The organism is Terribacillus saccharophilus, assembly GCF_002272745.1.
Lineage (GTDB): Bacteria > Bacillota > Bacilli > Bacillales > Amphibacillaceae > Terribacillus > Terribacillus saccharophilus_B.
Genome location: NZ_NPBD01000008.1, coordinates 1 through 50,569, shown reverse-complemented (window position 1 = coordinate 50,569; position 50,569 = coordinate 1). Strand labels below are relative to the sequence as shown.

The window sequence follows — 50,569 nt, the reverse complement described above, 5'->3', positions numbered from 1 at the left end:
GGTCTTTTTGATTAGTTATCCATCCTAGCGTAGGTAGAACACGGTGACTCCTCGAAAATACCAAGCCATTTTCTTCGTGCGATGTAAAGCTGTCGAAGTATTCCTTGTCTACGGGAACAGCACGAGCTGAAGACCCCGCAGTGGTGAACTTTCCACGAGGAGGCTGAGGCCGTGCCCGTGGAAAGCGGAGTGTTCTGCCGAAGCGGCGCTCAAGAATAACATTCGGTTTTAAGCAATGGGAATTTAGTTATGTCCCAACCTCTTTATGTTTAAGCTTTTTCAATTACGATAAAGCAAGTACTGTCGGGCAGACCTTCTACTCCTTGTTCATCCATAACTTTTACTTTTGTTGAGAGGAACTCTTCATATCCATCTTGTAAGTAATGTTTACATGCAATTATCCGAGCCTTGTCTCCTAATGCTTCTTCTACGGCCTTTTTATATTCCGATGGAGTAAAGTACCCAAATTGTTCTTGTACTTCATGCGGATAAGCTTCTTCTCCCCATGTGTAGGTATAGAGGAACTCCATAGCATCATTAACCGACAGTTTGATATGTACATCATTTACAACTTCATATGCTATCTCTCTACCCTTAAAATCTTTGACGTATCTTTTAAAGAATTCATATCCTCTTTCATCCTTGAATTCAAGATAACGTATTTCATCTTTCGGCTCTGTCATAATGCCATCCCGAATGATGATTCGGCCACCATCACTTAGTACTTCAAATGAACTTTTTAGCGCTTGAATAATCACTTCATGATTAAACTTTTTCCCTTTGTACGGAATATAGGAAAACATTTCGTGCAGAATGGAGGAAAAGACGATTGTATCGACACTGCCTGGATCATAATACTCTTTCAGTTCCAAGGCATCCGCTTGTTTTACCTGCCAACGTTTATTTTCTCTAGTTTTGCGTCTGTTCAGTTCTTCTATAACATTTGTGGAGACATCGATTCCCACGACCTCTGCTTCTGGGTGATCCTCTGATAAGATATCTAGCATTACTCCACCGCCAGCACCTATATCAAGCATCAATGTACCCTTAGCATAATCAGAAATGATCCTTTTATGGTCTTGGCCATTATTCATATCTGTCAGGTATGTTTGTTCATTTTGCAGCCGATCAAAGGCATCTTTTCGGAATCCGAAGAAATCGTAAAGTAGAATGGTAGCTCGTTCATAATGTGGAGACTTTTCTGCTTCCTGGCAAAACTCAATTAATTTTTCTCCAGCTGCTGAATAACGAAATTGAACACCTACAATTTGACCTAAGAGGTCCATTGGTTCTGTTTGTAACTGAACATGCTCATTCACTGGTTTTTTTCCTTGTAAAAGGTCTTCTAGAGAGAACTCATTCAAGTAAGATTCTATTATCCGTTTCTTATAAAGGTTAATAGATTTTTTACCTCTGTAGTCATAGTAAATATCCTTCATAAAGAACTCAAAGCTCACTTGCTGAATAGAAAGTGGATTTATTTTTTGATATATGAGGATGAATATCTTTAAGAACTCTTCCAGTGTAAATTCTTGTAATGCAGATTCTATATACCACAAATCTGTTTTCTTAAAGAAGCCTTCTATGTATTTGTTTAATTGCTCATTCTTCATGTATTGATCATAGTGTTTATCAAAATTCTCCCCTTTTTCGATTGAGGATTGTCGCAATCTTCTTATCCTCACTTTTAGCGGGAGTTCTTTTACTTGTTCTTTATTCACAAGCGAGGAAATGAAGCGCCCAGTATCGTCTTTCACCTTTTCCCATATGTCGCTCGAGACACCTTGGATAATGCATTGATTTAGTTTATAGAGGATAACTTCTATGTTTACGTCTAAATTGTTGTGTTCTTCAATCCAATGAACCAAGGGCTGTACCTGTTTATAGCGAACCTCCCCTCGTATAAACTGACCAACTAATCCATGAGTTAATATCAGGGTATATATTAGTTCTTCTACCTCCAAATCTCGTTGGGGAAGCGGTATACTCATTTGTTCTGCAGCGTATATTTGGGCGGAGCCGATATTATGTATGTCGAGTTGGAAGCCACTCTCTCTCCAAATCCTTCTATTGTGCTTCATGCCGCCTTTTGCAACTTCTGACCAAACCAGCACCTCTTCAATAATGCTTTTCTCTTTCAATGGCAGATTCATTTCATTCAGAACAAGTAATGTGCGCTCCACATAAGGCAGGATCGGATTTTCTGGCATCCTCTCGAGTGAGTCCACCTGTTCTAGATTGATATGTTGCTCTTTCGTAAGATATAAATACTGCAACCATTTATTATTTCGGAGGACATTTCTGTCTCCTGATTTAGCTTTTTCTATAAGATCTAGTGATTTTATCAAGTGCTTTATCCCCCTTCAATTAATTAATGGAAAAGCTCTAACTAGGTAATACCACACGCCAAGTATAATGGAAACACCATTATGAAACTAAAGGATACAAAGCATAGCAGCCACTTCAAGTATCCGCTCAATTTCTGCTCGTCTCCATACTCTTTCACCACTCCATTTAAAAAGCAGACATCTCTGTCTGCTTTTTTCACTCTATTAAATCAACGCGTCAAATTATCCAAAAACGCGTCTACCCTAGTCAAATCAGTGAGCTGTTTATTACACGACTGACTGTTCTTGCATATATAGTTGCCTCGATTTACATAGGTCTCTTTTCCGCTTCTGACTCGAGCTACAAACAAGCCCACGTCCTCGAAATTATGACACAGTGTACAGAACCCTTGTGTACTGCTTGTATCGAAGACCCCGGAAATCCCTTTAAGCTTGCCCTGATATTCAAAGATCAAGTGCTGCTTATGAGCTCGGCTATCGAACCAGCCGATATACGATAAGGATTGGTAATCTAGAACATTAAGATCCGGCAACTGAAGCTTTTTCGCTTTAGGAAATAGCTTCTCCACTGTTTTCTTTGATACCCGTCTAAATGGGATGACATACTGCTTCAGCTCTGATAGAAATGCTTCAGCTTCTATTTCATCTTCTATTTCGAGCAGACGATTAAGAAGTGTTTCTTGTACCCCATTCATTTCCGGCAGTATCTCTTCTACTTTTGAGAAGGCGTGGAGTTTCACCCCGTCCAGTGTATCTCTATGGTTTACCGACGCATGAGCATTGATAATATGAGACACCTGTCGCGCGATGAAATTATATTGGTCATTCCGAATGAATGCTTGTTCTGTGGTTTTTCTTTTATCCATTTTCTGTTCGCTCCCTTATCTTTTTCACTGCTTAGATAAGTGCAAAGCCAGGACAGAAAAGGATACAATGGCGATTAGTAAACAGACTCCTCACACAAAGTATCGCCTTTCACCATAGGCTTTGCATGAGCTGTTACAAATTCTGACGCATGAGCATTCCTCTCAGTTGCCATCAGGTATCACCTCCACTTCCAGAATATACAAACGTGGGGATTACTGCAACACGAAAAGGCATAAAGAAAACCTATTGCTTAGGTGCGCAATAGATTTCTATCTATTATCTATTTCTCGTGTTCTGCTCAATCGTGCGTAAAAATTAAGTCGAGTAAGCCAAACATACAGAACTCCTTCCTATGGGAATCAAGGTACATGTTAATTTCGACACCTAGATATTCCGCATTACCATGTTTTCAGACCTACCTAGATTAACTTAAGTTTCCACCTTACCTTCTATGATTGGATAAAGCTCATTACATGGTACGGGTCACTACGTATTTTGAAATAGCGTCACTTACTAGTTTAACTTCTCCATATGCGTAACAAGAGACTTTAATTCACCTTGAATTGCAGCCCGTAGTTCAGAAGGTTCGATAGATAGTATAGACTTACCAAAACGTATAATATAGTCGATGATAAATGCTTCTTCGTTTGTATTGTAATAGCCTGATATCGTATAAATATTTCCCGTCTTCGTAAGGCTCATAGAAGGGTAGCTTTCTTTGTCATAAAGATCCTTTCCTCGTTCTGTAACTTCTACAGTGAACATGGTCGCCCCTGGCTGATGATGATACGTCTGCAAAAGTGAAAGTAAATACTGTAATTCCCGCGGCTGTTTCTCCTCTGACTCTCTCATTTGCAGTATTTTATCGCACCTAATAGTCTGGATACGACTTGAGTTCATATTGTAGATTTTTGCGTACCACTGTCCAAATTTCGCTTGCAGCGTAACAAATTGGACTGTCATATTGCGGCTATCTTCTTTCCGATAGGAGATTGTATAAACTTTCTCATCTATAATACCTTTCAAGATTTCCTTAAGATAAGGTGCCTCATTACTATGGCTGGGCGTATCCAGCTTCACCGAATCCTTCATCTTTTTAACTCTATCTTTGATACCGCTTGGTAAAACACTTTGAAAGGTCTCTTCCAAGCTATTTATCTCTTGTTCAAATGGTGTTTCTTTATATCCAGACAATGTCAGCATCGCAAAGTAGATGGCGTACAGCTCATCTGCGGTAAAAGTGATTGGCGAAAGTATGCGATTATCTAAGACAACATACTTTCCGTTTCTGCCATGTTCCGCATAGATCGGCATACCTAGCATTTCAAGTGCCTGTACATCCCTTATGGCCGTGCTTCTGGAAATCCTATACTTTTCGATCAGGTCCTTTAAGTTAAATTGCTTCTTTTCATTTATGTATTGCAGCATATCCTGCAATCTTTCTGATCTGCGCATGATAAAAGCTCCTTAATAGGTGTCATGAATTGATACCTTTTTACTGTAAGCTAAAACTGTTAACAGGAAAAGGAGGTTTTTACATGACATTGGAGATTGCTGTTTTTCTATCCATGAATGGAAAAGCAGGGGAGGCTATTGCATTTTATAAGCAACACTTGCAAGCAGAGGAACTTTTACTTGTGACCTATGCCGACATGATACAGCGTGATCCATCCATGGAGCTTACAGAAGAAAACAAGAATCATATCTCACACTCTGTGCTGCAAATCGGCAACACAAAAGTGATGATTGCGGAAGAAACAATGGAGCCTAACGAAAAATATCAAGCAGGTAACAACTTCTCTCTTTGTATCCAAAGTGCTGATTTAACAGAGATAAACCGTTTCTATCAAAATGTGACGAGCGATACCCGTGTGAAGATCTTTCGGCCGTTATCAGCGAATATGTTCAGTGATGCGTATGCTATTGTGCGAGATCCGTTTGGGGTGGATATCCAGCTGATGTATGATCCACGATTGGGGTAGATATCAGCAGCTCGGTTTCTCCCTCTCTTCCATTTTCAGATAACAAAAAAACCTACCGCTGATAAACGGTAGGTTTCCTATTATTTAAGAAGCAATCGGCTTCTGTGTTCTTGGTGTATGTTTTGGATAGTGATTTCTTAGATATGGCATTACCCAGCGATCCAGTCCATATCGTCCGGCATTAGCTCCTGCAACTAGTAAGAAGACGGTTAGCAAGACCATTTGAGCGTTTGTGCTGACGGTGCCACTGAACAAGAAAGCGAAGTTCATTGTTATTCCCATCAAAGCAGCGAAGTTAGTAAAGACTCCGAGAACAAGTGCGATTCCGACAAGTATCTCTCCCCACATAACTAGGAAGCTGAACAATCCCGCATTTGGCACTGCGACCTGTTCTAAGAAGACAGCCCACCAGCCTTGCACTGCTGGATGATCTCCGCCTGCTTGCGCGACTGCACCTTGCAGGAAGCCACTTGCATCAAAACCACCGCCTGTGAGTTTTCCCAGTCCTCCTGTTAACCAGGTATAGCCAAGATAAATTCTGATAACTGCCCAAAGTCCCGCTGCTGCTTTACTGTTTCGAATCCACTGTATGATCATTTTCTTCTACACTCCATTCATGAAAATAGTTTGTTAAACATTTCACATAATAGATTGAGATGGATTAGCGCTGTTCCTTCTACACTTGTAGTATAAGCGAAAAAAAGATATTGCGCTCACCATTGTGAACGTTTTCACAAATTTGCAATATTCCTTTTACAGTTTTGTGAACAGGGACGAAATGCTGTTTCAAAACGTTCTTTTTTCCGATCCTTCCTGCAACATTTCGCAAAGACATACCTTGACTTGGAGTCGACTCTAAGGTGTAGCTTAAAGAAAGAAACACTAAATCATTACTGAGAGGAGAAATGGAAATGGCAGAAAAACAAACAGCAGGACGGGATTTATTAGGAGAGTTCGCTCCGAAATTCGCAGAACTGAATGATGATGTTCTATTTGGAGAGGTTTGGTCAAGAGAACAGGAATTATCACCGCGCGATCGCAGTTTGATTACCGTTTCTGCCCTGCTTGCGGGTGGAAATATGGAACAGCTTACTTATCATCTCCAGAAGGCAAAAGCAAATGGCTTAACAAAAGAAGAAATCTCTGAAGTTATTACCCACCTTGCCTTTTATGCCGGTTGGCCGAAAGCTTGGTCCGCATTTAATATTGCCAAAAAAATATTTGATGAAGAAACGAAAGAAGGATAAACATAATGACAAAAGAAAACCTAAGCAACAGCACCATCTTCGAATTAGGAAATAAAGTTGAAGTTAACTTCATTGGCGATGCATATTTGAACATGATTTACATGGATGAAAAACCGGTCAATGCACCGATCGGCAATGTCACCTTCGCTCCAGGAGCACGCAATAATTGGCACTCCCACAAAATCGGCCAAGTACTTCTCGTTACAGGCGGCGAGGGCTGGTACCAAGAAGAAGGAAAAGCTGCACAGCTGCTTAAAAAAGGTGATGTCGTAAATATACCTGCAGATGTAAAGCATTGGCATGGTGCGACGAAGGATAGCTGGTTCGTTCACTTAGCTATTTCGCCAGGTCAGACAGAGTGGCTGGAACCTGTTGAAGATGAGTGGTACAGCAAGCTGTAAGTATCACAATCAGCTAGTGAGGAGAATGTGCGATGGCTTATCGTATAGGTGAATTAGCGAAACTGACAGGTATAACGGAGCATACCCTTCGTTTCTATGAAAAAGAAGGACTGCTTGTGCCAGGTAGAACAAACGGTAATATTCGATCCTACTCAGAGGAAGATCGGTTATGGGCAGATTTTATTCTGCATATGAAAGGAACTGGCATGGCATTGCAGGATTTGAAACGATATAAAGAACTCCGAGAATCAGAGGGGTCCAATTATCAGGAGCTTGTTGAAATTCTCATCCAGCACCAACATCATGTCGAAGCAAAGCTTGCCGAGTACCAGCACAATCTGGAGCTTATCAAAAAGAAGATAGAAATGTATCAACAATATAAAGATGGTAACAAAACAAAAGACTTATATAGCACATTCGCTGAAAGAAAAATTACTGAATACGATTGAAAAAGAGAACGAGGCATACACCTCGTTCTCTTTTTAACCTTTATTAACGATACGTATCATGCGTCGGCACAAACAGATCTTCCTCAGCCTGCCGAACCACCGAGAAATGATCAACATTATAGTGACCATGCAGAATCTGATTGTGATGCTGGATGATTTGCTCTGCTGTCAGAACATCAGATCCAGCTGTTGAATGACCATCTGCTACGAGTGTTACATCCATACCTTGCACAGTGGCAGTACGAACTGCCGTGTCGATACAATGCTGGGTTTCGCAGCCCATGATGACAAGATGACCAAATCCCTTTTCTTTCACATACTCCAGTAATCCTGTTCCGTAGAAAGCATTGGTTGCCTGCTTGTTAAAGACAGGCGCTTCCTCTGGCACTTGGATGCCCGTATGAATCTGGAATCCTTCACCCTTCCCTTCCGCGACATCTGTATCCCGGACGAAAAGAATAGCTGCTTCTGCTGTTTGTGCTTTGGCGATGACCAGATTGATTTGCTCAATCAGTTTTTCTTTTTGATAAACAGGTCTCTCTCCTGCTCCGCCTTCAATCAGTGCTTGCTGTGCATCGATAATCAATAGTGCTTGCTTCAATAAAAGCTCCCCTTTAGCTGATTGCTGTGACACTCCTGCTTTGCGACTTGTATGCTGCATTTGTCTGTTTCATACTGAACCGCCTCCTCTATACTGTTAGTTTCAGTATACTGGAAATTAAGTAGGAATGGGGATTTTTACCACAAACTAAAATTGTAATTCTTTGCTTCGCAAAAGATAAGTCTGGATTAGCTGGTTCGCATCCTCCAAGTCTTTTACTGACACGACTTGTGTCGACTGGTCAAGATGCTCGATCGGGATATTTAGGACGCTCACTGGAATCTTGGTGGATAGTTTTTTATAGCGATGTCGAAATAGAAATTCCAACTGAAATGGAATGTCATGAGCAATGGCCAAATCGACCAGCTGATTTTTCAAAGTCTGATTGATTGGAATTGTTTTGTCTGCCACTTTGATCGCAACTCCGCTTCCTAATTCGATGGCTCCACGGCTTTTGTGGGTAATTTTTTGACGAGGGACGGATCCGATAAAAAAGGCTGCTTCCCCTTCGAGCTGATAGGTAAGTTGCTTTTTGTTATGAAACGGAAAGAAGATGATGGTGATTTCCCCTTGAGCTGTATTCCATTGCTGCAGAAGATTGATTGCAATTGCCGGCGCAACTTTATTATCCAATCCTTTCCCCACGACTCTTCCGCTCACTTCGTCACCAAGATACAGGAAATCATCAAATAACGTCACATGGTTGCCAGGCTCAACACCCATATCGCGCGCATCGCTTTCCGAGTTGGCGCCGATGTCGATCACAGCAGCATGTTGTTCTGCTTCACCCGCCATAATCACACCCTGCACTAATCCATTCTTCGTCTCCACTTGAACAGTCTGCCCCTGTGCATACGTAAGCGAAAAATAATTCGCATCTGCTACAAGCGCGCCTGATTCCGTAATGGATGTCACTATATAAATCTCTTCCTTTACCTCCGCCAGCAGGGTGATTTTCGGCGAATACTTTTCTCCATATTTACGGACAATAAGATTCCCCCGACTGTCAAAGTGCATCTCATCCGCGAACGGTGTAATCTTATCAACGATCTGTGAAACAAACGACTGATTAAACCCTTTGTACTTGGACAGTTCCCGAATCAATTCAAACATGTTGCCTTCCCCTTTCTGTAGGCAGCGGGACAAATACAAAAGCCTCTCGTGCAAGATGCGTCGAGAGGCTTCCTCTATTCATCTTATCTGCCGGCTATGAACCGATGGAATTAGCACAGTATCTGTTGTCAGACCTGCTGCTGAGGTTTCACAGGGCCATATCCCTCCACCTCTCTAGATAAGAAACATATACAGTTTTCAGAAAGTTTACCAGACAACGAGCACATTGTCAATATACCTTATAGGGTTACTCGGGTTACTTGGATTAATTGAGTATCAGCATACAAATGTAAATTGCTTTAGACAACCATTAATATGCACATATAAGAATGACTTAGAACAATCAAAATTAATGAACCCTTTGATTAGTTTTATTGGTATATTTATACATATGCATTGTGGGGAGGGAAATACTTTGAATTTAATACCTGAGAAACATTCTTACGATGACTACTTAATCGAATCAGATGTAATGGACTTCTCACATCCTCTGATCAAGGAGAAGATCAGAGAGCTGATTTCTTTTCAAATGTCCGAAATAGACATAGTCAGAGTGGTATTCAATTATGTCCGTGATAGTATAGCGCACTCATGGGATATTCAAAGCCAGCGGGTGACTTGCAAAGCATCAGAAGTACTTACACACAAAGAAGGTATCTGTTATGCAAAATCTAACTTGCTCGCTGCCATGTTAAGATCAGTAAATATTCCAACTGGATTTTGCTACCAAAGATTGACACTATTTGATACACCTGAAAAAGGACATTGCATTCATGCACTTAATGGAGTTTATATAGAAAGCTTAAATAAGTGGATCCGTTTGGACGCACGCGGAAACAAACCCGGCATACAATCCGAATTTTCTCTGGATGAAGAGCGATTGGCATTCCGAATTAATAAACAATATGGTGAAATAGATTATCCTATTATCTACGCTGCACCTAATGCAAAGACAATCCACACTTTAGAAACAAGCAAAAAAGCTCTGAATATGTATAGAAATCACTTACCTGATTTTTTATGATATTGAAAAGGATCATATATGGAAGGAATGATCATAATGAGTTGGAAAGCCAGACGTGCTATTGCTGTTTTGTTTATTGCTATTCCTCTTTTAATAGCAATTTATCTTTGTTTTAATAGTCATTTATTATTTCAAAATAGCTTTGACATGACCGATGGTGATGTTATAGGCAGGACTCTAATAATCATCTTTACACTTTATCTTTTCACGAAGATAGGCTTCGTTATTTTTAAGAGTACAGAAAATCAGCTTTAATACTAAAAGCTACATACAGCATAACAAAAACCTCGAACAATTAAATTGTTCGAGGTTTTATATATACTACTTATTAATATCACAAGCCGTTTACTAAACAGAATAATTATCAGGCATCCAGCTTGCCCCTACTCCGCCTCGACCAAAATGAATTGCCATGACGGAACTGATTTCATTGCTGATAAATACCTCTACTTTATCCCCGCATGTTTCCATTGCATGCTTCAACTCCTTGGCAAGATCAATGGAGTTCACATGTGTAATACGAACAACTTGTTTTCCTGACTGCTCAACATCGTGTCGTAATCTTTCGAGCATCCATTTCAGCAAACGTTTCTTTGTACGGACTTTACCCATGACTTCTAACTTCGCATTCTCAAAACCGATGATAGGCTTAATATGCAATAGGTTTCCGATTCTTGATGCTGTCTTCGATAAACGACCAGTACGTACTAGTGTAGTCAAATCATTAATCGTAAGGTACAGCTGCCCATGTGTCCTGTAGTATTCAACTGCCTCTAATAATTCATCAAGTGACTTTCCTTGCTCCATGAGCTTACACACTTTAATGACGATATTTTCTACTCCAATAGAAGCTGTATTCGTATCTATGACGGTGATTTTTTCGCTGGCGCCTGCAATAGAATCCCTTGCAATATACGCAGAATTAACGGTACCGCTTACATTTTCTGTACAATGCAGGCTGATAATAGCATCATATTCTGCCAATAATTCTTCATAAAGCGTTACAAAAACCTCTGGCGAAGGCAGGGAAGAAGAATAAGAAGCTCCCTCATCTATAAAACGAAATAACTGATCATTTGTAATCTCTTTCAAATCAATATAGGACTTATCATCTACGACGACATTTAAATGCGCGTAATATATAAAAGGATATCGCTGTAAATCCTCTTCTCTCAAATTTGTAAGACTGTCGGTCACAATTGCTATTTTCATATATTCACCTCTAGTTTAAGTATAACTTGTATTTGAAATAAAGATACAAGAAGATTAGGAAATTAGTAATAAATCAGACAAGAAAATACATACAAATATCACAAATTTCCGTTTACTGCTACTTTGGTTAAATTCGGAAGAAATTTGGTCTGCGAAGTGATTTATTACCATAATAATTAATTATATTCGCCTACCTATAAATTACCCTAAATCCTGAAGTGAATTATCATTAAGATGACAATCAATAAAAAAAGCTGCCGGTCTCCCGGCAGCTTTACTTATTCTGGTGCTGTTTCGTGCGCCGGAGTAGTTAAATCAACTTCCTCCAGTTTGTGCACCTTCGTTTTCTTTTTCACTTTAAAAATGAGCCAGCAAAGCAGGAAGACTGGAATACCGATGTAAGAAGCAACTAAGGTACCCCATTCAATTCCATCTGCTGTGAAAGCTGAGAAGCTCTGACCGACAATAACAATGATACATAGTACAAAGGCAAGTATCGGCGCTACCGGATAGAATTTAGCTGTGTATGGCAAATCCTTGATGTCATTTCCTTGAGCAAGATATGCTTTACGGAACCGATAATGACTGACAGCAATACCAACCCATACGATGAAGCCGGCCATACCTGAAACGTTCAACAGCCAGGTATACACTGCACCATTTCCGAAGAAGGATGTCAGGAAAGCGACACAGCCTACAGCTGCTGTAGCAATCAATGCGTTCACAGGAACACCGTTCTTGTTAAGTTTACCAAGGAAAGCTGGTGCTTTCCCTTCTTTCGCCAAGTTCCAAAGCATCCGTGTGCTGGCATACATACCAGAGTTACCGGCAGATAGGACAGCAGTAAGAATAACTGCGTTCATGACAGATGCAGCAAATGCGATTCCCGCTTTTTCAAACACAAGTGTGAACGGACTTAAACGGACATCGTCACTTGCAAGACTCTCTGTTGTATACGGAATGAGCATCCCGATAATGAAGATCGCTAAAATGTAGAACAGTAGAATACGCCAGAAAACTGAACGAATCGCTTTCGGAATTGATTTTCTAGGATTATCCGCTTCCCCAGCAGCCGCTCCAAGCAATTCTGTCCCCTGGAAAGAGAAGCCGGCAGCCATGAATACACCAAGCAAAGCAAGGAAGCCGCCATTAAATGGCGCGTCTTTTACAGTGAAGTTGGAGAATCCAGGTGAATCACCGCCAAGGATACCGATGATCATCAATACACCGACAATGATGAAAATGATGACAGTAACGACTTTGATCAAAGCGAACCAATATTCCGATTCACCGAACCCTTTAACAGAAATATAATTCAATAAGAACATGATGATAAGACTGATAGCGCTCCAAATCCACGATGGAGTATCCGGGAACCAGAATCCCATAATCAATGTAACGGCAACAAGCTCTGCCGCAATTGTGATGGCCCAATTGAACCAATAATTCCATCCTAGTGCAAACCCAAACGATTCATCGACAAAACGTGATCCATATGTGCTGAAGCTTCCAGATACAGGCATGAATGCTGCCATCTCCGCCAAGCTTGTCATCAGGAAGAATACCATACAGCCAATTAGCGCATATGCAAGCAATGCTCCTCCTGGTCCTGCACTGCTAATGGCTCCTCCGCTGGCCAGGAATAATCCTGTACCAATTGTACCGCCAAGGGAGATCATCCCTAAGTGACGGGCTTTCAGTGCTCTGCGTAAGCCCGGTTGTTTCGTGTCGTTGCTCACTTTCTTTCCCCTCTCTGTTTCTTCGTCCGTTGCGCTATAGATACGAAAAAAGACCATCCCGGATAGTTTGCTCTATCGGAACGGCCTTTACTTATAAACAGCATCATTCTCACAAAGATAGCGCAACACGTCAGCTTTGCGACTGACGTGACAGTCCTGCCCCTATTCGAGTGCAGGCCCAGCAAGAAGAATTGGAGAACCCATCCTGCTTCGGCAGCTGTTCCTTTCCAGTCTGATCAATGATCTCTCCCGATCTCCCAGTCTGTACTCTTAACAGCCGCAACCTCTACCTCATCAAATGATGAGGATTTGTATGCAATTTAAAAAACCTTTTTAACTGTACTACACACATTGACTTATTTCAACAAGAAATTTTTTCTACATAAAGAAACACGCGGCAAGCGCGTGTTCTTGCTTTTATATAAACTGTCTCTTGCTGTTTCTAGCTGACCTGTTATCCCCTGTGTTTCGCAGGGATGGCATAATCCAGCGATCGATGCCGTAGCGGCCCGCATTCGTACCGCCAATGATCAGCACTAAGCCCAAGATGATCAATATCAAATTCTGCTGAACCGCACCGCTTAATAGGAATGAGATATTCATCAATATTCCCATAAATGCTGCAATGCCAGTGAAGGCACCAAGCAGCAGCGCCAATCCGACCAGCGTCTCTCCCCACATGACAAGGAAACTGAAAACCTCTGCATTTGGAAGGACTACTCCTTCTAGGAAACTTCCCCACCAGCTCTGGATGACACCGGCGTCCGCGCGCGCTAACGCACCTTGGACAAATCCGCTTGCATCAAAGCTTCCGCTCATCAGCTTACCTAAGCCGGCTGACAGGAACGTGTACCCAAGATATAATCTGATCACAAGGAAAACGACTGCCGCTCCCTTACTTTGCCGTAAGGTGTTGATCATAATTTTTTCCTCTCCTATCGCTGCCAAAGTTGTAAACCGATGTGGGTCGGCACTTCCACAACTCTAGTATAGAAGGAAAAACAAAAATTGAAATATTTATGCGAAAATCTTAATAGAATAGTAATAATTTTAGAATATTTTAAACAACTCTCCTAGATAGCTACTATATAGTAAGATGCTGGTTTTTCATGATTCTTAGGTAACAGGTGGATAATCCTATCAGATAAATTAGTTTTTCACCATACAGCAAGCCGGTAATAGTAATTCGCCTTCTCTTCTTCTCCTTTTAGTGTGTAATAATCAGCCATACACAAGCTGTAATGATGGACACTGTATCTATCATCAATTGCTTCATAATAGGCAATGCCTTCTGCCCATACCGCTTCAAAATTGTCGCAATCGACGAATTGCTTATGCAGCATGGCGAAAGCCCATTGGTAGTCCATATCTTGCTCTTTCTTACTCCTAGTAAATCCGATCTGGAAGTATTTCATTGCTTCTGAGTGGTGATTGACACGGAAGAGGGATTCTGTCAGATAGTAGAGGCTCTTCAAGTAATGAGAGCAAGGGGTGGCATGTACAGCTTGATCAAAGTAGTCGACAGCTTTTTCAAACTTTTGCTGCACAAAATAGAGCAATCCAAGATTGTGATGGGCCATTGATGCCAGATCAAGAGATGTTTCATCAGTATTATGCTGGCAGTCGAGTGCTTCGTATAAAAGAGACTCAGCTTGTTCGAAGTTCCGTATTTCCAGATGATTTAGTCCGAGCAGCAGCTTGCATTTTGCAAGGTGATAATGCTGTTTGTAAGATGTAGCATAGCGCATTGCTTTATTCGCATTCAGTACTGATAGTACCGGTATACCAGCGCGATAATAAGCATGAGCCAGTTTATAATAAAAATCCGTTTTTTCTTCATCTTCTGATATGTAAAGCTCTGCATGCTCATAATACCTTAATGCTTCATTCCATCTTTTATTTTTAAAATGAACCTGCCCTTTAAAATATTGATAGAAGTATTCATTTTGTTGGGAAAGGAAATGACCGCCCGCTTCGAACTGATCCAATAGATACCCTGCAGTTAGCAATTCCCCCAGCATCACATGGTAGCGAATAGTAAGCAAATCTGCTTTAAGTAACACTTCCTCTATTCCTATGTCTTTCTTCATAGTGTCAATTATATCTGCAAGCATTGCTGCTTCCTCTTGTTTTTCCTGTTTCATCACATCATAGAAGTCTTGCAGCAGCTCACTAAAATCTTTATCTGTGACTGATAAAACCAGGCCCATAGTTACTCCTCCCCCTTTTATGTGATTCTGTTTATTACTATCCTTATATTAGAAATTGCTATTTATTTTACTTCTCTATCAGATATATATTTCCTGCCTATTTCCTAAAAACAAAAAAAGGATTGACGGCAAATTACCGTCAATCCTCCTATTTATTTTGTACCATATTTCTGATCTCTGATAAGTCGACTATTCTCGGCAGCTTCACAAGCTGATTATATGATTGATCTTTTACAAACACTTTTGTTGTAGAATCTTCCAGCAGCGTATTCAATACATGTGGCTTATCATCAAAATAATAATCGAGTTGGAGTTTCTTGATGATGTGTACCTTTTCGTCGTCCTGCATGCCGTAAAAGAATTGTTCTTCTTTAATCGGAAAACCAAGCGCTCGGAGCCATTCTTTTGTCCTTTGTCCATGCTCTTTTGGTCTTGACGTAATATAGTAGATCTCATGCCCTTCTCGATTTAGTTCCTGCAATATCTCGACAGCATCCGGGAACGGTGGACAAGTAGTATAGTAGATTTCTTCCAAAGTAGAGTTCCACATTTCTGATCCTTGTTCATCCGTCAATCCGAATGGTTCATGTATTTCTACACGTTCAAGCTGCTGAAACACATCAAGGGAGATGTTCTGATTTAATTTTTTGTTGTAAATATGGAAGGCATGCTCCCGCAGATTGATGAGTGTATCATCTATATCAAAGCCAAATTTCATTGTTCCATATCCTCTTTTTCGTAGCGCGGATAGCCAATGAATTTGAAGTCTTGTCCGATTTTAATGATGTCTGTATCGGTCAATTCCACCGCATCTGCCATTTTAGCGAAGCCTGTTCCTTCCAGGAAAGTTGGTGCGTCTTTCCCGCCAATCAATTTCGGAGCGAAGTAAAGCACTGCTTTATCAATCAAATAATTCTCTAGGAATGATGCATGGACGCTTCCTCCTCCTTCAATCAATACGGAAGAAATAAGCTGCTCGCCTAATGTCTCGACAACTTCTTTTACATCCACCCGACTAGAAGCGCTTGTCCGGAATATTTTTATCCCTTGAGACAGGAGTGCTTTTTCTTTCTCTTCGTCTGCTTTTTGACTTGTGAAAATCCAAGTGTCAGCCAATTTATCAGTGACGACTTTGCTATCCATCGGTATGCGCAAAGTGGAGTCCAAAATGATTCGAATCGGATTCCGTCCATTTGGTATTCTGGCCGTCAGCTCTGGATCATCTTCAATGACCGTATTCACTCCAACAAGAATTGCCATGTTCTCATTGCGCAGCTGATGGACGTCCTGTCTGGAAGCTTGAGATGTGATCCACTTACTATCAAGCGTATGTGTAGCAATCTTACCGTCCAATGTTGTTCCTGCCTTTAACGTAACAAACGGCTTTTTCTCGACGATGAATTTATTGAATACCTCATTCATCTTGCGGGCTTCTTCTTCCCGGACACCGATAATCACTTCAATACCAGCTTCTTCGAGAATTTTCACTCCGTTTCCGGAAACAACTGGATTCGGATCAAGCGTAGCAATGACTACTTTTTTTAGTCCCGCCTCTTTAATAGCTACCGCACATGGCCCTGTCCGTCCATGATGGGAACAAGGCTCGAGCGTGACATAAATCGTCCCGCCCTTTGCTTTTTCTCCCGCCATCCGGATAGCATGAATCTCGGCATGCGGTTCACCGGCTTTCAGATGGGTACCGACTCCGACAATATGATTGTCATTTAAAATAACGGATCCTACAAGCGGATTCGGATCTGTTTGTCCTTTCATCGCCTTGGCGTTCTGCAACGCCAAATCCATATAAAAAGTGTGATCAGTCATTGCTGCAAATCTCCTCATCGCCAAGGTGGCCGGAGCGGACGATTTTCGTCTTAAGGTAATTCTCGTTGAACTCAGATACATCTCCCCATAATGCTGATCGCCCGGAAAGCTGCATGCCTGCCTGTTCCATTGCTGCCAGTTTACGCGGGTTATTCGTCATCAGCGTAACAGGTTTTGTGCGCAATGCTTTTAGTACTTGGATTGCGTCAGTATAATCACGGGAATCATCCACAAAGCCGAGGCTTTCATTGGCTTCTACTGTGTCATAGCCATTTTCCTGCAGAATGTACGCCATTGCTTTACTGAACAATCCGATTCCGCGCCCTTCATGGTTTGCCAAATAGAACAGTGCCCCAGTACCATGCTCGACAATTCGCTGCATAGACTGCTTCAGCTGGAAGCCGCAATCACAGCGTTTGCTGCCAAAAATATCGCCTGTATGGCAGATGGAATGCATGCGGATCAGCGCATCTTCTTCTTCGGCAAAGTTGCCATAAACCAACACACTGGACTGCTGCATTTCCGCCAGGTTCATGTCAGATAATTTTGCGATGACTTCTTCATAATCTTTGGCCACTTCTTCACAATTCAGCCAGCAATACCATTGGAAGGTAACTGTTTCTCCATAAAGATTAACAGGCAGCTTAATCGGGCCGACAAGATAAATGGCCCCCTCAACTGTCGGAATAAGTTCAATTTTATCTTTTAAGATCGAAATGGCTTTCGATTCTAGTTTCATTTCTGTCATCATCTTTCTCCTTTTTTATCAGTGTACGTTGAATTAACTGGATTTATGTAGGCACCAGTTCGCCATTACATTGTTGTTAATTTCAGGTGCATTATTCTTCTTCCATCATAGTATGACAGAGTAGATCTTAGAAGTAGGCACATCAAGGTTATTTAGTGTCACAAAAGATACTAATGCGATCTTGTGCTAACTATACACTGAATGACGAACAGGGAAAATAAAAAGGCTCCATTCCTAGAGGACGCTGGAACCTTAATCTATTCGGTTAGCGAAGTTACTTTATGAGGCAGAATTTTGCTCAAGTTTTCTAAGGTAAGTTCTACCTGATAACCAATTTTGCCAGCACTGAAAATGATACTCTCAAAGTTTGAAGCAGATTCGTCCACAACAGTCCGGAAAACCTTTTTCATTCCAATTGGTGAACAGCCGCCATGAACATATCCAGTTAGCTGAAGCAATTCCTTCGCTGGCAGCATACGTACCGATTTCTCCCCGATACTTGCAGCTGCCCGCTTTAAGTCCAGCTCCTGTTCGACTGGGATAACAAAAACATAATGCTGATTTGATTTGCTGACCGTAACCAGCGTTTTGAACACCTGAGCTGGATTCTGTCCTAATACCTCGGCTACTTCTGTTCCGCTGATCGCATCTGTATCGGCGTAACTATAGGATTTGTAAGGTACTTTCTTTTGATCCAGCATACGCATGACATTCGTTTTGTAGTCCATAGATTGTTGTATCCTTTCTTCGCAAATAATTAAAACCGTTTTACAACAAATAACCCTGCCGTCATTAGTATAAAGATGGCACCTCCATAGACCGCAATCCAGCCAAGTTCAATTGTTTCGTGTCCTATTCCAACGAGTACAAGCAGCAAAACTCCTGAAAGAAACGATACTAGGAAGAAAGCTGACAGCAAATAATTCTTCAGCATCCGGACTGTCCGTTCATCCATATCAGGCTGCCGGCTTCTACGGTTTGACCAACTAATCAGCATCGGCAATCCAACGCCGCATAACGCTCCGACTAGGATGAATAAGAGTAAGTAATTGCCCGATGGCAGCTGTTCTCCAATAAGCTTTGTTCCGAGCCATATGCCAACAAAACAACAGAATGTAATAAATACATATATCAAAAGTTCATAACGTTTCTTCATCTTTCGCATAAGCTACTCCTCCTCTATATAAAATAGCTGTTCAAACGGAACGTCAAAATACGCAAGCAGCCGAAAAGCCAGTTCTAAACTGGGATTGTATCTTCCTTTTTCGATAGCATTGATTGTTTGTCGTGTGATGCCTAGTTCCTCTGCCATTTTTACTTGTGTTATATGCCGTGCCTGTCGCATTTCCCTTACTTTGTTATTTACTTGCATCCGCATCCTATCCCATCCACGTGTAAAGGTACCTTTACACCAATATATACCAAAAAAGACCAGGTGTAAAGGTCACTTTACACCTGGTCTTTCATGCTAGCTAAAAATCTTTTTACTTCTTGTAGACTTTTCAATGTGATAATTTGCTTGTCCATCGATAGATTTGCAAGCTTTTGCTGCATCTGGGGACGTTTCTTGCTTGGGAAGTCCCAAATCCACTTGAGGAACTGCAAATCGATTTTCTCCTTACAGCCGGACTGCATATCAGGGCGGGATCGATTATGGTACATCAGGCGCCTTTTCAAGACCCGGTAAAGACAAAGTGTCCGGGGCATATCCAGGAAAATGATTGTATCGGCTGCTTCCAGCCGAATGTCTAATGTACTTTGGTAGTTGCCATCGATAATCCATCGGTCCCGGTTTACTAATTGTGACTGAATCTGCTTTTGTTCTTCCCGCGGTGTCAGTATCCAATTCGGTTTCCATAGGATAGCGTCCAAATGCCACACTTCTATATCCAGGATCTTGCCCATATCCATAGCCAAAGTGGACTTGCCAGAACCACCGGAACCAATCAATGCAATTCTGTTCATCGTATGCATATTGGTCACACTCCTGCCAATTCCTGCTCGAGCTCCGCTTCTGAAATAACACGAATTCCAGCTCGTCTGAACATAGCTGTCGTGACACCTGCACCTGCCTGCTTTTGATCTTGGAAGGTACCATCATAAATCACAGAGCTGCCGCAAGATGGGCTGTTTTCCTTTAATACAACTAAATCCACATCCTGCTCCTTGGCAATAGCTAAGGCGTGTGCTGCACCTTCTATGTACATGCTGGTAACATCTGTTCCTGAATACTCAATGACTTTTGCTTTACCATCTAAAACGTCATACCCAGTTCCCCCGACAATTTCTGCTGGTTCCCTTGGGGTTACGAATCCGCCAAGTAATTCTGGACACACACTGAGCGCTTTTTTCTCAGCAATTAGCTGTTCCACAATTGTATCGGCGGCTGACGTTCCATTGTAACGGACAGGTTTTCCCGCTAAACAGGCACTTACCATGATCATTCATATTCCCCCTTATGCTTCAGGTTCAGGATAATACATCAGTAAGAAAAAGCTCGCGGTACCGGCTGCTTTATTTTCATAGCTGTGCATTGTATTGCCTGAAAACTGCAGTGCATCTCCAGTTTTCAACTGATGCTCTTCCCCATCCAGCGAGACTGTGAGAGCCCCTTCCCTTACAAGAAGATATTCCTCTCCAAGATGCGTTTTGGCTCCATGTACACATCCCGGCTCCAATTCCACTGTGTAAATCTCGAATTTCCTGTCAGGCTGAAATTTAAAATAAGGAAATACTCGATAGCCTCCTTCTTCATCTTCCACTGCGGAGATGTCCTCTTTATTTATCTTAATAAAGGAGACCTTGTCTTCTTTCATGAAATACGAAAACGAAACCTGCAATCCATTGGCTATTTTCCACAACGTGGATACAGTCGGATTGGATTTCCCTTTTTCGATTTGTGCCAGCATCGCTTTGCTTACACCCGTCAATTCAGCCGTACGATCGAGGCTAAGCCCGCGGCTTTTTCGCAAGCCAGAAAGGTTACTGGCAATCATCTTATTCAAATGCTCCATTAGAATTTTCCTTTCTTCTGTGAAAGTTATTGTTCAATATAACGAACATATGTATAATATAACGAAAAGGAGTGATATCATGCTTACAGATTCCGTCGGTAGAAGCGATTCGCTGACTTTTGTCCAAGGATTCCGAGATTGTTTGCCCACTCTCTTCGGCTATATCAGCGTTGGTATCGCGTTCGGTATTGTTGGTACAGCCTCTAATCTAAGTATACTGGAAATCACGCTGCTTTCGGCAAGCGTATATGCTGGTGCTGCTCAATTTGCTATTTGCGCTTTGCTGCTTACCGGCAGCCCTTTATCTGCCATCGTCTTTTCAGCGTTCATTATCAATTTGCGTAATTTCCTGTTAAGTGCCGCCCTCGCCCCTCATTTTACCAAAGAATCGTTTCTGCATAACATAGGAGTCGGTGTTTTAATGACAGACGAATCCTTCGGCGTTGCCGCCACTAAACTAAAACAAACTGGCAGTCTCTCTGCCCATTGGATGCATGGCCTGAATCTCACAGCTTATCTGTTTTGGAACGTATCCTGTATACTCGGCGCTGTTAGCGGCCAGTGGATTTCAGATCCAGAAGCATGGGGATTGGATTTTGCTTTACCTGCTATGTTCTTGGGATTGCTCTTCTTACAGCTCGAGCATGTACCCTCAGCGAAATGGAAGCTGTACGCTACCTTAATAATCTGTATGATTGCCGCCATGCTTGGATTATCGCTTCTTTTTCCAACACATGTCGCTGTTATCCTTGCTACCGTTATAGTCGCCTCACTTGGGGTGGTGCTGGATAAATGAGTATAAACAGCACTGTGCTGGCAGTCATTGCACTTTCTGCCCTTGTTACTGTCATCCCAAGAATACTGCCGTTCCTTCTTGTGCGAAACTTGCGCTTGCCTGATGCTGTCATGAAATGGCTGTCTTTCGTACCTGTTTGTATTTTGACAGCATTGGTTATTGAAAACCTGCTCATGCAAGAAGAAAGCCGGCTCGCTATCGATTGGCCGATATTGCTTATTCTGCTGCCGACAGCCATTATTGCATACAAATATCGAAGTCTCTCCATGACTGTAGTCAGCGGTGTGCTGCTGATGGCAATATACAGATATATAGTGTAATAAAAAGGCCTCATCCATAGGATAAGGCCTCCTTCATGTCAGTAAATCATCTATTTTCTCTGTATATGGCTTAAAATCAACTGAGCCATAGAATTGACCTATCAGCCGAACCGGATCTCCAAAAAAGAAATATTCATATAAAGTCTCCCTTGTTCCAAATGAAGACATAACAAAGTCCCAAGCAAGCCGAAACAGCTTCACTCGATCCTTCCCTAGTTTCGTCTTACTTTGAAGATAATGGTTCAATGCTGTTCCTTTTTCTGACTTAAATGCGTGAAGCGGTGGGATACTCATCAGTCCGCTTGCCCCAAGCTGGTGAATAGTAGGAGCAATTTCAGGATATTTACGTGCAAAAAGATTCGACGCTACCTGAAGCGGCTTTAAATCAGGACAAAACGTACCCCATTGATCAGGTGCTGCATCTGCTTCTGCTCGTTGCAATAGTGATTGTAAAACCTCAGCCAGGATAATCAGATTAGCTGCTTTTTCCTGAACATGCTGGTACTCTGCAATATTGATTTCCTCTATTAAGGATTGGACGAGGCCAATCGCGAATTCCAGCTTAGCAATTCTTCGGATCAATACTTGATGCAAGCTGAAGGCAGCAAAATTGCTTTGGTTTTTAAAGCTGCTTGCTACTGCGACATTATCATAGTAGAAAATGCGTTCCCATGGAATGAGTACTTTATCAAACAATACAATTGTATCTATCTCTTCGTATCTGGCACTCAGAGGATAGTCTGCTGTACTCTTCCCGCCAGCAAATGACTCTCTTGCTACAAATGTCAGGCCGTCTGCATTACTCGGAATAGCGAATCCGAAGCCTCTATCCTGCTCAAAGCCGCCTGATGACATGACTACCAGTTCATCCGTAATACCACCTTGGGTTGCTAACAGCTTTGCTCCTTGAATAATTATACCCTCCGCATTGCGATCAACGACTTTTGCAGCGATAGGCTCATCATTCTGCTCAAAATAGAAATCGGCTCTGTTTACCTGAGGATCAATGAATGTATGCGTCATCGTCAAATCATGCTGCCGTACATATTCATAATAGCTTCGCAGGTGATCTGGGAAGCAGTTATCCTTTCCTTCCAATAACGAAGCAGAAGAAGCGAGTGCCATCAGAACTGTATTCATATAATCAGGGCTGCGGCCTACCATTCCATGTGTCTGTTCCGCCCAGCATCTAATCATACCGCCTCGGCTTTTCACGTCGTCCTTCGTCTCTGGTTTAAGGAAGGAAAGACCATAACGCTCTCCTGTATCATTGTCTGTATATGTCAGTAAATCCGTATAGGCAGCATCATGCTGCAGATCATACAATCCTGCTTGTGTGCGCATCACTCCTCGAAATGCGCCATGCTTGGAAAGAGGCTTCTTCACAATTGATTTACCATTCAACACTTTGTTACCTAACGCATCAATACTGGTAAGATAGGCATCTCCAGTTCTGATAGACAAACACACCCACCCCTGTCATTTTGATATCCAAAACGGATAAGCCGTTCTTCTCATGCAGATACTAGAGCTGTTATTCTCCCTTTCGTCTTTCTATTACCGTACGTACTGCTGCAAGGAAGACGATCAAGATGAAAACACCAAAAGCAAACAGCATCGTAAACATACAAAAACCCCCTCAAAGAAGAATATTCGAATCGTTCACAATTTATTCAAAACAAAGTACTTGATAAAGTTTGTGAAGTATTGCACAATATAGTTATAAAGTATGTGAAGTTTTTCACATACTATAAATCTTAACAAAGGTGATGATCTACATGGAAAGAATCAATAAAGTAGCTTTGGTTGGTGCGGGATTCGTTGGGAGCAGCTATGCATTCGCATTGCTGAATCAGAATATCGTGGATGAACTAGTGATTATTGATCTAAATGAGAATAAAGCGATGGGCGATGCAATGGATCTGAATCACGGCCAAGCATTTGCCCCTCGTCCGACAAAAATAAGCTATGGCACATACGTTGACTGCAGAGATGCCGATATTGTCTGCATTACAGCCGGTGCTAATCAAAAGCCAGGAGAAACAAGACTCGACCTTGTCAGCAAAAACGTTAAAATCTTCAAAGGGATTGTTGATGAAATTATGGCAAGCGGCTTTGATGGCATCTTCCTGATTGCCACAAACCCAGTCGATGTACTGACACATGCAGTTTGGAAATTCAGCGGTCTGCCTAAAGAACGTATTATTGGCAGCGGTACAACATTGGATTCTAGCCGTCTACGCTACATGCTTGGCGATTACTTCGGTGTTGCGCCGCATGATGTACAGGCGCATATGATTGGAGAACATGGAGATACAGAGCTTCCAGTCTGGAGCCAAGCAACAATCGGCGGTGTTCCGCTTGCAACAATGATGCAGACAGACAGCAAATATAAAACAGAAGATTTAGATGAGATTTATGTGAATGTACGAGATGCTGCTTATCACGTAATCGAGAAAAAAGGCGCAACTTACTATGGCATTGCAATGAGTCTAGTACGCGTAACACAAGCAATTCTTGGTGATGAAAAAGCAATCCTTCCAGTTACAGCTTATCTCGATGGTGAATATGGGGAGAAAGATGTGTATATCGGTGCTCCGACTATTGTCGGGCGTAAAGGTGCACAGCAGGTTCTCGAGCTACCATTGAACGAGAAAGAAAAAGAACAGTTCAAACATAGTGCTGGCGTCCTTAGAAATATCGTGGAGACTGCCTTTCAGACTGTGAACTAACCCAAACTCCATCAGAAAAGAGATGAGCATAGCATGTGGATGCAAGCGTACGATCCGTTTGGCAATGAGTATGTTAGTGCAATAATCGCCTTTTTACCGATTCTGTTTTTCTTGGTTGGTTTGACCGCATTCAAAATGAAAGGAATACTTGCTGCGGGACTGACGCTAGTTATCAGCTTCGCCGTAGCGATATTTGTCTTCCAGATGCCCGCACTCAAAGCGTTATCCGCTATCGTTCTTGGTATCGGAAATGGTTTATGGCCGATTGGCTACATCGTTATTATGGCGGTATGGCTGTATAAACTGGCTGTCAAATCCGGAAAATTTGATGTGATCCGCGGCAGCATCGCAAGTATCTCGCAAGATCATCGTTTACAGCTCTTATTAATTGGTTTTAGTTTTAATGCATTTCTGGAAGGGGCAGCTGGCTTTGGCGTACCGATTGCCATCAGTGCAGCCCTTCTTGCTCAGCTTGGTTTCAAGCCGCTAAAAGCAGCGGGTCTTTGTTTGATCGCCAATGCTGCATCCGGGGCATTCGGTGCCATCGGAATCCCTGTTATTACTGGCGCTCAGCTTGGCGGTATCAGCAGTCTGGAGCTTTCCCGGACACTTGCTTTGATCCTGCCTCCAGTCAGTTTTCTGATTCCGTTCCTGCTCGTTTTCATTCTGAATGGATTCAAAGGAATTAAAGAAACATTACCTGCATTGCTCGTGCTAAGCGGTACGTACACAATCATCCAGACATTGACTATGATTTTCATAGGTCCAGAGCTTGCCAATATCGGTGCTGCTTTGATCAGCATGGGAGTACTTGCCCTTTTCCTTCGTAAATGGCAACCACAGCATATTTACCGAGAAAAAGGTGCAGAAGTACAAGAGGAACCTGCAAAGTATACACTTGGACAAGTAGCCAAGGCATGGTCACCATTCTATATTCTGACTATCGTTATTGCCTTTTGGAGCACACCATTCTTTAAAAACCTATTTGCACGAGAAGGTCCGTTGGCTGGCTTGATTGCCTATTTAAAAATGCCCTTCCTACATCAGGAAGTTGTCAAGATTGCACCAATTGCCGTCACTGATACACCAATGGATGCCATCCTGAAATTGGACTTTGTTTCTGCAACAGGCACAGCTATTTTGGTAGCCGTCGTATTGACTAGTCTGTTCAGCCAGAATATCAACTGGAAGTGTGCAACAAGCGGGCTGCAGGAAGCAGCCAAAGAACTTTGGATTCCAATTCTTACAATCTGCTTTATCATGGCGTTTGCAAATCTATCAAACTATGCCGGACTAAGCGCTTCAATAGGTTTGGCCTTAGCTAAAACGGGCAGCCTGTTTCCATTATTCAGCCCGATACTCGGCTGGATCGGCGTTTTCATCACTGGCTCTGTGGTAAGCAATAACGCACTGTTCGGTACATTGCAAGTTGTCACTGGCAGCCAGATTGGTACAAGCTCAGCACTGCTCCTATCTGCCAATACAGCCGGCGGTGTCATGGCCAAGCTCATCTCACCGCAGTCTATCGCGATCGCAACAGCAGCTGTAAAAGAGACAGGTAATGAATCAGCTTTGTTTAACCAGACGATTAAGTATAGCTTGCTGCTGGCCGGATTCGTTTGTGTGCTGACATTTGTTTTATCTCTCTTCTAGTAAAAAAGCGTGCGCAATTTTCGAGGCCCTAGAAAAACTACTGATATCAGATTTAAGTGGTCAAACAAAAAAATCAAGGAGGGTCTGACCGTTCGAGTTTTGAACGGACAGATCCTCCTTTTTACTAGTCTATATTCAGTAGCTTCGTTCTCCTCCGAATCCCTTCTATGCATCAACCCAAGCAGTTTTATTACATCTACATACAATATTCCGAAAGAAAACCCTTTGAGGTCTATAGTTTATTATGGAGGTGTTAGTTATCGCATCAAAAACAAAATTGACCGGTCGTGTTATTTTCAGAGGCGATCCCGGGTATGAAAAGGCACGACTAAATTGGAATCCATTCACTGACACATACCCTCTCGTTATTGTTTTCGCACAAAAACATGATGATGTGGTCAATGCAATAAAATGGGCACGAGAAAACAATGTCCCTCTTCGTGCTCGTGGCGGGCGACACGCTTTAGAAAGAGATATGTCTGTTGTAAGAGACGGCATCATCATCGATGTCAGCGACATGACTCGAGTTCGACTAAATAGCAAGAAGGAAATAGCTCTTATCGAAACCGGCATTGATGTTGGACCGCTTGTCAGTACTTTAGCCAAATACGGTCTCATGTCTCCCTTTGGAGATAGTCCTACTGTGGGAATTGCCGGTCTTACACTAGGAGGAGGAATTGGACCACTTCAACGTACAATCGGTCTTGCTAGTGATAATCTCATTGGGGTAAAAATGGTTGATGCCGAGGGAAGAACAATAATAGCTGATGAAAATAATAATTCTGACCTCTTGTGGGCTTCACGAGGTGGAGGTGGAGGAAATTTCGGCATAGCTACAGAATACAAATATAAGGTACATCGTGCACCTGAAAAGGCAACAGTATTCGACATTAATTGGCCGTGGGAGCAAATAGAAGACGTTGTGAAGGTCTGGCAAAGATGGTCTCCTTCTGTTGACGACAGATTAGGCACCAGTTTAAGTATTAACACTAAAACCAATGGGTTGCTCCAAGCAACAGGACTGTTTCTCGGTTCAAAAGCAGAGTTAACTTATCTATTAGAACCATTGTTAACCACAGGTACGCCATCAGAGGTTAATATTCAAACTCTAGCTTGGCCTGCTGTCGTTGAAAATCGACTTCAACCTGACCAAATACCGACAGATATGGCGAACAAATTTTCTTCATCCTTTGGTTTTCAGCCATTTCCTGATGAAGCAATCAAAGCTATGCGCTATTTTCTAGAAAACGCAACCGGAACTGATTCCAATTTCTTCTTTCTAAACTGGGGAGGCGAAGTAAGCAGAGTTTCTCCAGAAGCAACAGCATTCTTTTGGCGTGATCCAAAGTTTTATTTTGAGTGGAGTGCAACTTGGAAAAATCCTTCTGACGCCCAGAGAAACATCGCTTTAGTAGAAAGAACTCGTGAGATGTTGAAGCCGTTCTCCAAGGGATCCTATGTCAACGTTCCGGATTTTAACATTAAAAACTTTGGAAGTGCTTATTATGGAACAAACTTTGACAGACTCCGGGAAGTAAAAACAAAGTATGATCCAAAGAATGTATTCCACTATCCGCAAAGTATACCTCCATTTTACGAAAGGTCTGATTTCTGAATGTTCTAGAAGGTACCACATCTAACATTCTGAAGAATGAGTGCTCCTTAAAAATGGCCTAATTGAGTAGGGTGTACTGAAAAACTACAATATCACAATGAAGAATAACCATATAAAAAACCCAAAAGTAGAAGATACCTAATAGTAGGTGGCCTTCTACTTTTTATTCTTTATTTCCACACATTCATATACTTCTTCTTATACTTATCATCCTCGACCGTATCTATCAAATGCATCGCCGTTTGTTTGATATCCTCCTCGACTAACCGATCATACAGATGCCTCATATTTTGCATGATGTCAAAACGAATTAACGTATAATTTTTTTCATCTGTCCCGTTTTTAAATCGATCGACCATATATTCCATAAGCCTATCATTTTGTTCTGCACCGGAAAGCCCGACCTTCCAGATAGATTGCAGGCTGTGCCTAGCAGTAACGAACTTCTCATCCCTTGTCACTTCCCAGAGCCTCGGCAAATCTGTAAGCATTCTATTTTCCGGATCACTTTTTGCCAGATTAGCTAAATATTGAGCTGATCTGGAACGCTGATGATTATCTTTATCCGTTAAACCGTCCAGCAAGTCATCCCAGACCTCATATGCCCAATCCACTCGCTTTTCTGTGGCTTGGAGTATGTATAGATATGCTTCATAGCTTTCTCGCTTGTCCTTAGATTTGGATTTTATGAATGCCTCTTTTACCTCTCTATCCATGCTACTCCTCCTTATTCCTGATTAAAAAATCTTTAATATCAAAAAGAATACAGGCGGGACAAGCAGCGCTGGCAGGAAGTTCATCGTCTTGAACTTCTTTATCCCTAAAATGCTTAAGCCTGATGCCATGATCAAGACACCGCCTACTATGCTCACTTCATTCAGCAAATCCACATTAACTGTACTTTCCAATGCTTTTGCCACTACATAAATCGACCCCTGCCATACGAATAAAATCCCTGCCGATAATGCGATTCCAAATCCGAAAGTTGACGCCAGGACCAAGGAGGTTACAAAATCCAGCATACCGTTTGCAAGCAGGTAGGAGTAATTACCATGCAGTGCGGCTTCGACTGGACCTAGTATAGAAAGAGATCCAATACAGAACAGAAGGATTGCTGTAGACAAACCTTCTGCTAAATTCGACTTGGAGAACTTCTTTACTACGTTCGTAAATCTTGCATCCAGATCCAGTTTTTCACCAACTATTGCTCCGATTGCCAAACTGATAATAAATAGAACAGAATATTTACTTTCAGGAAGATGACCAACAATTGCATTGATACCTAATGCCAGTGCGGCTAATCCCATTGCCTGCATAAGGATTGTTTGATATCTATCCTTCATACCCTTTTTAAAGACAGTCCCGAGTGTACTGCCGATAATGATCATTGCTACATTGAAAAATGTTCCAAACATAATTTCTCCTCCAAAAACGTAAGAACTTGAACTACACCGTTTTCCGCTTTATTAGTTTGGTGTGGAACAGCTTTTGTTTTGTTCCCTTCTCTATGGCTTGCTGGAACAAATGCTCTCCCATTTCCTCTAGCGGTATATGCATACTTGTAATGCCCATCATTCGGGCCATTGGTAAATCATCGAAACCGATAATGGCCAGTTCTTCCGGAATACGTAACTTAACTTTGTTGACATACGTCATTACGCCTGCAGCCACTTGATCGCTCGTTATAATTAGTGCTGATGGCGGATCTGCCATTCGCTGGAGCTTTTTCATCAATGTTTCTCCGTCCTCAAAATACAGCATCCCATCGAACACATAATCTGCACAATATGAGAGTTTCTTTTCTGCAAGGAAATCCCGATAAGCAGCATCGCGGTTTTTACTGCTCGTCCCATCTAGTCTGGACACAGTATAGCCGATTCTACGATGTCCTTCCTCGTATAAATAGGAGAGCGCATCCTGGAGAGCCTGATATTGATCCACATAAGAAGATGACAATTCCTCCGTCACATTCTCACAGATAACGATTGGTCCATACTGCGTGTAAGACTTTATCAGTGTCAGCTCACAGTTGCGCGAACAAATGATCAGTCCATCTATTTGCTTTTGCCGGAGCATCTGTAATGCGTCCTTTTCCCTCTCTGTCTGATAATCCGTCTGAATCAATACGAGCTTAAAGTTATGCACGAATGCTTGCTTCGCAATTCCTTTTAATAGCCGGGCAAAATAAGGATGATCCGAAAAAGGCAGTACTACACCGATTAGCTGCGTTTTTCCTGTTTTCAAATGTACCGCATTTACATTCTTTTCATATCCAGTCCGTTCGATGGCCTCCAGCACAGCTTTCCGCTTCTCCTCACTCACATAAGGATGATCATTGAGCACCCGGGATACAGTCGTCACTGAGACTCCGGCCATCTTGGCTAAATCCTTGATTGTCGCCATATGTTCTCCCTCTCGCTATGTACTTGATTACAGTATAACGCTTCCTTGTTTGAAAAAACACTTGACCTGGTATCGTTTTCAGCAAGTAACCTGTGGTTAAAGGTGCTGGGAAACCGGAGCGTAATCCGTTTTGGCAGAGCGTGATCTGGTACCGCACTTTTATCTACTTAGGATGCTAATTATAAATACAAAACAAAAAGGCCTGAGCGGCCTTTTACATGATTTCCTTTATGTAATCATACACATTCTTCACAATCAGCACCGTGGTTACGACAATAAACAGTATGCGCACATACCCGCTCCCGCGCTTAATTGCAAAACGTGAACCAACAATAGATCCAAAGATACCTGATATTCCCATAATAAGGCCAATAGCGTAATGTACTTGACCCAAAATCATAAACAAAATCAGCGCAGACACATTACTGCCGAAGTTCAACAGCTTTGCGCTACCGGCCGCACGCAGGAAGTCAAAGCCGATGAACAGGAAGGCGAACATGAGGAATGAGCCTGTCCCAGGTCCGAGAAAACCGTCATAGAAACCGATAAGCGTCAGGACTGCTGTAAAAATAAGCAGTCTTTTTGGTGTTAATCGTTCGTAGGTAGAAACGCTGCCCCAATCTTTTTTTATAATGGTGTAAATAGCAACAGCAATCAGCATTACCAGCATGAGCGGCTTAAATAATGCAGGATCGATAACGTGTACGGTCCATGCTCCGAGCAAAGAACCGATGAAGGATAGCGGAAAGAACTTCATAACAGATTTCAAATCCAGATTGCCAGATCGATAGAACATGAGCGTGCTTGTAAATGACCCCAGCGTTCCGGCCAGTTTATTCGTTGCCACTGCAGCCGCAGGGTTCAATCCTGCAAACAGCAATGCCGGAATTGTTATCAGTCCGCCCCCTCCGACAACAGAATCAATGAATGCAGCAAGAAATCCAAAAAGTATAATGAGCAAAATCGTGTCTAATTCCAAATGCATAAAGTCCTTCCTGCCCTTTCTCTAAAAGAATTTATTACTATCATAATCTTACCATAAGAGAAAAAGGCGAAGGCATTTGGTTTTAACGGAAACTATACATAAGACCCCTAAGGTTGAACCTTAGAGGTCTTATGCCTAAATATTGAATAGCTGGCACTAAGAACTAGCATCAGACCAATAAACAGCAATGTATAACGAAACACTGCGGAACCAAGACTTTGAGCTGAAAAGAAAGCGAGACTTGTATACAACATAATAACACCTAGAAAAATTCCGAAGATGTTGCTATACACCTGTTTGCTCTTATTCATCTTCTGGATTGTCAAACCTAGTAGTAATGCCGCACTGATAAGAGTCATAATCGGGTAAACAGCGTAAAACTTAATTGCGTAAACAAAAAAGTCCAGCCAAACGATATCTTGCGGAAAGACTGGATTGGAAACAAGTAAATGTGTAAAAGGCGTTGAACGTGGCCATTCAAATGGATCGTCTATCAGGTTACTGCCCTCATAAAGTGAAAACACAAGGAAAACTGTAAACGTAAAACCTGTTAAAATAACTCCGAAGTACTTTCGTGACATTCCTTCCCCCCTGTTAAACCAATATTCTACTTTTCTGCTCAATAAACTCTTCCATGCTTTTTAAGACTATGTTTCTTATAAAAGGTATAATTCACCAATTAGTTCCCAGCAATGAATATTTTATTGACATTCTACTGGATTCATTCTATTATTTACCTAATTGATACTGATTATCATTATCAAGAAAGGCTCATCTATCACAAGCAGAAAGCAGGAATATAAAATGAAAAAAGCATTAATCGCTATTATCGGTCTCTTCCTACTCATTTTGAGCGCATGCGGTTCTTCTGAAGAATCTCCTGCCTCCGGCAGCGAAAAAGAGACGAACGAAACCTTTACATACGAATCCGAAACAGGTCCTGTTGAAGTACCGACCGATCCGCAAAGAGTTGTAGTCTTGGCATCTTATGCTGGTGATGTACTTTCTCTTGGTGTCGATATTGTTGGTGTAGATCAATGGGCGAAAAGCAGTCCTGTACTTGCAGACGGATTAAAAGATGCTGAAACAGTAAGCGAAGAAGATGTAGAAAAGATTCTTGAGCTGAAGCCGGATTTGATCATCGCAGCAGATACAACAAAGAATCTGGACAAGTTCAAAGAAATTGCACCTACTGTCACGTATACATATAACAAAGTCGATTACCTAACGCAGCATGTTGAAATCGGAAAACTGCTGAACAAGGGTGATGAAGCACAGCAATGGGTTGATGACTTCAAAGAGCGTGCGAAAACAACAGGTGATGAAATTAAAGCCAAAGTTGGCGAAGATGCAACTGTCACTGTAATGGAAAGCTATGACAAAGGTATAGGCGTGCTTGGCGACAGCTGGGGACGCGGTACAGAAGTCCTTTATCAAGCAATGGGACTTTCTATGCCGGATAAAGTAAAGGAAATGACAGAAAAAGAAGGCTATTCGATGATTTCTTCGGAAGTGCTTCCTGAGTACGTCGGCGATTATCTTGTCATCAGTGAATACAGCGACCAGGATAATTCTTACCAAGAGACAGAACTATTCAAAGAAATACCTGCTGTAAAAGAAGGACATGTATTGACTGCAGATGCGAATGCATTCCTGTTCAACGACGCATTGACTTTGGATTATCAGTTGGACTTCTTTAAAGAGCAGTTCTTGAAGTAATAAAAAAGAGGGCGATGAGGCCCTCTTTTTTTCATGCTTTCACTTCGTTTTTTTCTTTATAAACGTTAAGACTAGCTCCAGGAACTTATCTACAGCTGGTGAGTGCCAATTCTTCTCTCTGACCATCATATAAGAGTAGATCGATTTGAAGCTCTCCGCTTGTTCCAATTGCTTTAGTATTCCGCTCTTTATTTCCTTTTCCACCGTCATAAGCGGCAGTGCCGCAAATCCCAAGCCGCTGGCTGCCACCTGCTTGATTGCATCCAGACTCCAGAGCTCCATTGTCTGGAATTTTGGTATATCATGTTTTATCAGATGCTCTTCAAACATCACACGATAGCTGCAGCCTTCTTCATTCGTTATATAGCAGTCATCCATTCCCTTGTATGCATCAAAATGATCTTCCTTTTCCGGAGCTGCCACTAATACAATCTCTTCTTCATATAATTTATGGTAGACATACTTGTCTGTATCCAGTTCCGGCCATAGCATGAAGGCAACATCGACATTCCCGTTCAGCAGCTCTTTCTGATTATCACCACATGTTCCATTGCTTAATTTTATTTTCACTTCCGGATATTGCATCGCGTATTCCTTCAGTATTGGACCTAGCCTGGAGATAGTCAGCGATTCCGGAGCTGCGATTTTTAACTCCCCGTTCACTTTGCTGTCATTCAGCTTCTCGATACGCTGATATGACCCGAGTAACTCATCTACCATTCCCACTAATTCCCGCCCTAAATCTGTTAGATGCAGCTCTCTTTTTACATACGAAAAAACAGGACCTCCCAGCTGCTGTTCCAGAGCCTGAATATGTGCTGTGATGGTAGATTGCGTATAACCGAGCTTTGCAGCTGCGTTCGTATAGCTTCCTACATCAACAATTGTGCGGAAAGTAATGAATTGTCTTATCTCCATCGCTACTTCTTCTCCCTTTATCGAAAATATCTATATTGTTTATCTGTAATTTCAATTTTACCGATATCATTTTTCATCATACAATGGTTCATGTTAGTTCGCAATTGCAAAAAAAGGAGAAAGATCATCCATGAGTCTTACCGCATTTTTTTCATATATCATAATCACTAGCATTACACCTGGTCCGAGTAATCTGCTGCTTATGAATGAATCACGAAAACGTGGGTTGAAGGGAGCTTGGAAATTTAATAGCGGTATCGTTGCCGGATTTATTTTATTAGGTATTATCGGAACGATACTAACGAAGACAGTTTATAACTGGATTCCCGCAGTGGAGCCTTATCTTAAGGTATTAGGAGCTGTTTATCTGCTGTTTATTGCTTATAAGATCATGTTCGATAAAAGTAAAAAAGAGAAGGATGCAATTGAGCGCCCCTCCTTCCTTTCCGGCTTTCTGTTCCAGCTTATTAATATTAAAAGCATTCTTTACTTCGTCACGGCGATGGCGACTTTTATCTTACCTTTCAAGGCTTCTATTTCTTCGGTTATCTTGTATGCAGCCGTAACTATCATCATTGGGTGCTTAGGTCTCCTTTTATGGGCAGCCTTTGGTTCAGCATTCAAGAAATTCTTTAACAAATATACAAGATCAATTAATTTGATTATGTGTTTATTGCTTATTTTTTCTGCCATAAGTATCTTCAAATGACAGATTGTCAAGCTAAGTGCGACAGTTGACGATGGTTGATGAGGCGAATAGCTTACGCTAGTTCCTCTTCCGACACCGTAGCGAAAGGCAGAGAGATTATATACTCCTCTGCCTGATTTGATACACGGGCTTATTAGGAACTGCTTAAATAAATGATGACTTATCCTTCTGATTCACGGTCAGACTTGAGCCATCCCGCCATCTACGAATAATTCGATGCCGTTTACATAGCTGCTTTCCTCCGAGGCCAGAAACATAACCGCGTCGGCAATCTCCTCCGTCTTGCCCATGCGGCTTAGCGGAACGGTATTCTTCGCTGATTCAAGGACTTGATCTACCGCCTCGCCAAACATATCATCATAAGCAGGAGTGTGAACTCCGCCAGGGCTCAGTACATTAAGTCGAATCCCTGTACCTTTCAAATCCATTATCCAGCTCCTCGCCATCTGACGGAGCGCTGCCTTACTACCTCCGTAGACACTAAATCCTGGGTCGCCGATCGTACCAGCCGTCGATCCGGTTAAGATGATGGTTCCCGTCATATCCGGAAACAGCGGCAAAGCCTTTTGTATGGTAAACAAAGTACCCTTTACGTTCACTTTGAAGGTCGTGTCGTACTGCTCTTCCGTAATTTGACTTAAGGGTAGCAAGCTGCCAATTCCAGCGTTTGCGAATAGAATATCCAGATGTCCTTTCTCCTGCTTAACCTTATCAAACAGTTTGTCCAAATCCTTCAAATTAGAAATGTCACCTTGGACTCCGGTAATCCGGTCACCGATCAATTTTACTGCTGCTTCCAGCTCATTTTGTCTACGGCCGGTAATAAATACGTAGGCCCCTTCGGAAACAAATCGTTGTGCCGTCGTAAGTCCGATACCGCTTGTTCCTCCGGTGACAACTACTACCTTTCCTTCAAATCTCCCCATATCTATATGCCCCCATAATATTTTTGTATCGTCCCAGACCTTAAAACGTTAACGTTTCAACGTCATCATGCATTCGTTATATGACTTCCCCATTCGCCCATCGGTTGCAACCAGCTGACGCTTCTATCCACAATTAAATCGCTCAGTCTTCCTTCGTAATTCTTGCGGTATGGTTTAATAAGTTCTTCCGTAAGCCAGCTATCTCTCGTGCCTTGCCATGTTTCATAAATGATCAAGTCATCCGGTTTATCCAGATCGTCCGAAACAATGGCGCTAATGAATGCATTCTCGGATGACATCTCCTCAATAAGAGAAAATAGCTCCTTGCAGAATTCTTCTTTTTTCCCTGATTTAGCTTTGAATCGAATATTCAGTTGAACTTGTTGATTGGACATGTTGACTCCCCTCCTATAAGTTTCCGTTACACCATTTATCATAAGGCTAGATGAAGAATTCATCAGTAATGTAGATTACGCCGAAAGCATACATTCGAATGAAAATTCATACGAGTCATGAAATCAAGCTAGTTCTTTCATCGCTTTTTCGATATGAACCATGACCATTCTACGGCTAGTCACGATAATACCTTCATTAGATAGTTCCTGTAAGATAATCGATACCGCTTCTCTTGTGGCACCGATCATATTGGCTAATTCTTGATGAGTCAAGGGAATATCTATTTTTAGGTATCCATTTTCTTCTATGCCAAACTTCTTAGATAGTCGGTGGAGAAAGTAAAGTACTTTACCGCGTAGATCCCTAAAAACCAATTTTTCCACAAATTCCTCCTGATCTCGCAGGCGTTTGCTTATTTCTGATAAAAATCGCAAAGACAATTCAGGGTACTTTCTTAAAAGTGGTTCGAATTGTTCAGTCGGAATCGAAAAAACAATCGATTCTTCCATCGTCTCCACATAAACCCCTGTTGTGCCCAATGAAAACGTTTCAACTTCACCGAACATGCCGTCTTTGCTTAGGATGCAGACCGTATGTTGTTTACCGGCCGAGTTGGTTTTATATAAGCGAAGTTTACCGGCGATTACGAAAAACAAGCCATTCCTTTCATCACCGGGCATCTGAAGAATAGAGTTTTTTGAAAGCTTATACATATTTGATCTTGTTACCAATTGTTCGATATCACGGATAATTTCTCCCGGAAGCGATTCAAATATCTTTATTTGTGGCAAAAATGATTTTATGTTTTCCATCGCCTCATAATGTAACATACTGCCCCTCCTTTCAATGTTGCGAACGACAACCGCTTCACTCTCCACGATAATCGTTCCTCGTGTAACATAATCTATGGCGGAGTGTTACATTCATCATAAACCACCATAATTTAATCTTCTGTAATCCAGATTACAAAGCTTTTTGCTTAGAATTTAAAGACGAATAAGAACCTCACCAAGTTTCTTACTTTTTAAATGCGGTTCATTAAAGAGAGCCTCCCACATAAGGACACTATCCTCATGAAATGCTTCCCTGTCACCTTTAGAGATCCCTCCTGCTTGAACCCACAAATCTAATTTATTTTAATACTAATCAGTTCTGCCATCTAAGTTCGATCGTCATACTCTACTTCTTCTATATCTGCTAATCGCTTTTGATCTATTAAATTTTTAACTTTCAGTTTATACAAATCCATTCATGGGCTTCTTTGTTTTTAGCTGTCGCACTTCATAGTACTATCCGTCAAATAAAAAAACCATCCTGTTACTGGCAGGATGGGGATCTAATAATATTTATCTATCACTTAAATGCCGAATTACTTTCCAGTACATCTGTATCTTTTAAAACAGTATTAGAATAATTCTTTCCCCACGCATACATTGCATCAAGAATCGGCAGCAATGAAAGACCTTCTTCTGTCAGGGAATATTCTACTTTTGGTGGGACGACTGGATACACTTCGCGGTGCACAATCTGATCGTCTTCCAATTCCCTAAGCTGTGAAACGAGCATGCGCTGTGTAATACCTGGAATCAGACCTTTTAGTTCATTGAAGCGTTTCGTCCCTTCCTTGCCAAGATGCCACATAATCAGCATCTTCCATTTTCCGCCGATGATGGACAGCGTCAATTCCTTCTCACAATTGAATTTCTGTTTTTCCAAACGACTCATCCGCCATTCCTCCTTACAGTATACTTTTCGTCACTATGTAAGAAAAAAGTGCGTACTTACATAGTGAAATTATACTCCCTATAATAAGAGATGCAAAGGGATAGCCTGTTTCTCGCTGGCTATACTACTTTCTTAGGAGGGATGATCATATGAATAGATTTACTATACCTCGTGATATTTACTTTGGCGAAAGTGCTTTGGAAATACTAGAAAACATTAAAGGAAATAAAGCGATGCTTGTCATCGGCGGGGCTTCTGCCAGAAAAAGCGGTGTCTTGGAGCGTGTCCAGTCTCACCTTGAGAAAGCTGGTATCCAGACGCAAGTGATTGAAGGTATCCGTGAAGAACCTTCAACTGACAAAATCAATGAAGCTTTAGAAGACTTTGAACAATTCGGTCCAGACTGGGTTATAGGAATCGGCGGCGGATCCGTTATGGATGCAGCTAAAGCGATGTGGGTGTTCTACGAGCATCCAGACCTATCATTTGAAGATGCCACAAAACCATTCGAATTGCCAGCATTGCGTTCGAAAGCAAAATTCATCGGAATTCCGACAACAAGCGGCAGTGCATCCGAAATTTCTAACCTTTCTGTCGTCACTGATAGCAAAACAAAAATCAAATATCCGTTGGCTGACTTTGAACTTACTCCTGATATCGCAATCATTGATCCAATCACTATCTTTGATATGCCAAAACATATTACTGCTTTCACCGGCATGGATGCAGTCACGCATTGCATCGAGTCTTATGTAGCGAAGCCACGTACCGTATTTACTGATTCGCTGGCTATCGAAGGAGCAGAAATTCTTCGTAACCACCTGATAGCTTCTTATAATGGTGAACGCACTTCCCGTGAACAAGTGCATTATGCACAGGCGATGGCTGGTATGGCATTTGCAAATGCCGTACTCGGTAATGTCCACAGCATGGCACATAAGAGCGGTCCTACTTTCGGAATTGCCCATGGATTGGCTAATGCGATTTATTTACCGTATGTTATCCAGTTCAATAGATCTGTATCAGAAGAAAGATATGCTAGCATTGCCCGCCGTCTGCAACTAAGCGGCAGCACCGATGCTGAACTGACAGACTCTTTAATCGAATGGATACGCGATTTGAACCGTGAAATGGATATTCCATTGAATCTGCGTGATTTCGGCGTTGCTGAGGATCTATTCTATGCTCATGTAGAAGATATGGCTGCTAATGCGGTTACAGATCCATGTACTGGAACTAACCCGCGTGAGACATCTGTTGAACAAATGAAACAACTATTTGTTGCTGCCTTTGAAGGCAAAGATGTAGATTTCTAAAAAAATACCCTCTGGAGCACATCAATGCTTCAGAGGGTATTTTTTTAGATTAATCAAATCCCTTCTGCCTAAGTCGTTTTCCCGGGAAATGCTGTTCACTCAGTCCATTGAACAACGTACCATACTTATTCATCAGCTATTAGAAGCCTCTTTGACTTTGTGCTCCTGCTCCTGCTTCTTCTCTGTCTTATATCGCATAATGAACGATATCGGAACCATGATGAGTATTAAGATTCCGGAAAATACAAAAGCTTCATTGATTGTCTGTAAGCTTGCCTGCTGGGCTGCTTCTCCTGCAGCTGTGAGATGCGCTCGGCGTACTTCAAAATAGATGCTGAAAAACACGATTCCGAAGGCGGACGATATTTGCCGCAAAACATTGTTCATCGCAGAACCTTGAGATACAAGGTGCTCTGGTATGTCGTTCATTCCTGCGGTAGTGGCAGGCATATTGCTGAGACCAAGACCTGCACCCCGAAGCATATTGATTACAAGGATTAGCCAGAATGGTGTAGACAGACTAAGGTTTCCTATTAGGAAAGTAGCTATCGCCAGAATCAGCAGACCCGGAGGTACTACCCAGCGCGGCCCTTTCTTATCTAAAAGTTTGCCGCCCAATGACATCATGGCACCGCTGAACAATGCTGCTGGAAGAAAAAGCAAACCAGTTTGTATCTCACTAAGACCATAAACATTCTGAATCAATAATGGCAGCAGGAATATCCCAGAAAATAACCCAATGGAAGCTGATGCTGTCACCAGTATCGACACTGTATAGGTTGGATTACGGAAGAGTGAGAGCTCCAATAATGGCTGCTCTTTTCGCCGCTCATAGTAAACAAAAATCGCAATGGCTAGTATCCCGGCTGCAATCAGCGCCAGGTTAGAAGCTGATACAAGCACATCCAGCGTCTGGCCGCGGCCTAGTGCATACAGAACTAAACCGATACCAAGTGTAACGAATACGAAGCCACCCTTGTCGAAGCGGCGCTCCGGGTTAGCGGCTGTGGATTTCAAATAACGACTTGCCATCAGTAAACCGAGGAGCCCGAACGGCAGATTAAAAGCAAATAAGAACGGCCAAGGTAAGTACGCAATCAGCACACCGCCAATTGTTGGACCGATTGCAGGAGCTACCATCGCCGCTACGCCATACACACCGACAGCAAGTCCGCGCTCCTGCTTTGGGAAGGCCTGGAATATAAGTGCCATGGAAATCGGCATCATCAATCCCCCGCCGATACCTTGTATAAAGCGTGCCGTGATGACAAATGGCAGACTGCCGGAAAAAATACCAAAAATGGACCCTGCAAGAAATATCACAAGGCCTAGCAGATAGATACTCTTTTTCCCGAACCGATCGCCAAGGTAGCCGGTGACAGGCATCGTCATACCCATTGCAACCATGAATATGGTCAGTATCCAGCCGACACTGACAGCATTGGCATCGAATGTGGAAATCAATGATGGCAGCGCCGGATTCAGCATACTATTGTTCAAAATAACAGTGAATGTCCCAAAAAGGACGGCAACAACGACCAACCATTTGGATTCTAATTTACTCACATGCATACTCCCAACTGTTTTTGCGTTTCACTCCAGTTGGTAACGCTTCCTATTTTACGACCAACACTGGGCAATTCGCTCTTTTGATCACTTCCGTACTTACACTTCCAACTACAAGCTTCTGAAATCCATTTAAACCTCTTGTTCCAATCACGACCAAGTCGAACGTATCATTATTTGCTTTATTGGCAATCGTTTTACCGGCATCGCCACGTTCGATGGTACGGGTATAAGGAATATTTGCATTTTGCAGTTCCGCTTCGTTTGGCTGGATACGAAGTTCTCCATCACGGTTCATATTATCCGGCTTTACCTGCTGCAAAACAATCTCGCTATTACTTATATCTTGGATGACATGGGTAACCTCCAGCTGTACAGGATGTGTGCTTGCCTGACAAATTTTGATTACTTCTTCTGTCGCTCGGATTGAGTACTCTGAACCGTCGACAGCCAATAGGATTTTCTTGTACATACTAGCGCCTCCTACAACCATGATAGTAGCCATTTCCCTTAAAATAGCGCTAACAAACGACGGAAAAACTTCGATACCCGAAACTTATCTGTATGAAATTAACAATAACATTAAATATCCTTTTGTAAAAGTATGAGAAGATGGGGAAAAAAGAATTTAGGGGGGGAGAAAGGTTGCTGTCTAAAACTATTAGTTTCCTTATTGTCTTTCTTCTAATTATTGGAGTTATTGTTTGGATTCTTGCTGCTTTCGAGCCTTTTCAAAAAGAGGCTTTTATTGAAGAAAAGATAGAACGGATTGAAGTGTACGATGCGAAGTCAACTGACCCATCAACAACAATAACAGATCAGGTGCAAATAAAAGAGATAGTGGAATGTATCAATGAATGCGAGCGCGAGGAAATGCACGAAACAGCTTCTTATGCAGCAGTTGATGTCACACTTATTATGTATAGCAATAATGATGACTACGAAGTCGGAGTTTATCAGGGCGATGGCAATGTCAGCTTCGTATATGATGCTACCATTGTTGATAGTGAACTTGAACCGTTCCCTATGTAATACAAGAAAAAAGCCGTCCCTTTTAATTGGCGGCTTTTCAATGCTGCATAGATTTCTTTAAATGAGACTGTATTCTAATCAATTACTTGCATCCGCTCATTAAATTTCGTCGGATAAGATAAAAAGCCAAGCATAGTACTTGTAACAATAGCAGTTGTCAGCAGCAGGAAGAGAATCAGGAGCTGGAACATGACGGCCTGGAGCGGATCTGCTCCGGCAATGATCTGACCGCTCATCATACCTGGCAGCTGGACTAGTCCGATTGTCTTCTGGCTTTCTATTGTCGGAATAGTACTTGCCTTAATGGATGCCAGCAACGAGTGTTGAATTGCTTGCTTTGGTGTGCCGCCTAAAGAAAGGATAAGCTCAGTCTCCTCTCTTCTGGATGACACTTCTGAAGTAAATCGGTTTAAAAACAAAATACCTAGCACCATAGAGTTTCCTATCACCATTCCGCTTAATGGGATGATGTATTGTGCAGTTGCCGGTGTAATATGAAGCCCTAACAAGATCCCTTGTGTCAGTACTTCAATTACAACGAAGGTAAGCACTAGCTTCCATGTGATGCCTCTTATCGATGCTCCTTTTTTCCTTGCGTTTTCTACTGCTGCACCAATCATGAGCGCAACCATCAGGAATATATAAAGGATATTTTCGGAGTCAAAGATAAACTGCAGCACATAGCCAACCGCAAACAGCTGAATGATGGAACGGACTGTGGCAATGAGCGTATCTTTTTCGAGCCCAAGCTGTAATGTCTTAGATAAGAAAAGTGGAATAAGGACGAATACCAAGGTGAGTATTAAAGCAAGTGCGCTCATTTTCTCTCCTCCATGACAAAGTGTTTGACATCATCATTTTCTGGATGATCCAGCATTTCAATCGGTCCCGCTTCGGCAATACGGCCGTCTATCATGACCCAGACTTCTTCTGCGACTGACTTTGCCTGTTCCAGATTATGCGTTATCCATATGACAGTCGTTCCAGTTTCTCTATTGATCCATTCAATCAGTTTCTCTATGTCCTGCCTGGAAACTCGATCCAAGGAAGATGTGATTTCATCCAGCAGCAAAATCTCTGGCTCATTCAGCAGTGTTCGAGCAATGGAAACCTTCTGCTTCTGGCCTCCCGATAAATCCCTGCTGTTTCGCTCCAATATGTCTGGATCAAGCCCTACTAACTGTATCATCCGTTGTGCCTCGTCATCTGTCAGCTCCTTTCCATCAAGCTGTAAAGGCAATGCCAAATTGTCCCGAACGCTTCCTTCCAGCATAGTTGCCTGCTGGAGAACGATACCGACATGACGGCGCAAGCTCACAGGATCAAACGTTAAGATTTCCTTCCCGTTGATCAGTATATTTCCTCCTGAGGGTGACAGCAATCCATTACATAATCGAAAAAGTGTCGTCTTTCCTGCGCCTGACGGACCGACTATTGCTGTGATCTTACCCTTCGTGAATCTACCTGTTATACCGCAGATAATTTTGTTCTCCTCTGTTTCATATACCACTTCCTGTAACGTGATGGCGGCTTGCTGTATCATATTTTCACTTCCCTTCCGCTTCTTATATCCTAGTATCTTTGCTTAGTCATGATTTAACCGCGATTAACGTGATAAGTAAAATGATTTGGATAATCGTATGTAAGAAAAAAACACCTCTGCATGAGAGGTGCTTGAATCAATAATGCTTCAAAAAATAAACTAATGACTGCAATTCGATAGCCAAATCAATATGATGCACACGGATATTGCTTGGTACTGCGATACGCGCTGGCGTAAAGTTCAGGATTCCAGCAATACCACACTCGACAAGCCGGTCAGTGATTGCTTGGGCAGCTTGTGCTGGCACCGTAAGGATCGCTGCACTTACGTTGCCGATATATTCTTCCAAATCATCAATATGGTATACAGGGACACCGCCGATATTATGATCCACTTTTCCGGGATCTGTATCGAATGCCATTTCTATTTTTGTATTGTTATTCTTCGTAAAATTATAATTCAGGAATGCTGTTCCCAAATTACCGACCCCGATGAGCGCCACTCTCGTGATCTCATCTTGATCTAGTGTTTTCCGGAAGAAGTTCAGCAAGTACTCTACATTATAACCATAGCCTTTTTTGCCAAGTGCTCCGAAATAGGAAAAGTCACGGCGGATTGTAGCTGAGTCTACTTTAACCGATTCACTGAGTTCTTTTGAAGAGACTCTTGTTTTACCCTGCAGATGCAGACTGTTGAGAAATCGATAATAAAGTGGCAGCCGCTTTGCCGTAGCTTTTGGTATTTTATTTTGATCCATATACATACTCATTTATCCTCCTAAAGCCTGCAGCTTCCAGAAGCGAACTTCGTGCAGCCATGCAGCTGATCAAAAGGCCTATCGGACTAGAACGATATTGTTCTGTTACCTTTTGTCGTATATGATCAGCACTATTCCAACATGATGGAATAATGGATGCAGACAGGTTCCTTTCTGGCATCTATAAGGAGTTGCAGATGCTGCCTGCGGCTTCGTCCTTGAATTGTTACGATATGATACTTTCACAAAGTACGATTATAGTTAACAACTTATTCTAACAGATTTAAGAAGGAAAGTCTTGTACAGATTCACAAAGAAAGATGATGAGAGGCACCTTGTCTCCATTTTAACAAATTCATTTCTGATGTCCATCCACATGAAAGCTAAAAGTGCTGAAATTCGGCGCTTGCTACTGTTTTGTCACATAGGATACACTGATAGTATGAGGTGAACAGAATGATTTTATTGCAAGCGAACAATATAACAAAACTATTTGGCGCAGACGTCATTTTATCAAATATAAAATTGGAAGTACAAACACAGGACCGATTAGCCATTGTAGGACGAAACGGTGCCGGAAAATCGACCTTACTGAAGATCCTTGCAGGAGAATTAAGCTATGACGAAGGGAATGTATTCTTAGCAAAGGATGCCACACTTGGGTACCTGGAGCAGCATACAGGCTTAGAGTCGGAAAAAAGCATCCTGGAAGAAATGAAGACTGTCTTCGCTGATCTTATTCAGCAAGAGGACGAGCTGCGCCGTCTCGAAGCAAGGATGGGAGACCCTGATCTAATTTCAGACGAAACAGCCTACCAGCAGCTTCTAACCAATTATGATACAAAACAGCAGGCCTTCCGTTTAAATGGAGGCTATCAATATGAAGCAGATATCCGTTCCGTGCTGAACGGACTCCGTTTCGGAGACAGAGACTTGTCCACACCGATAGGTTCATTAAGCGGCGGACAAAAAACGCGTCTTGCCCTAGGTAAGCTCCTTCTCCAGAAACCAGACGTATTAATACTGGATGAGCCGACTAACCATTTGGACATTTCTACCTTGGACTGGCTGGAAGGTTATTTGAGCAGTTATCAAGGGGCTGTTGTAGTTGTATCGCATGACCGCTACTTCCTAGACAAAACTGTTAATACCATAATTGAGATAGCGCACAATCATTCTGTTCGTTACAAAGGAAATTACAGTAACTATCTTGAACAGAAAGCTGCCAATTTCGAACGCGAGCTGAAGCAATACGAGAAACAACAGTCCGAAATCAAAAAGATGGAAGAATTCGTTCAAAAAAACATTGCGCGTGCCACAACGACGAAACGTGCACAAAGCAGACGTAAACAGTTGGAGAAGATGGAACGAATAGACCGGCCGCTTCATGATGCATCTTCTGCAAAACTCACATTTGATATTGATCGGCGAAGCGGAAATGATGTATTGAAGGTAAAAGATTTGGCTTATCAATATCCAGAGAGTACCTCCCCTGTCTTTGAGCACGTTACCTTCCATATGAATCGTCAGGACCGCATCGCTCTCACCGGGCCGAATGGAACGGGTAAGACAACATTGCTCAAGACCATTATCGGAAAGCTGCCTGCTAAATCCGGTCAGATAGAAATAGGGACAGGCGTCAGCATCGGCTATTACGACCAGGAACAGACGGAATTGCATTCATCGAAGAGCGTCCTTGCTGAGCTATGGGACGAGTATCCGCTTATGGATGAGAAGAATATCCGTACAATTCTCGGTAACTTCCTGTTCACTGGTGATGATGTCCTCAAAGTAGTCAACACACTGAGCGGTGGCGAAAAGGCCCGTCTTGCTCTGGCTAAGCTGATGATGCAGAAATCGAATCTCTTGATCATGGATGAACCGACCAACCACCTTGATTTAGACAGCAAGGAAGTATTGGAAGGTGCATTGGCCGACTACCCAGGTACTATACTCTTTGTCTCCCATGACCGTTACTTCATGAATAAGGTTTCCACACAAGTACTGGAAATGGCGGACAAGCAGATTATATCCTACTTAGGCAACTATGATTATTTTATAGAAAAGAAACAAGAGAAGCAGGATATTGCTGCCTTGGAAGCTATGGCTGCAGAAACCAAGCAGAGAACTGTTATGCCGGAGAACAAATCCTCCTATCATCAAGATAAGGCAATAAAGCGGGAAATCCGGAAACGGGAACGACGCATTTCAGAGCTGGAAGAAAAGATAGTCGAGCTGGAGACAGAGATTGAAACCAATGAGACTTTGCTTACTGATCCGGAAATTTTCCAAGACTATCAGAAAGCCCAGGAAATCACGGAAAAGAATGAAGAGCTACAGGCAACCCTGCTAGAAGTAATGGAAGAATGGGAAATACTTAGCGAAGAGCAGGAAAGTTATGCACAGGACTAAATGCGTTTTCATTGTTGATTTGATGGGATATACACAAGGTTATACACAATATCCACAGAATCCACAGCGCTTTTACACAGATTTATACACTTCTTTACCTGGTACTAATAGTGGGTTTTAATAAGTTATACACAATTAACAATATAGTCTGTGAATAAAAAAAGCATCGTTTTCATAACGAAAACGATGCTTTTTATTATAACGGCATAGATGCCTTAGCATTCATAGATAAATCAGCAAATTTCTCTTGCTGATAAAGAATGGATGCAGCTGCTCCAATCATGGCTGCGTTATCCGTGCATAAAGCAAGCGGCGGGATAAGCAGATCAGCTTGCTTGTCTGCAAACACTTCTTCCAAAGAAGCGCGCAGCCCCCTGTTGGCAGCAACACCACCCGCAACAATAACTTGCTTTGCGCCGAATGCTTCGGCCGCTCGGATTGTTTTCCCTACAAGCACATCTACTACGCTGGCTTGGAAGCTTGCCGCTACATCTGCAGGTGCAAATGTTTCTCCCTTTTGCTTAGCATTATGCAGTGTGTTGATGACAGCAGATTTCAAACCGGAAAAGCTGAAATCATAGCTCTCTGGCTCGAGCCACGCACGAGGGAAATCAATTGATTGCTCACCTTCTGCTGCCAGCTTATCAATGCGGGGACCTCCCGGATAAGGTAGCTGCAATGTCCTGGCTACCTTGTCATAAGCCTCACCAGCTGCATCGTCACGCGTCTCTCCAATTACTTCAAAGCTGCCATGTTCTTTCATAAGAACAAGCTCTGTATGACCGCCAGAAACGACCAATGCAAGCAATGGGAACACGAACTCCTGCTCCAATCTGTTGGCATAAATATGTCCTGCTATATGGTGGACGCCAATCAGCGGTTTGCCAATGGAGAATGCCAGCGCTTTGGCAGCATTTACCCCCACAAGCAATGCACCGATAAGACCAGGTCCCTGTGTCACAGCAATTGCGTCCAGCTCTTCTTTCTGAATTCCAGCTTGCTGGATCGCCTCTTCAATAACAAGCGTAATTTGTTCCACATGATGCCTGGATGCTATTTCCGGTACTACACCGCCAAAACGCTTATGGCTCTCAATTTGAGAAGCAACGATATTGGATCTGATGATCCTGCCTCCCTCAATGACGGCTGCGGCTGTTTCATCACAGCTTGTTTCTATTGCTAAAATAAGTTCTGATGTTTTCATAAATTCACCCACATTACAATCGCGTCTTCCTGATTGTCTGTATAATAGTTTTTTCGGATACCGCCCGGTACTAAACCAAATTTCCGGTATAAATGCTGTGCCGGTACATTAGTTACACGTACCTCTAGAGATAAACGGTAAGCCCCTGCCATAATTGCTTGTTCCATTACATGCGCAAACAGCTTTTCGCCCAGTTTCTGACCTCGAAAGTTCGGCAGTATGGCAATATTCGTGATCTGTGCTTCATCGATGACGAGCCACATCCCACAATAACCAGCAATTACGCCATCACTTTCAATGACAAAATAATTTGCAAACGTATTTTCCGTAATTTCACGTTCAAAGATATCGATTGTCCATGGAGTTGCAAAAGATGCTGTCTCAATTGTATAGACAGCTGGCACATCGGCTAATTGCATCGGACGTACGGTCACTTTTGCGCTCACTTCTGCTGTTCCTGCTGCTTCAGCCAATTAGACTCAGCCTCTGTCATACGAACATAATTTGGTACGATTTGATGCAAATCATCTGCTTTCCTTGCAGCTCCTATTTGAGCAAGTACAGATGGACGAGCGTAATGTATAGCAGCATCCGGGATTATTGCTTGCTCACCCAGGATCTCAGTAATCATACTGCGATACATCTCGATGTCAGGGCTTAGAAACAATATTCTTTCGCCTTTTTCTCGCAGCTGTTCCAGCCAATCCGAGAATAGAGGATTGACGATTTCTTCTACTTGTTCAAAGGAGTCACTATTGCTGGCGTAAAGAGCAGTATACACTTGACCTCTGCGTGCATCGAAGAAAGGACAAACATATCCTGAGAATAGCTCCCCTTGATGTGCAAGACCCTCCAGACTTGAAACACCGATGACGTCGATGCCTAGTGCCCAAGCCATTGTTTTTGCAGTTGCCATACTGATTCGAACACCTGTGTAGGATCCAGGTCCCTGGCCAACTACAATTCGATCTAAATCAGCAGGAGTCGTTTTTGTTTCCTTCATCAATTGTTCGATTGCGGGAAGCAATCGAACCGAGTGATCTCTGTGTCCATGCATAACATGTTCACCTAATGTCACTCCATCTTTCACAATAGCTACTCCTAGCAGCTGATTGGAAGTATCCATCGCTAATATATTCATTCCGCTAACTCCTTACAAAGCTTTTCATAACGTTCACCAATTGGCTGCAGCAAGATTGTTCTAGCTTCTCCATCATGCTTGAGCGTAAGCTCCAGTCGTTCCTTTGGCAAATAATCTTCAATGAATTGTGCCCATTCTACAATGGAAACACCTTCCCCTGAAAAATACTCCTCGAAACCGATATCTTCATCGCTGTTCTCTAACCGGTAAACATCCATATGATATAACGGCAGACGTCCTTCATATTCCTTGATGATAGTGAAGGTAGGACTGTTTATCGTCCTTTTCACACCTAGACCCGCTCCTATTGCTTTAGTCAGCGTCGTCTTTCCTGCACCAAGGTCTCCTTCCATCGTGATGATATCTCCAGGCTGAAGCAGTTCGGCCAGCTTTCGACCAAACGAATTGGTATCTTCTATTGTATGCATCTTCTTTATAAATTGGGTCATAACCGTCACCTGACTCACTTTCATTCTTTGTTCATCTATTCATCATAGCAAAATATAGCCTAAAAGCAAAAGCACTAGAAACAAAAAGGCTTTCGTGGATTTATGGAGAATACTTATATTATCAGCCAATAAAGGAGTATGCATATGGAAGCATTAGAGCAAATGTACAACTACAGCTGGAATGGTGAGATGAAATCCTACCTGGATCAAGTCGATCTGAGCGGATACCAGCATGTCTGGATCGGGCGCTTCGGCGGAAGCATTGCACATGGTGCTTATAAGAACGAGAATGCTTGTCTTATCCTTACAGGAGCTGATTGGGAGCTAGCAGTTGTCATGGGGGCACAGCATACAGTAGAAAGTGCTGCCTTCATCGCAGACTCCCTTATACTCAGACAAAGGAAAATCACTGAAACGCTTGATGAAGATGTTTCCAGCGCAATAAAAAAGATCGACAGCTTTCTGATGAGTATGTTCAACAGCGTACGATTCCGCTCAACGGCAGCAAAGGTGAACGGTAATGCTTCCTGTCTAATCGCCGTACGTAAAGCAGGTTATTTGTATTGGTTATCCATTGGGGAGAATTCACTTTATCATTTAGTACCTGCTCAAAATCATTACAACTCTGTTCAGCTGAATCAGCAAAATAGTTTTGGTAAAATTGGTGCTGATAATACGTTTGATCAAGTAGTGCCTGTCTTTAATATGGGGAGCGTACCTCTTTCAAGTGGCACTAACCATATCCTGCTCTCCACAATCGGATTGCAGTGCTTCCCTGTATCTCCATATAAAAGTGCTTCCCGGCTGCAGCGCGCTTTCAGCAAGAGCGAGAGCATGCCGCATTTCATGCAGACAACACTTGCAAACGCCCAGTCTGCAGGTGCAGCGGAAAGTATTACACTAGTTGGATGGGAAATACACATATAAAAAAAGCTTTAGGAGTAATCCTAAAGCTTTTGAACGTTTTATGTATGGCGGTCCGGACGGGACTCGAACCCGCGACCTCCTGCGTGACAGGCAGGCATTCTAACCAACTGAACTACCGGACCAATGTTGCTACTATGTATTAGTGCAATAAACTTTTGACTGTACACTTTGTGTACTGCCATTTCCCACTTTTTATTTAGTGAAAAATTGGTTGCGGGGGCAGGATTTGAACCTGCGACCTTCGGGTTATGAGCCCGACGAGCTACCCCTGCTCCACCCCGCGATAATATAAAGGAAATACTCAGCCTGGCAGCGTCCTACTCTCGCAGGGCGAACCCAACTACCATCGGCGCTGAAGAGCTTAACTACTGTGTTCGACATGGGAACAGGTGTGACCTCTTCGCTATTACCACCAGACCTTACTTATCTTTTCCTACGACAATATATATTATACACTGTCTAATCAGGAAAAGCAAGTCTTTTTGAAGTGAACCTTCAAAACTAGATAAGAAACATGTCTTGCCAGACATCTAATGCGGCCAAGCA

The 50,569-nt window shown here is 42.3% G+C and carries 55 protein-coding genes, 2 tRNA genes, 1 rRNA gene and 2 riboswitches; of the genes, 16 read left to right on the top strand and 42 right to left on the bottom strand.

All coding sequences use genetic code 11. The annotated features are described in order from the left end of the window. Nucleotides 1-269 precede the first annotated feature (269 nt). From CHH58_RS12505 to CHH58_RS12495, 3 genes are all read right to left on the bottom strand, one after another. A complete protein-coding gene (locus CHH58_RS12505) occupies nucleotides 270-2,348 on the bottom strand; it encodes a class I SAM-dependent methyltransferase (protein ID WP_095262605.1) in 2,079 nt (692 codons plus the stop codon). Between the two features lie 209 nt (nucleotides 2,349-2,557). Next, nucleotides 2,558-3,214: a FusB/FusC family EF-G-binding protein gene (locus CHH58_RS12500; protein ID WP_095262604.1), complete on the bottom strand. Its 657-nt coding sequence runs from the start codon at nucleotides 3,212-3,214 to the stop codon at nucleotides 2,558-2,560. Between the two features lie 514 nt (nucleotides 3,215-3,728). Next, nucleotides 3,729-4,670 carry a helix-turn-helix transcriptional regulator gene (locus CHH58_RS12495; RefSeq protein WP_095262603.1) on the bottom strand — a complete coding sequence of 314 codons (942 nt, stop codon included), beginning with the start codon at nucleotides 4,668-4,670 and terminating at the stop codon, nucleotides 3,729-3,731. Between the two features lie 83 nt (nucleotides 4,671-4,753). On the opposite strand from CHH58_RS12495, the gene CHH58_RS12490 reads away from it, so the two are divergent. After that, on the top strand, nucleotides 4,754-5,197 hold the full coding sequence (locus CHH58_RS12490; protein WP_095262602.1) for a VOC family protein: 444 nt from the start codon (nucleotides 4,754-4,756) through the stop codon (nucleotides 5,195-5,197). An 84-nt stretch (nucleotides 5,198-5,281) separates the two neighbouring features. Here CHH58_RS12490 and CHH58_RS12485 read toward each other — a convergent pair whose 3' ends face one another. Next, nucleotides 5,282-5,794, bottom strand: coding sequence for a DoxX family protein (locus CHH58_RS12485; protein ID WP_095262601.1), 513 nt, complete (start codon nucleotides 5,792-5,794; stop codon nucleotides 5,282-5,284). Nucleotides 5,795-6,108: 314 nt separating this feature from the next. Here CHH58_RS12485 and CHH58_RS12480 point away from each other — a divergent pair, with 314 nt between their 5' ends. Genes CHH58_RS12480 through CHH58_RS12470 form a run of 3 tightly spaced genes read left to right on the top strand, consistent with a single transcriptional unit; the run spans nucleotide 6,109 to nucleotide 7,294 of the window. Next, a complete protein-coding gene (locus CHH58_RS12480) occupies nucleotides 6,109-6,444 on the top strand; it encodes a carboxymuconolactone decarboxylase family protein (RefSeq protein WP_095231194.1) in 336 nt (111 codons plus the stop codon). Between the two features lie 5 nt (nucleotides 6,445-6,449). After that, nucleotides 6,450-6,845, top strand: a complete 396-nt coding sequence (locus CHH58_RS12475) for a cupin domain-containing protein (RefSeq protein WP_095262600.1) — start codon at nucleotides 6,450-6,452, stop codon at nucleotides 6,843-6,845. A 32-nt stretch (nucleotides 6,846-6,877) separates the two neighbouring features. Further along, nucleotides 6,878-7,294: a MerR family transcriptional regulator gene (locus CHH58_RS12470; RefSeq protein ID WP_095231196.1), complete on the top strand. Its 417-nt coding sequence runs from the start codon at nucleotides 6,878-6,880 to the stop codon at nucleotides 7,292-7,294. Between the two features lie 43 nt (nucleotides 7,295-7,337). On the opposite strand, the gene CHH58_RS12465 is transcribed toward CHH58_RS12470, so the two are convergent. Beyond that, nucleotides 7,338-7,895 carry a cysteine hydrolase family protein gene (locus CHH58_RS12465; protein ID WP_095260910.1) on the bottom strand — a complete coding sequence of 186 codons (558 nt, stop codon included), beginning with the start codon at nucleotides 7,893-7,895 and terminating at the stop codon, nucleotides 7,338-7,340. 147 nt (nucleotides 7,896-8,042) lie between these two features. Then, nucleotides 8,043-9,008, bottom strand: coding sequence for a hypothetical protein (locus CHH58_RS12460; protein WP_095233229.1), 966 nt, complete (start codon nucleotides 9,006-9,008; stop codon nucleotides 8,043-8,045). An 80-nt stretch (nucleotides 9,009-9,088) separates the two neighbouring features. After that, nucleotides 9,089-9,193, bottom strand: a riboswitch (SAM riboswitch). Nucleotides 9,194-9,423: 230 nt separating this feature from the next. Between CHH58_RS12460 and CHH58_RS12455 the strand changes: the two genes are divergently transcribed. Further along, nucleotides 9,424-10,032, top strand: a complete 609-nt coding sequence (locus CHH58_RS12455) for a transglutaminase-like domain-containing protein (protein ID WP_249275126.1) — start codon at nucleotides 9,424-9,426, stop codon at nucleotides 10,030-10,032. A gap of 348 nt (nucleotides 10,033-10,380) precedes the next feature. Here the strand turns inward: CHH58_RS12455 and CHH58_RS12445 are convergent, their stop codons facing one another. From CHH58_RS12445 to CHH58_RS12385, 13 genes are all read right to left on the bottom strand, one after another. After that, nucleotides 10,381-11,244, bottom strand: coding sequence for a DegV family protein (locus tag CHH58_RS12445; protein ID WP_095233226.1), 864 nt, complete (start codon nucleotides 11,242-11,244; stop codon nucleotides 10,381-10,383). Nucleotides 11,245-11,522: 278 nt separating this feature from the next. Then, nucleotides 11,523-13,025 carry an amino acid permease gene (locus tag CHH58_RS12440; protein WP_430980839.1) on the bottom strand — a complete coding sequence of 501 codons (1,503 nt, stop codon included), beginning with the start codon at nucleotides 13,023-13,025 and terminating at the stop codon, nucleotides 11,523-11,525. 68 nt (nucleotides 13,026-13,093) lie between these two features. Further along, a riboswitch (Lysine riboswitch) is annotated at nucleotides 13,094-13,280 on the bottom strand. A gap of 120 nt (nucleotides 13,281-13,400) precedes the next feature. Then, nucleotides 13,401-13,907, bottom strand: coding sequence for a DoxX family membrane protein (locus tag CHH58_RS12435; protein WP_095231238.1), 507 nt, complete (start codon nucleotides 13,905-13,907; stop codon nucleotides 13,401-13,403). A gap of 233 nt (nucleotides 13,908-14,140) precedes the next feature. Further along, complete coding sequence (locus CHH58_RS12430; protein ID WP_095262599.1) at nucleotides 14,141-15,193, bottom strand: tetratricopeptide repeat protein; 1,053 nt, start codon at nucleotides 15,191-15,193, stop codon at nucleotides 14,141-14,143. A gap of 148 nt (nucleotides 15,194-15,341) precedes the next feature. Beyond that, complete coding sequence (locus tag CHH58_RS12425) at nucleotides 15,342-15,911, bottom strand: 5' nucleotidase, NT5C type (protein WP_095231205.1); 570 nt, start codon at nucleotides 15,909-15,911, stop codon at nucleotides 15,342-15,344. Next, a complete protein-coding gene (ribD, locus tag CHH58_RS12420) occupies nucleotides 15,908-17,017 on the bottom strand; it encodes a bifunctional diaminohydroxyphosphoribosylaminopyrimidine deaminase/5-amino-6-(5-phosphoribosylamino)uracil reductase RibD (protein WP_095262598.1) in 1,110 nt (369 codons plus the stop codon). Before ribD ends, CHH58_RS12425 begins: the two co-directional genes overlap by 4 nt. Then, nucleotides 17,010-17,765, bottom strand: coding sequence for a GTP cyclohydrolase II (locus CHH58_RS12415; RefSeq protein WP_095262597.1), 756 nt, complete (start codon nucleotides 17,763-17,765; stop codon nucleotides 17,010-17,012). The genes ribD and CHH58_RS12415 overlap by 8 nt, the downstream gene beginning before the upstream one ends. Nucleotides 17,766-18,022: 257 nt before the next feature. Further along, nucleotides 18,023-18,493 (bottom strand): Cys-tRNA(Pro) deacylase, encoded by a 471-nt coding sequence (ybaK, locus tag CHH58_RS12410; RefSeq protein WP_095233222.1) that lies wholly within the window; start codon nucleotides 18,491-18,493, stop codon nucleotides 18,023-18,025. 29 nt (nucleotides 18,494-18,522) lie between these two features. Continuing rightward, nucleotides 18,523-18,930 (bottom strand): hypothetical protein, encoded by a 408-nt coding sequence (locus CHH58_RS12405; protein WP_095234724.1) that lies wholly within the window; start codon nucleotides 18,928-18,930, stop codon nucleotides 18,523-18,525. 3 nt (nucleotides 18,931-18,933) lie between these two features. Next, a complete protein-coding gene (locus tag CHH58_RS12400) occupies nucleotides 18,934-19,143 on the bottom strand; it encodes a helix-turn-helix transcriptional regulator (RefSeq protein ID WP_346426087.1) in 210 nt (69 codons plus the stop codon). A gap of 71 nt (nucleotides 19,144-19,214) precedes the next feature. Beyond that, the gene (locus CHH58_RS12395; protein ID WP_095260909.1) at nucleotides 19,215-19,730 is read right to left on the bottom strand and encodes a DNA topology modulation protein; all 516 of its coding nucleotides are present in this window, start codon (nucleotides 19,728-19,730) and stop codon (nucleotides 19,215-19,217) included. Between the two features lie 14 nt (nucleotides 19,731-19,744). Then, nucleotides 19,745-20,209 (bottom strand): DUF523 domain-containing protein, encoded by a 465-nt coding sequence (locus CHH58_RS12390; protein WP_095233219.1) that lies wholly within the window; start codon nucleotides 20,207-20,209, stop codon nucleotides 19,745-19,747. Nucleotides 20,210-20,221: 12 nt separating this feature from the next. Next, on the bottom strand, nucleotides 20,222-20,779 hold the full coding sequence (locus tag CHH58_RS12385) for a helix-turn-helix domain-containing protein (RefSeq protein ID WP_095233218.1): 558 nt from the start codon (nucleotides 20,777-20,779) through the stop codon (nucleotides 20,222-20,224). A 79-nt stretch (nucleotides 20,780-20,858) separates the two neighbouring features. Between CHH58_RS12385 and CHH58_RS12380 the strand changes: the two genes are divergently transcribed. Both CHH58_RS12380 and CHH58_RS12375 read left to right on the top strand, forming a co-directional pair. Beyond that, nucleotides 20,859-21,575, top strand: a complete 717-nt coding sequence (locus CHH58_RS12380) for an AzlC family ABC transporter permease (protein WP_095233217.1) — start codon at nucleotides 20,859-20,861, stop codon at nucleotides 21,573-21,575. Next, complete coding sequence (locus CHH58_RS12375) at nucleotides 21,572-21,895, top strand: AzlD domain-containing protein (protein ID WP_095233216.1); 324 nt, start codon at nucleotides 21,572-21,574, stop codon at nucleotides 21,893-21,895. Before CHH58_RS12380 ends, CHH58_RS12375 begins: the two co-directional genes overlap by 4 nt. A 33-nt stretch (nucleotides 21,896-21,928) precedes the next feature. Here CHH58_RS12375 and hpaB read toward each other — a convergent pair whose 3' ends face one another. Continuing rightward, complete coding sequence (gene hpaB, locus CHH58_RS12370; RefSeq protein WP_170937619.1) at nucleotides 21,929-23,359, bottom strand: 4-hydroxyphenylacetate 3-monooxygenase, oxygenase component; 1,431 nt, start codon at nucleotides 23,357-23,359, stop codon at nucleotides 21,929-21,931. A 314-nt stretch (nucleotides 23,360-23,673) separates the two neighbouring features. Between hpaB and CHH58_RS12365 the strand changes: the two genes are divergently transcribed. The 3 genes from CHH58_RS12365 to CHH58_RS12355 all read left to right on the top strand — a co-directional run bounded on the left by CHH58_RS12365 (nucleotide 23,674) and on the right by CHH58_RS12355 (nucleotide 27,895). Beyond that, nucleotides 23,674-24,627, top strand: a complete 954-nt coding sequence (locus CHH58_RS12365; RefSeq protein WP_373554098.1) for an L-lactate dehydrogenase — start codon at nucleotides 23,674-23,676, stop codon at nucleotides 24,625-24,627. A 33-nt stretch (nucleotides 24,628-24,660) separates the two neighbouring features. After that, nucleotides 24,661-26,280: a lactate permease LctP family transporter gene (locus CHH58_RS12360; RefSeq protein ID WP_095231216.1), complete on the top strand. Its 1,620-nt coding sequence runs from the start codon at nucleotides 24,661-24,663 to the stop codon at nucleotides 26,278-26,280. 244 nt (nucleotides 26,281-26,524) lie between these two features. Further along, nucleotides 26,525-27,895 carry an FAD-binding oxidoreductase gene (locus CHH58_RS12355; protein ID WP_095234727.1) on the top strand — a complete coding sequence of 457 codons (1,371 nt, stop codon included), beginning with the start codon at nucleotides 26,525-26,527 and terminating at the stop codon, nucleotides 27,893-27,895. Between the two features lie 170 nt (nucleotides 27,896-28,065). Here the strand turns inward: CHH58_RS12355 and CHH58_RS12350 are convergent, their stop codons facing one another. The 5 genes from CHH58_RS12350 to CHH58_RS12330 all read right to left on the bottom strand — a co-directional run bounded on the left by CHH58_RS12350 (nucleotide 28,066) and on the right by CHH58_RS12330 (nucleotide 31,864). After that, nucleotides 28,066-28,611: a hypothetical protein gene (locus tag CHH58_RS12350; RefSeq protein ID WP_095234728.1), complete on the bottom strand. Its 546-nt coding sequence runs from the start codon at nucleotides 28,609-28,611 to the stop codon at nucleotides 28,066-28,068. A gap of 21 nt (nucleotides 28,612-28,632) precedes the next feature. Beyond that, nucleotides 28,633-29,310: a DUF554 domain-containing protein gene (locus tag CHH58_RS12345; protein WP_095262595.1), complete on the bottom strand. Its 678-nt coding sequence runs from the start codon at nucleotides 29,308-29,310 to the stop codon at nucleotides 28,633-28,635. Between the two features lie 31 nt (nucleotides 29,311-29,341). Further along, entirely contained in the window at nucleotides 29,342-30,298 is a 957-nt protein-coding gene (locus CHH58_RS12340; protein WP_095262594.1) for a LacI family DNA-binding transcriptional regulator, read from the bottom strand. A gap of 214 nt (nucleotides 30,299-30,512) precedes the next feature. Continuing rightward, nucleotides 30,513-31,283: a TSUP family transporter gene (locus CHH58_RS12335; RefSeq protein WP_095262593.1), complete on the bottom strand. Its 771-nt coding sequence runs from the start codon at nucleotides 31,281-31,283 to the stop codon at nucleotides 30,513-30,515. Nucleotides 31,284-31,390: 107 nt separating this feature from the next. Then, nucleotides 31,391-31,864, bottom strand: a complete 474-nt coding sequence (locus CHH58_RS12330) for a DUF4306 domain-containing protein (RefSeq protein ID WP_095233209.1) — start codon at nucleotides 31,862-31,864, stop codon at nucleotides 31,391-31,393. A gap of 223 nt (nucleotides 31,865-32,087) precedes the next feature. Here CHH58_RS12330 and CHH58_RS12325 point away from each other — a divergent pair, with 223 nt between their 5' ends. Beyond that, nucleotides 32,088-33,002 carry an iron-hydroxamate ABC transporter substrate-binding protein gene (locus CHH58_RS12325; protein ID WP_095262592.1) on the top strand — a complete coding sequence of 305 codons (915 nt, stop codon included), beginning with the start codon at nucleotides 32,088-32,090 and terminating at the stop codon, nucleotides 33,000-33,002. A 39-nt stretch (nucleotides 33,003-33,041) separates the two neighbouring features. On the opposite strand, the gene CHH58_RS12320 is transcribed toward CHH58_RS12325, so the two are convergent. Then, nucleotides 33,042-33,920 (bottom strand): LysR family transcriptional regulator, encoded by an 879-nt coding sequence (locus CHH58_RS12320; protein ID WP_095262591.1) that lies wholly within the window; start codon nucleotides 33,918-33,920, stop codon nucleotides 33,042-33,044. Nucleotides 33,921-34,050: 130 nt separating this feature from the next. On the opposite strand from CHH58_RS12320, the gene CHH58_RS12315 reads away from it, so the two are divergent. Beyond that, nucleotides 34,051-34,629 (top strand): LysE family transporter, encoded by a 579-nt coding sequence (locus tag CHH58_RS12315; RefSeq protein WP_095262590.1) that lies wholly within the window; start codon nucleotides 34,051-34,053, stop codon nucleotides 34,627-34,629. Between the two features lie 179 nt (nucleotides 34,630-34,808). Here the strand turns inward: CHH58_RS12315 and CHH58_RS12310 are convergent, their stop codons facing one another. The 4 genes from CHH58_RS12310 to CHH58_RS12295 form a co-directional block, all read right to left on the bottom strand. Then, nucleotides 34,809-35,555: an SDR family NAD(P)-dependent oxidoreductase gene (locus tag CHH58_RS12310; RefSeq protein WP_095260860.1), complete on the bottom strand. Its 747-nt coding sequence runs from the start codon at nucleotides 35,553-35,555 to the stop codon at nucleotides 34,809-34,811. Between the two features lie 65 nt (nucleotides 35,556-35,620). Further along, entirely contained in the window at nucleotides 35,621-35,950 is a 330-nt protein-coding gene (locus tag CHH58_RS12305) for an antibiotic biosynthesis monooxygenase family protein (RefSeq protein ID WP_095262589.1), read from the bottom strand. A gap of 123 nt (nucleotides 35,951-36,073) precedes the next feature. Next, a complete protein-coding gene (locus tag CHH58_RS12300; protein WP_095262588.1) occupies nucleotides 36,074-36,781 on the bottom strand; it encodes a Crp/Fnr family transcriptional regulator in 708 nt (235 codons plus the stop codon). Between the two features lie 523 nt (nucleotides 36,782-37,304). Next, nucleotides 37,305-37,676 (bottom strand): winged helix-turn-helix transcriptional regulator, encoded by a 372-nt coding sequence (locus CHH58_RS12295; RefSeq protein WP_038558186.1) that lies wholly within the window; start codon nucleotides 37,674-37,676, stop codon nucleotides 37,305-37,307. 149 nt (nucleotides 37,677-37,825) lie between these two features. Between CHH58_RS12295 and CHH58_RS12290 the strand changes: the two genes are divergently transcribed. Next, nucleotides 37,826-38,992: an iron-containing alcohol dehydrogenase gene (locus tag CHH58_RS12290; protein ID WP_095262587.1), complete on the top strand. Its 1,167-nt coding sequence runs from the start codon at nucleotides 37,826-37,828 to the stop codon at nucleotides 38,990-38,992. Between the two features lie 132 nt (nucleotides 38,993-39,124). Here the strand turns inward: CHH58_RS12290 and CHH58_RS12285 are convergent, their stop codons facing one another. Both CHH58_RS12285 and CHH58_RS12280 read right to left on the bottom strand, forming a co-directional pair. Further along, nucleotides 39,125-40,564, bottom strand: coding sequence for an MDR family MFS transporter (locus CHH58_RS12285; RefSeq protein WP_430980838.1), 1,440 nt, complete (start codon nucleotides 40,562-40,564; stop codon nucleotides 39,125-39,127). A 43-nt stretch (nucleotides 40,565-40,607) separates the two neighbouring features. Continuing rightward, the gene (locus CHH58_RS12280; protein WP_170937618.1) at nucleotides 40,608-41,030 is read right to left on the bottom strand and encodes a universal stress protein; all 423 of its coding nucleotides are present in this window, start codon (nucleotides 41,028-41,030) and stop codon (nucleotides 40,608-40,610) included. A 173-nt stretch (nucleotides 41,031-41,203) separates the two neighbouring features. Here CHH58_RS12280 and CHH58_RS12275 point away from each other — a divergent pair, with 173 nt between their 5' ends. Next, complete coding sequence (locus CHH58_RS12275) at nucleotides 41,204-41,590, top strand: hypothetical protein (RefSeq protein ID WP_095233202.1); 387 nt, start codon at nucleotides 41,204-41,206, stop codon at nucleotides 41,588-41,590. A gap of 74 nt (nucleotides 41,591-41,664) precedes the next feature. Here the strand turns inward: CHH58_RS12275 and CHH58_RS12270 are convergent, their stop codons facing one another. The 3 genes from CHH58_RS12270 to CHH58_RS12260 all read right to left on the bottom strand — a co-directional run bounded on the left by CHH58_RS12270 (nucleotide 41,665) and on the right by CHH58_RS12260 (nucleotide 43,896). Continuing rightward, nucleotides 41,665-42,411, bottom strand: coding sequence for an ABC transporter permease (locus CHH58_RS12270; protein ID WP_095231230.1), 747 nt, complete (start codon nucleotides 42,409-42,411; stop codon nucleotides 41,665-41,667). After that, a complete protein-coding gene (locus CHH58_RS12265; RefSeq protein ID WP_095231231.1) occupies nucleotides 42,408-43,133 on the bottom strand; it encodes an ABC transporter ATP-binding protein in 726 nt (241 codons plus the stop codon). Before CHH58_RS12265 ends, CHH58_RS12270 begins: the two co-directional genes overlap by 4 nt. 136 nt (nucleotides 43,134-43,269) lie before the next feature. Next, nucleotides 43,270-43,896, bottom strand: a complete 627-nt coding sequence (locus CHH58_RS12260) for a redox-sensing transcriptional repressor Rex (RefSeq protein ID WP_095219064.1) — start codon at nucleotides 43,894-43,896, stop codon at nucleotides 43,270-43,272. Nucleotides 43,897-44,346: 450 nt separating this feature from the next. On the opposite strand from CHH58_RS12260, the gene CHH58_RS12255 reads away from it, so the two are divergent. Next, the gene (locus CHH58_RS12255; protein ID WP_095231233.1) at nucleotides 44,347-46,302 is read left to right on the top strand and encodes an ABC-F family ATP-binding cassette domain-containing protein; all 1,956 of its coding nucleotides are present in this window, start codon (nucleotides 44,347-44,349) and stop codon (nucleotides 46,300-46,302) included. Between the two features lie 196 nt (nucleotides 46,303-46,498). Here CHH58_RS12255 and tsaD read toward each other — a convergent pair whose 3' ends face one another. From tsaD to tsaE, 4 genes are read right to left on the bottom strand one after another with little or no spacing between them, the layout of a single operon-like run. After that, nucleotides 46,499-47,506 carry a tRNA (adenosine(37)-N6)-threonylcarbamoyltransferase complex transferase subunit TsaD gene (gene tsaD, locus CHH58_RS12250; RefSeq protein ID WP_095231241.1) on the bottom strand — a complete coding sequence of 336 codons (1,008 nt, stop codon included), beginning with the start codon at nucleotides 47,504-47,506 and terminating at the stop codon, nucleotides 46,499-46,501. Then, the gene (gene rimI / locus CHH58_RS12245; protein WP_342747527.1) at nucleotides 47,503-47,952 is read right to left on the bottom strand and encodes a ribosomal protein S18-alanine N-acetyltransferase; all 450 of its coding nucleotides are present in this window, start codon (nucleotides 47,950-47,952) and stop codon (nucleotides 47,503-47,505) included. The genes tsaD and rimI overlap by 4 nt, the downstream gene beginning before the upstream one ends. Further along, nucleotides 47,949-48,647 carry a tRNA (adenosine(37)-N6)-threonylcarbamoyltransferase complex dimerization subunit type 1 TsaB gene (tsaB, locus tag CHH58_RS12240; protein ID WP_095231234.1) on the bottom strand — a complete coding sequence of 233 codons (699 nt, stop codon included), beginning with the start codon at nucleotides 48,645-48,647 and terminating at the stop codon, nucleotides 47,949-47,951. The genes rimI and tsaB overlap by 4 nt, the downstream gene beginning before the upstream one ends. Beyond that, nucleotides 48,644-49,096 carry a tRNA (adenosine(37)-N6)-threonylcarbamoyltransferase complex ATPase subunit type 1 TsaE gene (gene tsaE / locus CHH58_RS12235; protein WP_095233198.1) on the bottom strand — a complete coding sequence of 151 codons (453 nt, stop codon included), beginning with the start codon at nucleotides 49,094-49,096 and terminating at the stop codon, nucleotides 48,644-48,646. Before tsaE ends, tsaB begins: the two co-directional genes overlap by 4 nt. Before the next feature lie 144 nt (nucleotides 49,097-49,240). On the opposite strand from tsaE, the gene CHH58_RS12230 reads away from it, so the two are divergent. Continuing rightward, nucleotides 49,241-50,023, top strand: coding sequence for a hypothetical protein (locus CHH58_RS12230; RefSeq protein WP_095233197.1), 783 nt, complete (start codon nucleotides 49,241-49,243; stop codon nucleotides 50,021-50,023). A gap of 45 nt (nucleotides 50,024-50,068) precedes the next feature. Here the strand turns inward: CHH58_RS12230 and CHH58_RS12225 are convergent. The 3 genes from CHH58_RS12225 to rrf all read right to left on the bottom strand — a co-directional run bounded on the left by CHH58_RS12225 (nucleotide 50,069) and on the right by rrf (nucleotide 50,440). Continuing rightward, nucleotides 50,069-50,145: transfer RNA gene (locus CHH58_RS12225), tRNA-Asp, on the bottom strand. A gap of 86 nt (nucleotides 50,146-50,231) precedes the next feature. Continuing rightward, nucleotides 50,232-50,306 (bottom strand) — tRNA-Met (locus tag CHH58_RS12220). 21 nt (nucleotides 50,307-50,327) lie between these two features. Beyond that, a 5S ribosomal RNA gene (gene rrf / locus CHH58_RS12215) occupies nucleotides 50,328-50,440 on the bottom strand. Nucleotides 50,441-50,569: the final 129 nt, after the last annotated feature.

Coding starts and splice junctions, on each gene's coding strand:
- CHH58_RS12230 (WP_095233197.1), top strand. CDS start 49,241: ATGGAAGCATTAGAGCAAATGTACAACTACAGCTGGAATGGTGAGATG.
- CHH58_RS12280 (WP_170937618.1), bottom strand. CDS start 41,030: ATGTACAAGAAAATCCTATTGGCTGTCGACGGTTCAGAGTACTCAATC.
- CHH58_RS12340 (WP_095262594.1), bottom strand. CDS start 30,298: ATGGCGACAATCAAGGATTTAGCCAAGATGGCCGGAGTCTCAGTGACG.
- CHH58_RS12395 (WP_095260909.1), bottom strand. CDS start 19,730: ATGAACAGAATTGCATTGATTGGTTCCGGTGGTTCTGGCAAGTCCACT.
- CHH58_RS12425 (WP_095231205.1), bottom strand. CDS start 15,911: ATGAAATTTGGCTTTGATATAGATGATACACTCATCAATCTGCGGGAG.
- tsaB (WP_095231234.1), bottom strand. CDS start 48,647: ATGAATATATTAGCGATGGATACTTCCAATCAGCTGCTAGGAGTAGCT.
- CHH58_RS12380 (WP_095233217.1), top strand. CDS start 20,859: ATGCTTACAGATTCCGTCGGTAGAAGCGATTCGCTGACTTTTGTCCAA.
- CHH58_RS12490 (WP_095262602.1), top strand. CDS start 4,754: ATGACATTGGAGATTGCTGTTTTTCTATCCATGAATGGAAAAGCAGGG.
- CHH58_RS12415 (WP_095262597.1), bottom strand. CDS start 17,765: ATGACAGAAATGAAACTAGAATCGAAAGCCATTTCGATCTTAAAAGAT.
- CHH58_RS12295 (WP_038558186.1), bottom strand. CDS start 37,676: ATGAGTCGTTTGGAAAAACAGAAATTCAATTGTGAGAAGGAATTGACG.
- CHH58_RS12470 (WP_095231196.1), top strand. CDS start 6,878: ATGGCTTATCGTATAGGTGAATTAGCGAAACTGACAGGTATAACGGAG.
- CHH58_RS12335 (WP_095262593.1), bottom strand. CDS start 31,283: ATGCATTTGGAATTAGACACGATTTTGCTCATTATACTTTTTGGATTT.
- CHH58_RS12480 (WP_095231194.1), top strand. CDS start 6,109: ATGGCAGAAAAACAAACAGCAGGACGGGATTTATTAGGAGAGTTCGCT.
- ybaK (WP_095233222.1), bottom strand. CDS start 18,493: ATGGACTACAAAACGAATGTCATGCGTATGCTGGATCAAAAGAAAGTA.
- CHH58_RS12350 (WP_095234728.1), bottom strand. CDS start 28,611: ATGGATAGAGAGGTAAAAGAGGCATTCATAAAATCCAAATCTAAGGAC.
- CHH58_RS12405 (WP_095234724.1), bottom strand. CDS start 18,930: ATGCGAAAGATGAAGAAACGTTATGAACTTTTGATATATGTATTTATT.
- CHH58_RS12310 (WP_095260860.1), bottom strand. CDS start 35,555: ATGGGGAGATTTGAAGGAAAGGTAGTAGTTGTCACCGGAGGAACAAGC.
- CHH58_RS12270 (WP_095231230.1), bottom strand. CDS start 42,411: ATGAGCGCACTTGCTTTAATACTCACCTTGGTATTCGTCCTTATTCCA.
- CHH58_RS12500 (WP_095262604.1), bottom strand. CDS start 3,214: ATGGATAAAAGAAAAACCACAGAACAAGCATTCATTCGGAATGACCAA.
- CHH58_RS12360 (WP_095231216.1), top strand. CDS start 24,661: ATGTGGATGCAAGCGTACGATCCGTTTGGCAATGAGTATGTTAGTGCA.
- CHH58_RS12495 (WP_095262603.1), bottom strand. CDS start 4,670: ATGCGCAGATCAGAAAGATTGCAGGATATGCTGCAATACATAAATGAA.
- CHH58_RS12255 (WP_095231233.1), top strand. CDS start 44,347: ATGATTTTATTGCAAGCGAACAATATAACAAAACTATTTGGCGCAGAC.
- CHH58_RS12305 (WP_095262589.1), bottom strand. CDS start 35,950: ATGTCCAATCAACAAGTTCAACTGAATATTCGATTCAAAGCTAAATCA.
- tsaE (WP_095233198.1), bottom strand. CDS start 49,096: ATGACCCAATTTATAAAGAAGATGCATACAATAGAAGATACCAATTCG.
- CHH58_RS12325 (WP_095262592.1), top strand. CDS start 32,088: ATGAAAAAAGCATTAATCGCTATTATCGGTCTCTTCCTACTCATTTTG.
- CHH58_RS12385 (WP_095233218.1), bottom strand. CDS start 20,779: ATGGAGCATTTGAATAAGATGATTGCCAGTAACCTTTCTGGCTTGCGA.
- CHH58_RS12265 (WP_095231231.1), bottom strand. CDS start 43,133: ATGATACAGCAAGCCGCCATCACGTTACAGGAAGTGGTATATGAAACA.
- CHH58_RS12290 (WP_095262587.1), top strand. CDS start 37,826: ATGAATAGATTTACTATACCTCGTGATATTTACTTTGGCGAAAGTGCT.
- CHH58_RS12330 (WP_095233209.1), bottom strand. CDS start 31,864: ATGTCACGAAAGTACTTCGGAGTTATTTTAACAGGTTTTACGTTTACA.
- CHH58_RS12390 (WP_095233219.1), bottom strand. CDS start 20,209: ATGATCATGGTAAGTGCCTGTTTAGCGGGAAAACCTGTCCGTTACAAT.
- CHH58_RS12320 (WP_095262591.1), bottom strand. CDS start 33,920: ATGGAGATAAGACAATTCATTACTTTCCGCACAATTGTTGATGTAGGA.
- CHH58_RS12445 (WP_095233226.1), bottom strand. CDS start 11,244: ATGAAAATAGCAATTGTGACCGACAGTCTTACAAATTTGAGAGAAGAG.
- CHH58_RS12345 (WP_095262595.1), bottom strand. CDS start 29,310: ATGTTTGGAACATTTTTCAATGTAGCAATGATCATTATCGGCAGTACA.
- CHH58_RS12315 (WP_095262590.1), top strand. CDS start 34,051: ATGAGTCTTACCGCATTTTTTTCATATATCATAATCACTAGCATTACA.
- tsaD (WP_095231241.1), bottom strand. CDS start 47,506: ATGAAAACATCAGAACTTATTTTAGCAATAGAAACAAGCTGTGATGAA.
- CHH58_RS12400 (WP_346426087.1), bottom strand. CDS start 19,143: ATGCGGATGCAAGTAAATAACAAAGTAAGGGAAATGCGACAGGCACGG.
- CHH58_RS12460 (WP_095233229.1), bottom strand. CDS start 9,008: ATGTTTGAATTGATTCGGGAACTGTCCAAGTACAAAGGGTTTAATCAG.
- CHH58_RS12355 (WP_095234727.1), top strand. CDS start 26,525: ATGGAGGTGTTAGTTATCGCATCAAAAACAAAATTGACCGGTCGTGTT.
- CHH58_RS12475 (WP_095262600.1), top strand. CDS start 6,450: ATGACAAAAGAAAACCTAAGCAACAGCACCATCTTCGAATTAGGAAAT.
- ribD (WP_095262598.1), bottom strand. CDS start 17,017: ATGACTGATCACACTTTTTATATGGATTTGGCGTTGCAGAACGCCAAG.
- CHH58_RS12485 (WP_095262601.1), bottom strand. CDS start 5,794: ATGATCATACAGTGGATTCGAAACAGTAAAGCAGCAGCGGGACTTTGG.
- CHH58_RS12260 (WP_095219064.1), bottom strand. CDS start 43,896: ATGTATATGGATCAAAATAAAATACCAAAAGCTACGGCAAAGCGGCTG.
- CHH58_RS12300 (WP_095262588.1), bottom strand. CDS start 36,781: ATGTTACATTATGAGGCGATGGAAAACATAAAATCATTTTTGCCACAA.
- CHH58_RS12365 (WP_373554098.1), top strand. CDS start 23,674: ATGGAAAGAATCAATAAAGTAGCTTTGGTTGGTGCGGGATTCGTTGGG.
- CHH58_RS12375 (WP_095233216.1), top strand. CDS start 21,572: ATGAGTATAAACAGCACTGTGCTGGCAGTCATTGCACTTTCTGCCCTT.
- CHH58_RS12285 (WP_430980838.1), bottom strand. CDS start 40,564: ATGCATGTGAGTAAATTAGAATCCAAATGGTTGGTCGTTGTTGCCGTC.
- CHH58_RS12430 (WP_095262599.1), bottom strand. CDS start 15,193: ATGGGCCTGGTTTTATCAGTCACAGATAAAGATTTTAGTGAGCTGCTG.